Origin of the sequence: Acinetobacter sp. YH12120, assembly GCF_013418795.1 — a bacterium.
GTDB lineage: Bacteria > Pseudomonadota > Gammaproteobacteria > Pseudomonadales > Moraxellaceae > Acinetobacter > Acinetobacter towneri.
In genome coordinates, this window is record NZ_VPBI01000003.1 from 1 (window position 1) to 57,671 (window position 57,671).

At 42.4% G+C, this 57,671-nt stretch carries 50 protein-coding genes, 7 tRNA genes and 1 pseudogene (1 of these 58 running past the window's edge); 19 read left to right on the plus strand and 39 right to left on the minus strand.

Going from position 1 to position 57,671, the window contains the following annotated elements; genetic code table 11:
* Positions 1-31: 31 nt before the first annotated feature.
* The 4 genes from FTU58_RS02960 to tpiA all read right to left on the minus strand — a co-directional run bounded on the left by FTU58_RS02960 (position 32) and on the right by tpiA (position 1,430).
* Positions 32-108: transfer RNA gene (locus FTU58_RS02960), tRNA-Met, on the minus strand.
* Between the two features lie 49 nt (positions 109-157).
* Positions 158-242, minus strand: a tRNA-Leu gene (locus tag FTU58_RS02965).
* Positions 243-295: 53 nt separating this feature from the next.
* Positions 296-625 (minus strand): preprotein translocase subunit SecG, encoded by a 330-nt coding sequence (secG, locus tag FTU58_RS02970; protein WP_004975868.1) that lies wholly within the window; start codon positions 623-625, stop codon positions 296-298.
* 13 nt (positions 626-638) lie between these two features.
* A complete protein-coding gene (gene tpiA, locus FTU58_RS02975) occupies positions 639-1,430 on the minus strand; it encodes a triose-phosphate isomerase (RefSeq protein ID WP_180062023.1) in 792 nt (263 codons plus the stop codon).
* Between the two features lie 277 nt (positions 1,431-1,707).
* On the opposite strand from tpiA, the gene pilB reads away from it, so the two are divergent.
* The 4 genes from pilB to coaE are packed head-to-tail and all read left to right on the plus strand — an operon-like array spanning position 1,708 to position 6,155.
* Entirely contained in the window at positions 1,708-3,420 is a 1,713-nt protein-coding gene (pilB, locus tag FTU58_RS02980; RefSeq protein WP_179996326.1) for a type IV-A pilus assembly ATPase PilB, read from the plus strand.
* Positions 3,421-3,450: 30 nt separating this feature from the next.
* Positions 3,451-4,677 carry a type II secretion system F family protein gene (locus FTU58_RS02985; protein ID WP_180062024.1) on the plus strand — a complete coding sequence of 409 codons (1,227 nt, stop codon included), beginning with the start codon at positions 3,451-3,453 and terminating at the stop codon, positions 4,675-4,677.
* Entirely contained in the window at positions 4,677-5,537 is an 861-nt protein-coding gene (locus tag FTU58_RS02990; RefSeq protein ID WP_168541327.1) for an A24 family peptidase, read from the plus strand. The genes FTU58_RS02985 and FTU58_RS02990 overlap by 1 nt, the downstream gene beginning before the upstream one ends.
* 9 nt (positions 5,538-5,546) lie before the next feature.
* Entirely contained in the window at positions 5,547-6,155 is a 609-nt protein-coding gene (gene coaE / locus FTU58_RS02995) for a dephospho-CoA kinase (RefSeq protein WP_180062025.1), read from the plus strand.
* Here coaE and FTU58_RS03000 read toward each other — a convergent pair.
* The 3 genes from FTU58_RS03000 to FTU58_RS03010 form a co-directional block, all read right to left on the minus strand.
* Positions 6,152-7,081, minus strand: coding sequence for a DMT family transporter (locus tag FTU58_RS03000; protein WP_168417587.1), 930 nt, complete (start codon positions 7,079-7,081; stop codon positions 6,152-6,154). The two genes, coaE and FTU58_RS03000, sit on opposite strands and share 4 nt — an antisense overlap.
* Positions 7,082-7,121: 40 nt before the next feature.
* Positions 7,122-7,871 carry a 23S rRNA (guanosine(2251)-2'-O)-methyltransferase RlmB gene (gene rlmB, locus FTU58_RS03005; RefSeq protein ID WP_180062026.1) on the minus strand — a complete coding sequence of 250 codons (750 nt, stop codon included), beginning with the start codon at positions 7,869-7,871 and terminating at the stop codon, positions 7,122-7,124.
* A 178-nt stretch (positions 7,872-8,049) separates the two neighbouring features.
* Positions 8,050-8,373 carry a pyrimidine/purine nucleoside phosphorylase gene (locus FTU58_RS03010; protein ID WP_168417589.1) on the minus strand — a complete coding sequence of 108 codons (324 nt, stop codon included), beginning with the start codon at positions 8,371-8,373 and terminating at the stop codon, positions 8,050-8,052.
* A 477-nt stretch (positions 8,374-8,850) separates the two neighbouring features.
* Between FTU58_RS03010 and recN the strand changes: the two genes are divergently transcribed.
* The 4 genes from recN to FTU58_RS03030 all read left to right on the plus strand — a co-directional run bounded on the left by recN (position 8,851) and on the right by FTU58_RS03030 (position 12,549).
* Positions 8,851-10,512 (plus strand): DNA repair protein RecN, encoded by a 1,662-nt coding sequence (recN, locus tag FTU58_RS03015; protein WP_180062027.1) that lies wholly within the window; start codon positions 8,851-8,853, stop codon positions 10,510-10,512.
* A gap of 111 nt (positions 10,513-10,623) precedes the next feature.
* The gene (locus tag FTU58_RS03020) at positions 10,624-11,178 is read left to right on the plus strand and encodes a YqgE/AlgH family protein (RefSeq protein ID WP_004975844.1); all 555 of its coding nucleotides are present in this window, start codon (positions 10,624-10,626) and stop codon (positions 11,176-11,178) included.
* Positions 11,171-11,614 (plus strand): Holliday junction resolvase RuvX, encoded by a 444-nt coding sequence (gene ruvX / locus FTU58_RS03025; RefSeq protein WP_096901348.1) that lies wholly within the window; start codon positions 11,171-11,173, stop codon positions 11,612-11,614. Before FTU58_RS03020 ends, ruvX begins: the two co-directional genes overlap by 8 nt.
* Before the next feature lie 152 nt (positions 11,615-11,766).
* Complete coding sequence (locus tag FTU58_RS03030; protein WP_004975841.1) at positions 11,767-12,549, plus strand: IclR family transcriptional regulator; 783 nt, start codon at positions 11,767-11,769, stop codon at positions 12,547-12,549.
* 89 nt (positions 12,550-12,638) lie between these two features.
* On the opposite strand, the gene FTU58_RS03035 is transcribed toward FTU58_RS03030, so the two are convergent.
* Positions 12,639-13,256 (minus strand): alpha-ketoglutarate-dependent dioxygenase AlkB, encoded by a 618-nt coding sequence (locus FTU58_RS03035; protein ID WP_096901349.1) that lies wholly within the window; start codon positions 13,254-13,256, stop codon positions 12,639-12,641.
* Positions 13,257-13,398: 142 nt separating this feature from the next.
* Between FTU58_RS03035 and FTU58_RS03040 the strand changes: the two genes are divergently transcribed.
* On the plus strand, positions 13,399-15,201 hold the full coding sequence (locus FTU58_RS03040; RefSeq protein WP_154321120.1) for an ABC transporter ATP-binding protein: 1,803 nt from the start codon (positions 13,399-13,401) through the stop codon (positions 15,199-15,201).
* A 49-nt stretch (positions 15,202-15,250) separates the two neighbouring features.
* Here the strand turns inward: FTU58_RS03040 and pgsA are convergent, their stop codons facing one another.
* From pgsA to uvrC, 3 genes are all read right to left on the minus strand, one after another.
* The gene (gene pgsA, locus FTU58_RS03045; protein ID WP_004975835.1) at positions 15,251-15,838 is read right to left on the minus strand and encodes a CDP-diacylglycerol--glycerol-3-phosphate 3-phosphatidyltransferase; all 588 of its coding nucleotides are present in this window, start codon (positions 15,836-15,838) and stop codon (positions 15,251-15,253) included.
* A gap of 105 nt (positions 15,839-15,943) precedes the next feature.
* The gene (locus FTU58_RS03050; RefSeq protein WP_096901351.1) at positions 15,944-16,738 is read right to left on the minus strand and encodes a thioesterase family protein; all 795 of its coding nucleotides are present in this window, start codon (positions 16,736-16,738) and stop codon (positions 15,944-15,946) included.
* A gap of 224 nt (positions 16,739-16,962) precedes the next feature.
* Positions 16,963-18,762: an excinuclease ABC subunit UvrC gene (uvrC, locus tag FTU58_RS03055; RefSeq protein ID WP_004975832.1), complete on the minus strand. Its 1,800-nt coding sequence runs from the start codon at positions 18,760-18,762 to the stop codon at positions 16,963-16,965.
* 185 nt (positions 18,763-18,947) lie between these two features.
* On the opposite strand from uvrC, the gene FTU58_RS03060 reads away from it, so the two are divergent.
* Positions 18,948-20,012, plus strand: a complete 1,065-nt coding sequence (locus FTU58_RS03060; RefSeq protein WP_180062028.1) for an AAA family ATPase — start codon at positions 18,948-18,950, stop codon at positions 20,010-20,012.
* Between the two features lie 372 nt (positions 20,013-20,384).
* Here the strand turns inward: FTU58_RS03060 and FTU58_RS03065 are convergent, their stop codons facing one another.
* Together FTU58_RS03065 and lpxO are read right to left on the minus strand one after the other, a co-directional pair.
* The gene (locus FTU58_RS03065; RefSeq protein WP_180062029.1) at positions 20,385-20,801 is read right to left on the minus strand and encodes a PH domain-containing protein; all 417 of its coding nucleotides are present in this window, start codon (positions 20,799-20,801) and stop codon (positions 20,385-20,387) included.
* Positions 20,802-20,915: 114 nt separating this feature from the next.
* A complete protein-coding gene (gene lpxO / locus FTU58_RS03070) occupies positions 20,916-21,830 on the minus strand; it encodes a lipid A hydroxylase LpxO (protein ID WP_180062030.1) in 915 nt (304 codons plus the stop codon).
* Positions 21,831-22,315: 485 nt separating this feature from the next.
* Between lpxO and fadB the strand changes: the two genes are divergently transcribed.
* Both fadB and fadA read left to right on the plus strand, forming a co-directional pair.
* Entirely contained in the window at positions 22,316-24,469 is a 2,154-nt protein-coding gene (gene fadB / locus FTU58_RS03075; RefSeq protein ID WP_179993495.1) for a fatty acid oxidation complex subunit alpha FadB, read from the plus strand.
* A gap of 12 nt (positions 24,470-24,481) precedes the next feature.
* Positions 24,482-25,654 (plus strand): acetyl-CoA C-acyltransferase FadA, encoded by a 1,173-nt coding sequence (fadA, locus tag FTU58_RS03080; protein WP_180060570.1) that lies wholly within the window; start codon positions 24,482-24,484, stop codon positions 25,652-25,654.
* A gap of 128 nt (positions 25,655-25,782) precedes the next feature.
* On the opposite strand, the gene FTU58_RS03085 is transcribed toward fadA, so the two are convergent.
* Complete coding sequence (locus tag FTU58_RS03085) at positions 25,783-26,055, minus strand: hypothetical protein (protein ID WP_168417604.1); 273 nt, start codon at positions 26,053-26,055, stop codon at positions 25,783-25,785.
* Between the two features lie 113 nt (positions 26,056-26,168).
* Positions 26,169-26,918 carry a hypothetical protein gene (locus FTU58_RS03090; protein WP_168417605.1) on the minus strand — a complete coding sequence of 250 codons (750 nt, stop codon included), beginning with the start codon at positions 26,916-26,918 and terminating at the stop codon, positions 26,169-26,171.
* Between the two features lie 204 nt (positions 26,919-27,122).
* Between FTU58_RS03090 and FTU58_RS03095 the strand changes: the two genes are divergently transcribed.
* On the plus strand, positions 27,123-27,824 hold the full coding sequence (locus FTU58_RS03095) for a DsbA family oxidoreductase (protein WP_180062031.1): 702 nt from the start codon (positions 27,123-27,125) through the stop codon (positions 27,822-27,824).
* Positions 27,825-27,996: 172 nt separating this feature from the next.
* Here the strand turns inward: FTU58_RS03095 and FTU58_RS03100 are convergent, their stop codons facing one another.
* On the minus strand, positions 27,997-28,197 hold the full coding sequence (locus FTU58_RS03100) for a dodecin family protein (RefSeq protein ID WP_004975809.1): 201 nt from the start codon (positions 28,195-28,197) through the stop codon (positions 27,997-27,999).
* Between the two features lie 374 nt (positions 28,198-28,571).
* Between FTU58_RS03100 and FTU58_RS03105 the strand changes: the two genes are divergently transcribed.
* From FTU58_RS03105 to FTU58_RS03120, 4 genes are all read left to right on the plus strand, one after another.
* The gene (locus FTU58_RS03105; RefSeq protein WP_019836107.1) at positions 28,572-28,736 is read left to right on the plus strand and encodes a hypothetical protein; all 165 of its coding nucleotides are present in this window, start codon (positions 28,572-28,574) and stop codon (positions 28,734-28,736) included.
* A gap of 327 nt (positions 28,737-29,063) precedes the next feature.
* Complete coding sequence (locus FTU58_RS03110; RefSeq protein WP_004975807.1) at positions 29,064-29,243, plus strand: hypothetical protein; 180 nt, start codon at positions 29,064-29,066, stop codon at positions 29,241-29,243.
* A gap of 10 nt (positions 29,244-29,253) precedes the next feature.
* Positions 29,254-30,774: a hypothetical protein gene (locus tag FTU58_RS03115; RefSeq protein WP_180062032.1), complete on the plus strand. Its 1,521-nt coding sequence runs from the start codon at positions 29,254-29,256 to the stop codon at positions 30,772-30,774.
* 94 nt (positions 30,775-30,868) lie between these two features.
* Complete coding sequence (locus tag FTU58_RS03120; RefSeq protein WP_180062033.1) at positions 30,869-32,014, plus strand: hypothetical protein; 1,146 nt, start codon at positions 30,869-30,871, stop codon at positions 32,012-32,014.
* 140 nt (positions 32,015-32,154) lie between these two features.
* Here FTU58_RS03120 and htpG read toward each other — a convergent pair whose 3' ends face one another.
* The 5 genes and pseudogenes from htpG to FTU58_RS03145 all read right to left on the minus strand — a co-directional run bounded on the left by htpG (position 32,155) and on the right by FTU58_RS03145 (position 38,224).
* Positions 32,155-34,071 (minus strand): molecular chaperone HtpG, encoded by a 1,917-nt coding sequence (gene htpG / locus FTU58_RS03125; RefSeq protein WP_179997289.1) that lies wholly within the window; start codon positions 34,069-34,071, stop codon positions 32,155-32,157.
* Between the two features lie 94 nt (positions 34,072-34,165).
* A complete protein-coding gene (locus FTU58_RS03130) occupies positions 34,166-34,510 on the minus strand; it encodes a lysozyme inhibitor LprI family protein (RefSeq protein WP_096902324.1) in 345 nt (114 codons plus the stop codon).
* Positions 34,511-34,682: 172 nt separating this feature from the next.
* Positions 34,683-35,294: an OmpW family protein gene (locus FTU58_RS03135; RefSeq protein WP_180062034.1), complete on the minus strand. Its 612-nt coding sequence runs from the start codon at positions 35,292-35,294 to the stop codon at positions 34,683-34,685.
* A gap of 572 nt (positions 35,295-35,866) precedes the next feature.
* Entirely contained in the window at positions 35,867-37,243 is a 1,377-nt protein-coding gene (locus FTU58_RS03140) for a Na+/H+ antiporter family protein (RefSeq protein WP_180062035.1), read from the minus strand.
* A gap of 91 nt (positions 37,244-37,334) precedes the next feature.
* Positions 37,335-38,224: pseudogene (locus tag FTU58_RS03145) on the minus strand (alpha/beta fold hydrolase).
* Between the two features lie 121 nt (positions 38,225-38,345).
* On the opposite strand from FTU58_RS03145, the gene FTU58_RS03150 reads away from it, so the two are divergent.
* Both FTU58_RS03150 and FTU58_RS03155 read left to right on the plus strand, forming a co-directional pair.
* The gene (locus FTU58_RS03150) at positions 38,346-38,831 is read left to right on the plus strand and encodes a DUF4442 domain-containing protein (protein WP_180062036.1); all 486 of its coding nucleotides are present in this window, start codon (positions 38,346-38,348) and stop codon (positions 38,829-38,831) included.
* Between the two features lie 208 nt (positions 38,832-39,039).
* The gene (locus FTU58_RS03155; protein ID WP_180062037.1) at positions 39,040-39,891 is read left to right on the plus strand and encodes an alpha/beta hydrolase; all 852 of its coding nucleotides are present in this window, start codon (positions 39,040-39,042) and stop codon (positions 39,889-39,891) included.
* A gap of 102 nt (positions 39,892-39,993) precedes the next feature.
* Here the strand turns inward: FTU58_RS03155 and FTU58_RS03160 are convergent, their stop codons facing one another.
* The 18 genes from FTU58_RS03160 to FTU58_RS03245 all read right to left on the minus strand — a co-directional run.
* A complete protein-coding gene (locus FTU58_RS03160; protein WP_004975789.1) occupies positions 39,994-40,350 on the minus strand; it encodes a hypothetical protein in 357 nt (118 codons plus the stop codon).
* 111 nt (positions 40,351-40,461) lie between these two features.
* Complete coding sequence (locus tag FTU58_RS03165) at positions 40,462-41,022, minus strand: hypothetical protein (RefSeq protein ID WP_179989537.1); 561 nt, start codon at positions 41,020-41,022, stop codon at positions 40,462-40,464.
* Positions 41,023-41,173: 151 nt separating this feature from the next.
* Positions 41,174-45,373, minus strand: a complete 4,200-nt coding sequence (rpoC, locus tag FTU58_RS03170; protein WP_096902331.1) for a DNA-directed RNA polymerase subunit beta' — start codon at positions 45,371-45,373, stop codon at positions 41,174-41,176.
* Between the two features lie 157 nt (positions 45,374-45,530).
* A complete protein-coding gene (rpoB, locus tag FTU58_RS03175) occupies positions 45,531-49,619 on the minus strand; it encodes a DNA-directed RNA polymerase subunit beta (protein ID WP_131260966.1) in 4,089 nt (1,362 codons plus the stop codon).
* A 307-nt stretch (positions 49,620-49,926) separates the two neighbouring features.
* The gene (gene rplL, locus FTU58_RS03180) at positions 49,927-50,298 is read right to left on the minus strand and encodes a 50S ribosomal protein L7/L12 (protein WP_004975779.1); all 372 of its coding nucleotides are present in this window, start codon (positions 50,296-50,298) and stop codon (positions 49,927-49,929) included.
* A 48-nt stretch (positions 50,299-50,346) separates the two neighbouring features.
* On the minus strand, positions 50,347-50,853 hold the full coding sequence (gene rplJ, locus FTU58_RS03185; RefSeq protein ID WP_096902333.1) for a 50S ribosomal protein L10: 507 nt from the start codon (positions 50,851-50,853) through the stop codon (positions 50,347-50,349).
* A 321-nt stretch (positions 50,854-51,174) separates the two neighbouring features.
* Positions 51,175-51,870 (minus strand): 50S ribosomal protein L1, encoded by a 696-nt coding sequence (gene rplA, locus FTU58_RS03190; protein WP_004975774.1) that lies wholly within the window; start codon positions 51,868-51,870, stop codon positions 51,175-51,177.
* A 3-nt stretch (positions 51,871-51,873) separates the two neighbouring features.
* Complete coding sequence (gene rplK / locus FTU58_RS03195) at positions 51,874-52,302, minus strand: 50S ribosomal protein L11 (RefSeq protein WP_004975771.1); 429 nt, start codon at positions 52,300-52,302, stop codon at positions 51,874-51,876.
* A 116-nt stretch (positions 52,303-52,418) separates the two neighbouring features.
* Positions 52,419-52,952 (minus strand): transcription termination/antitermination protein NusG, encoded by a 534-nt coding sequence (gene nusG, locus FTU58_RS03200; protein ID WP_004975770.1) that lies wholly within the window; start codon positions 52,950-52,952, stop codon positions 52,419-52,421.
* 7 nt (positions 52,953-52,959) lie between these two features.
* Entirely contained in the window at positions 52,960-53,400 is a 441-nt protein-coding gene (secE, locus tag FTU58_RS03205) for a preprotein translocase subunit SecE (RefSeq protein ID WP_004975769.1), read from the minus strand.
* A gap of 73 nt (positions 53,401-53,473) precedes the next feature.
* Positions 53,474-53,549: transfer RNA gene (locus FTU58_RS03210), tRNA-Trp, on the minus strand.
* Positions 53,550-53,600: 51 nt separating this feature from the next.
* Entirely contained in the window at positions 53,601-54,791 is a 1,191-nt protein-coding gene (tuf, locus tag FTU58_RS03215; RefSeq protein WP_004975768.1) for an elongation factor Tu, read from the minus strand.
* Positions 54,792-54,939: 148 nt separating this feature from the next.
* Positions 54,940-55,014: transfer RNA gene (locus FTU58_RS03220), tRNA-Thr, on the minus strand.
* Positions 55,015-55,028: 14 nt separating this feature from the next.
* Positions 55,029-55,104, minus strand: a tRNA-Gly gene (locus FTU58_RS03225).
* Between the two features lie 36 nt (positions 55,105-55,140).
* Positions 55,141-55,224, minus strand: a tRNA-Tyr gene (locus tag FTU58_RS03230).
* A 55-nt stretch (positions 55,225-55,279) separates the two neighbouring features.
* Positions 55,280-55,355, minus strand: a tRNA-Thr gene (locus FTU58_RS03235).
* A gap of 98 nt (positions 55,356-55,453) precedes the next feature.
* Positions 55,454-56,947 carry an anthranilate synthase component I gene (gene trpE, locus FTU58_RS03240; protein ID WP_167845714.1) on the minus strand — a complete coding sequence of 498 codons (1,494 nt, stop codon included), beginning with the start codon at positions 56,945-56,947 and terminating at the stop codon, positions 55,454-55,456.
* A gap of 152 nt (positions 56,948-57,099) precedes the next feature.
* On the minus strand, positions 57,100-57,671 hold the 3' portion of the coding sequence (locus FTU58_RS03245) for a phosphoglycolate phosphatase (RefSeq protein WP_180062038.1). 100 nt of this gene lie beyond the right edge of the window; 572 of the gene's 672 nt are visible here — the last part of the coding sequence; its start codon lies off the right edge, out of view; it ends in the stop codon at positions 57,100-57,102.

Here is a 57,671-nt window from a genome sequence, read left to right on the forward strand (position 1 = left end):
ACGCTTAATTCACGATAAGCTTAGGATTGATTGGTAGCGGGAGCTGGATTTGAACCAACGACCTTCGGGTTATGAGCCCGACGAGCTACCAGACTGCTCCATCCCGCATCAACAGATTTGCTGCTTAACACCAACTTATGTTTTCTGGATTATAAGTTGGTGCGGAAGGGGGGACTTGAACCCCCACGCCCGAAAGCACTACCACCTCAAGGTAGCGTGTCTACCAATTCCACCACCACCGCAGCTGTGACGCATTCTAGTCGCATCATGCGAAAAAAGAAAGTGCTAAATAAAATTATTCAGCGCTTTTAGGCGCAGTTGGTGAAGTTTCAGGCGATACTGGCTGTGCAGGTGCAGTCGTTTGTACAGTCTGCAAACTATATGCACCTGTGGTTTGTTTCTTGGCAAACACCGCTAAAGTTAAACTGGTTGCAAAAAACAATGCTGTTAAAATTGCCGTTAAACGGGTTAAAAAGTTACCTGAGCCTGACGCACCAAATACGGTTGCCGCACCACCGCCACCAAAAGAAGCACCTGCATCTGCACCTTTACCATGCTGAACCAAAATTAGTCCAATCATTAAAATGGCTAAGATAATATGTACTACCAGCACAAATGTTTGCATGCTGAACTCCTCATTATTGTGTATTTGCAAAGGCTTGCGCAATTTGATGGAACGATGCCGCATTTAAAGATGCACCACCGACCAAAGCACCATTAATGTCTGGGCAGGCTGCTAACTCTACGGCATTTTCTGGTTTTACACTACCACCATATAAAATCGGTAGAGTCACCGCATAAGCGGTGATTTGGCTTAAACCTTCACGGATTTTTGCATGCATGCTTTGCGCATCTTCAGGTGATGCGGTCTTGCCTGTACCAATTGCCCAAATAGGTTCATAGGCAATCACTATCTGTTGCCATTGCTCAGCCTCAACCACGGCAGCAATATCACAAATTTGTTGCAAAACAACTTGCTCTGCCTGACCGCTTTCACGTTGTTGCAGACTTTCACCCACACAATAAATAACTGTCAAACCTGCCTGCAAGGCATTTTTAACTTTTTCATTCAAAATGCTTGGTGTGTCTGCAAAAAGTTCACGACGTTCTGAATGCCCAACCAATACATAATCAATTTGACTGTCTTTTAGCAATTCTGCACTGACTTCGCCTGTATATGCACCCAAACCCGCAATACGGGAAAGGTCTTGTGCAACGGTATAGACAGGACGTACTGCTTCGCTCAATGCAGCTTGAATTTGAGTTAAAGCCAAAGTGACAGGTGCAATCCCCAAATGACACTTTTCAGCCTCTACAGGGCTGTCTTGTAATAATGTTTTAAATTCAGAAATAAGTTGCTGAGCATCGGCATGTATCGGATTCATCTTCCAATTGCCAACCACCCAAGGCTTAATCGTCGTAGCCGACATAGAATAACCTGCAAAAACAATTCATTTAATCGCGCACATTCTACACGCAAATCACATTTCTGCTGAGTTTTTTGTACAAGCTTTGCATCAAACTGCTGCATGAAGTATCTTTTCATGGCAGGACTTACAATTTTTTTAGCAGATTAATGTAACTGGTTCATGCTTTTAGGCGATACTTAGGTGGTGACAGCACTTTCAGATATGGTATTTTTGTGCAACAAAAGTATAATTTTAAGATACCAATTATAAACAATCTTGATTTTGAGGACGTTGGGGAATGTCAGTACAACAAGCTACACCTAGATTTACAGGTTTTATTCGACGTTTGGTCGAAGATGGGCTCGTTTCTGCTGAAAATATGCAAACTGCCATTAAAGCCGCACAAAAAGATAATGTTGATATTGTTCCCTATCTCATTCAAAACCTAAATATCGCGCCTTTAATCATTGCTGAAAAAATTTCTAATGAGTTTGGCGAACCTATTTTTGATTTAAGCGTGTATGACTCTGCGCTCATCGTGCGTGAAGGCATTGATGAAAAGCTTTTCAGCAAATATAACCTTTTACCTATTTTTAAGCGCAATCACCTGCTTTACGTTGCGACCAGTAACCCGACCAATATCGAAGCAATGGATGCCATTCGTTTCAACAGTAAAATGAATATTGAAGCCATTGTGGTCGAACACGATAAATTGGTAAAACTGATTGAACAAAACTTTGCGAGTGAGTCTGCTTTTGAATTTGAAGATGATGACTTCGATCTCAACTTTGAAGATGGTAACAGCGAACCAGAACAAGCTGCAGAAGATGAACCGCAGGGTGATGAATCCCCAATTGTTAAATACATCAACAAATTACTGATTGATGCAATTCGCATGGGTGCTTCGGACTTACACTTTGAACCGTATGAAAAAACCTATCGAGTGCGTTACCGTGTCGATGGTGTATTACGTCAAATTGCCACCCCACCCTTACAGTTAGCTAACCGCTTGGCATCACGTTTAAAAGTGATGTCCCAAATGGACATTTCTGAAAAACGTGTGCCGCAAGATGGTCGTATTAAATTAAAACTATCTAAAAACAAGTCCATCGACTTCCGTGTGAACTCGTTGCCAACCTTGTTCGGTGAAAAAATTGTACTGCGTATTCTTGACCCATCTAGCGCGATGCTAGGAATTGACGCTTTGGGCTATGAACCAGAACAAAAAGAATTGTTCATGGAAGCCTTAGAAAAACCGCAAGGCATGTTACTGATTACAGGTCCAACGGGTTCGGGTAAAACGGTATCGCTATATACAGGCTTAAATATCTTAAACAGAGAAGATACCAACATTTCCACCGCCGAAGACCCTGTGGAAATTAACTTAGAAGGCATCAATCAGGTTAACGTCAACAATAAAGTAGGCTTAACCTTCGCTGCCGCCCTGAAATCTTTCTTACGTCAAGACCCTGATATTGTCATGGTGGGTGAGATTCGTGATCTTGAAACTGCAGAAATTGCAATTAAAGCTGCCCAAACAGGTCACATGGTTTTATCTACCCTACACACCAACAGTGCGCCAGAAACTTTAACGCGTTTACGCAACATGGGCGTTCCTTCCTTTAACATCGCAACTTCGGTAAACCTCGTCATTGCACAGCGTTTGGCACGACGCCTATGCCCGCATTGCAAAGCTCCTTCCGATATTCCAAAACAAAGCTTATTGGAAATGGGCTTTACTGAAGCCGATTTGAGCAATCCAGAATTTCAGGTCTATCAACCTGTAGGCTGTTCTGAATGCCGTGAAGGTTATAAAGGACGTGTTGGTGTTTATGAAGTGATGAAAGTCACACCAGAAATTTCTAGAATTATTATGGAGGATGGTAATGCCATCCAAATTGCTGATGCGTCAGCAAAATCGGGGTTTAACAATCTGCGTCGTTCGGGGTTACTTAAGGTCATGCAGGGGGTGACTTCATTGCAAGAAGTCAATCGTGTGACCAGTGAATAGTTGTAAAATTTAAAATAAGGATAAATACGCATGGCTGTCAAAAAAGCACAGATGATGCCCACCTTCGTTTATGAAGGGATTGACCGCAAAGGGGCTAAGTTAAAAGGGGAAATTCCAGCGCGTAATATGGCCTTGGCAAAGGTCACATTGCGTAAACAAGGGATTACCATCAAGACGATTCGCCAAAAGAAAAAGAATATTCTTGAAGGCTTAATGAAAAAACGGGTGTCGACCTTAGACATCACTATTTTCACGCGTCAGCTTGCCACTATGATGAAAGCAGGTGTGCCTTTGGTACAAAGCTTTGAGATTGTTGCCGAAGGTCTTGAAAACCCCGCCATGCGTGAAGTGGTTTTAGGCATTAAAGGTGAAGTGGAAGGCGGGAATACCTTTGCTGGCGCATTGCGTAAATATCCTCAATATTTTGACAACCTATTTTGTTCTTTGGTCGAATCTGGTGAACAATCGGGTGCCCTAGAAACCATGCTAGATCGTGTCGCGATCTATAAAGAAAAGAGTGAGTTACTCAAACAAAAAATTAAAAAAGCCATGAAATACCCTGCAACGGTCATTGTGGTGGCCGTGATTGTGACCATTATTTTGATGGTGAAAGTCGTACCTGTGTTTGAAGAGTTGTTTAGCTCTTTTGGTGCGGACTTGCCTGCCTTCACTAAAATGGTGGTGAACATGTCACAATGGATGCAGAAATACTGGTTTATTCTGATTATTGTGATTGGGGTCATCATTGCAGGTTTCTTGGAAACTAAAAAACGCAGTAAAAAATTCCGTGACTTCTTAGACAAAGCGGCACTGAAAGCGCCTATTTTTGGTGACTTGGTCTATAAAGCGATTATTGCACGTTATAGCCGTACTTTAGCCACTACTTTTGCTGCGGGTGTACCATTAATTGATGCTTTGGAATCAACTGCTGGAGCAACCAATAACGTGGTCTATGAAGAAGCGGTCATGAAAATTCGTGAAGATGTCGCTACAGGTCAGCAACTACAATTCGCCATGCGTGTTACCAACAAATTCCCAGCTATGGCCGTGCAAATGGTAGCGATTGGTGAAGAGTCTGGTGCACTCGATGCCATGTTAGATAAAGTTGCAACCCACTATGAAAACGAAGTAGATAATGCAGTAGATGGTTTAACCTCGATGATGGAACCTCTGATTATGTCTGTGTTAGGTATTTTAGTCGGTGGTTTGGTTGTGGCCATGTACCTTCCAATCTTCCAAATGGGTTCTGTGGTTTAATGCAAGAATTAATCGCGTATTTTATTCAAAATCCAACTGCGTTGTACATCGCAGTTGGACTTTTTAGTTTATGTATTGGCAGTTTTTTGAATGTGGTCATATACCGCACACCAAAAATGATGGAGCAGGAATGGCGTACAGACTGCCAAATGCTGTTACATCCAGAACAAGCTATTATTGATGAAAGTAAAATCACACTGAGCAAACCCGCCTCGACTTGCCCTAAATGTCATACACCTATTCGTTGGTATCAGAATATTCCTGTACTGAGCTGGTTAGTTTTACGTGGAAAATGCGGGCACTGTCAAAACCCTATCAGTATGCGCTATCCACTGATTGAAGTTTTAAGCGCAGTTTGTGCGCTGATTGTGGTTGCCGTATTTGGCCCAACTGTACAAATGCTGTTCGGTTTGATACTGACCTATATCTTAATTGCCCTCACCTTTATTGATTTCGACACTCAACTCTTGCCCGATCGCTATACCCTACCTTTGGCTGCATTGGGCTTAGCAATCAACAGTTATGCCATCTACACCTCACCTACCTCTGCTATTTGGGGTTATGTCATTGGCTTCTTATGCTTATGGGTAGTGTATTACCTGTTTAAAATTATTACAGGCAAAGAAGGCATGGGCTATGGCGACTTTAAACTCCTTGCAGCCTTAGGCGCTTGGATGGGTCCAATGATGTTGCCGCTGATTGTGCTTTTATCTTCTTTGGTTGGCGCTATTATTGGCATTATTCTGCTAAAAATCCGTAAAGAGAACCAACCTTTTGCATTTGGCCCTTATATTGCAATTGCAGGCTGGATTGCCTTTTTATGGGGCGAGCAAATCATGAAAGTTTATTTAGGACAATAAGGACAGCACATGCGTTTTGTTTTGGGTCTAACGGGAGGAATTGGCAGCGGCAAATCTGCAGCCAGTGCATGGTTCGAGACCCAAGGCATTCACGTGGTCGATGCTGATGTTGTTGCACGAGAAGTAGTACAAAAAGGACAACCCGCGCTGACCCAAATTCAACAACAATTTGGCGACTGGGTTTTACTTGAAAGCGGTGAACTTGACCGCCGTGCCTTACGTGAACATATTTTCAAAGAACCGAGCGCCCGCCAAGCCTTGGAAAAAATTACTCACCCTGCAATTCGTGAGTCAATTATTCAGCAGTTACAGCAGGCCAACAGCCCCTATGTGATTTTAGTTTCACCGTTGCTCTTTGAAACCAATCAACATCAACTGACGCAACACACTTTACTCATTGATGCGACCGAAGCATTACAAATTCATCGAGCATCTCAACGAGATGGTCAAACAGTTGAACAAATTCATAAAATTATTCGGGCACAAATGCCACGTGCTGAAAAACAGCGCTTGGCCAATGATATTGTACTGAATGATGGGCATTTAGACCATTTGTATAGCAAACTAGAGGTATTGCACCAACAGTATTTAGCACGAGCCAATCAATCCTCACACTAATCGGTGTGTGTTTTTTGCTGCTCTAGTTGTGCTTTTAAGCTATCAGGTCTAGCCCACCAGCGCCAAGGTTGCAACGCGCCAATCCCCATCCCCAATAAACCACACAAAATTGCCAAACTCAAAGGCTCACCCAACAATGGCACTGCAAGAATGGCAGCAATAAATGGCGCCAAAGTCACGACACTACCCGCTTTAAATGCACCTAAACGCTTAATTGCTTCAACATACGTTAAGGTGGCAATAATCACGACGAATACACCATGAAAAATGGTTTGTAGCAATAAATGCATGGGTTCGGGTGCGCCAAGTTGTTTTGGGAAAAACAGTAGGTAGATTGGCACATAGACGATTGCCGACCAGATTGCTACACCTGCCATGGCGTGCCATGCTGAGAGCTTCCATTGTCTAAGTAAAACAGTAAAGATGCCCCACCAGATAGCACTGATGAAAAACAAGCCATCCCCCAAACCAAAGGCGACACCTGTTTCTTGATACATCAACACACTCATACTAGCAATTGCGGTAAGCATAATCGCAATGCTGATCCAAGTATGTCGATCAAATGGAATGCGAAACAATACCCAGGCTGCAATGGCCGTACACACAGGAATACAACCATTCAAAAAAATAGCAGCGTGTGCGGCAGGGACATAATGAAATGCACTATAGGCGGTAAGACAATAACCCACCCCGCCAATCATTGCCAAAATAAACGGCTGTTTTTTCCATAAAAATGCCGTATCTTTTTTCCAGATTAAGATCGGCATTAAAATACAAAAAGCCAAGGCAAAACGTAAGGCAGTAATATCCCAAGCACTGATCTGCCATTGTGCATTGAGCCGTGCGGTTAAGGTAAAACCACCCCAAATACACATGGTGACCAATACCAAGGCATAGCCCTGCTTTTGGGGAGATAAATGAATCACAGTGTTAAGACATAAATCCAATAAAACTCAGTATCTGTACTTAAGCTTGGCGCTGGCGACAGGCTTCATAAAGTGCCATCCCCGTTGCAACACTGACATTTAAACTTTGCAAATTGCCTGCCATAGGAATAAATACGGTTTGATCGCATTGTGACTGAGTAATTGGACGTAAGCCCGTATCTTCTGCTCCCATCACCACACATACCGCAGTACCAGTAAAATCGAACTGCTGAATTGGCAAGGCTTTTTCATCCAACATGGTGCCCACTACGCGCACATTAAACTCTTGTTTCAAATGAGCCAAAGTACGGGCCAAATTGGTGACTTGAATAAATTTGACTTTTTCTGCACCACCCGCAGCCACTTTGCGTGCAGTTGGGGTCAAACTTGCAGAACGATCGCGTGGCACAATCACTGCAGCAACGCCCATTGCGGCAGCCGTACGAATACAGGCGCCTAAATTATGTGGATCAGTCACTTGATCGAGTGCTAAAAGTAATGGCTGAGCATCCGCTTGCAGCAAACTATCTAAGTCTTTTTCATTCAAGCTTGGATGTGGGCGTACTGCCGCCACCACCCCTTGGTGAAAAGGTAGACCTGCTAATTTTTCTAAACTGTCACGACTGGCTTTTTGCACACTAATGCCAAATGGCTCTGCCAGTTCCAGAATTTTTCGCAAACGCTGATCATCACGCCCTTTTAAGGTAAATAGAGTTAAAACACGCTCTGGCTCAAGCTCCAATAATGACTCCACCGAGTGAACGCCATAATAATATTCAGGTTTTGCCATGAACGACCTCTAAATTAATGCACCAATAAAACAGCGAAAACGAAAAATCCTGCAAAGCTGACTTTACAGGATTTCAATAGAGCTAGTTTAACCGATTCAGGGGAAAATTTCTTAACTCAATTTCTCTGATTATTTGACAGGCAAACTGTGTTGAGAATGTAAAATACCCTACTCTTGATTAACCTTCGAAATGACACACGTAATCTAAAACATCGTCAGTTTCGATGGTAAAGCGGCTGCTACCTTGCACATAGAATGACTGACCTGCACGGAACAATTCACTTTCTTCGCTGTCTGCAATTTTCACACGACATTCACCAGAAATAATTTCCATGCGTTCAGGCACATGCGTTTCAAAAGTTAAGGCTTGTTCGGTCGGTAAAATCACCCCTAATGTTTTTTTGGTGCCGTCTTCAAACTGCACAGTATGACTGATGCATAGCCCACCAAAATAGACATTCGATTTTTTTACAACTGATACATGATCAAACTGAGCTGACATGCGTAATCTCCAGGTAACGCGTTTTTATATTTTGACTGATGTAGTTTAATTCTGTCCTCAGAACTAATCAATCTGTGTTTACAAAGGGGCTAGCGTAAAGTTGACCATCCCCCAGACAATGCAGAGCACGCTATACATGCTGTCTAAGGTCTTGCCGCTCCTATCCACAAATATGCACCAAGCTCCCGCGACTAAAGTGCTAAAGCTGAATGTGAAATAGTTCACCCATTCTGCCTAGACAGGCACATCTTCCCCACCCAAACTGCACTTAAAACTCCCCAAGTAAAGCATGCCCTGATTCAATGACCATAAGATGAAATGATCTGGACTTTGCTGCATTTTTTGTTGTTTGCGCTGTAATTTAAGCTAGAATTAAATAGACTCGAAGATGCTTTGATTGAAAATAACAGCCGCAATGTGGCATATCAAAAAACTTGACTCTTTTTAACTGCCACTTTTCGCAGCTTGGATGCGTTTATGCTGACTCACTTAACACTGATTAACTTTGCCCTTGCCGATCACCTAGCCTTGGATATTGAAACTGGGTTTAACGTCCTGACTGGGGAAACTGGTGCAGGTAAATCCTTACTTTTAGATGCGCTTTCTGCCTGTTTAGGTGAACGTACCGATACCAATTATGTACGTTTTGGTGCAGATAAGGCCGATGTAACTGCCAGCTTTAGCTATCAGGAACACAGTCCTGAGGCGCTATGGCTCAAAGAACATGAGTTAGCAGATGAGTCCGGAGAAATCCATTTACGACGTGTGATTTTTGCCACAGGACGCAGTAAGGCTTGGATTAATGGTCGTCCAAGCAGTTTGGCAGAGCTGAAAGAAATTGGGCGCTTGCTGGTACAATTGTATAGTCAACACAGTCAACAACAATTGCTTGAGCCGCCTTATCCAAAGCATTGGCTCGATCGTTATTATAATTTTTACGCACCCGCCCAAGCGGTACGTGATGCCTATAGCACTTGGCAAAAAAATATTCGTCAGCATCAAGCCGCACTGGATGCGCAAGCCACCCGTAAACAACGCATGGAAACGCTAAATTTACAGTTGGAAGAACTCGAAGACTTGGTGCAATTAGATTACAAAGAGATTGAGCAAGAATTTGATCGTCTAAGCCACCATGAACATATCATGCAAGATTGTAGTTACAGTCTAAATGCACTAGATGAAGCTGAACCGAATATCACCCAAGAAATTGCATCTATTATTCGACGTTTGGAATCACATGCGGGGCGAAGTGAGCAACTGTCCGAAATTTATAATTCGCTGCTCAATGCGCAAAGTGAATTGGATGATGCGACAGCCAATTTACGTCAGTTTATTGATCGTCAAAGCTTTGACCCTGAACGCATGGAAGAACTGAATCAAAAATTAGAAGTCTTTCATCGTTTAGCGCGTAAATACCGCACACAACCTGAATTATTAAAACAAGAATTTGATACTTGGCAAACTGAGCTCACTGCTTTACATGAACTTGAAGACCCTGAAACTTTGGCAGAACAAGTCGAAGTGGCTCATCAGGACTTTTTAGCCAAAGCACAACATTTAGATGACATCCGTCGTGAAGCAGCCGCACCACTTGCCAAACAACTGACCGAGCAAGTCAAACAGTTGGCACTGCCTGAGGCACATTTTGAATTTAAGTTTGAACCTTTAGAGCAGGTTTCTGCGGAGGGATTAAGTTTTATTCAATTACTGTTTACTGCCAACAAAGGTATTCCTGCTCAGCCATTAGCACGTGTGGCTTCTGGTGGCGAATTATCGCGGATTGCCTTGGTCATGCAAGTCATGAATGCCGAAAAAACCGAAGCTGAAGTTTTGGTTTTTGATGAAATTGATGTCGGGATTAGTGGTGGTACTGCTGAAATTGTGGGGCGTTTGCTCGCAGGTTTGGCACAACACGTTCAAATTTTATGTATTACCCACCAAGCACAAGTAGCAGCACAGTCTGATCAGCACCTTTTGGTGAAAAAGCGTCAGACCGACCCTGCCAGCAGTACCATTGTTGAATTAGAAGAAGATGCGCGTATTTTAGAATTAGCACGCATGACAGGCGGTGTTGAAATTAATGACACTACCTTGCAACACGCCAAACAATTACGCCAATTGAAGTTTCAACAGGGTTAAAAACCAACGCTGTCACAAAAAGAGCTTGGTGAAATCACAAAGCTCAAGTAACGTGTATCCTAAAGGAATAGGTTTTTCTAGAAGCAACTGTTTTTAAGGAGAATTGCTTAGGTGACTAAACAATATCTGACGCATCGCTGTCTCATAGCCCCGCCCGATATGAATGATGAGTTTTTTGCAAACACCGTCATCTATTTGGCACGTCATGATGAAGACGGTGCGCAAGGCATTATTATCAACCGTCCATCGGGTATCCAAATCAAAGAATTACTCAATGATTTAGATATAGACGCAGATAATGTGCATCCTCACGAAGTTCTACAAGGTGGTCCATTACGACCTGAGGCAGGTTTTGTTTTACACACAGGGCAGCCAACTTGGCATTCATCTATCGCTGTTGGTGAAAATGTCTGTATCACCACCTCTAAAGATATTTTAGATGCAATTGCCCACAATGAAGGCGTTGGACGCTACCAAATTGCCTTAGGCTATGCCAGCTGGGGCAAACAACAACTCGAACAGGAAATTGCTCGGGGCGATTGGCTGATTTGCGAATCCGACATGGACTTAATTTTTAATTTACCTTATGACGATCGTTGGGATGCCGCTTATCGTAAAATGGGCGTAGATCCAACATGGTTATCTTCCGAGATTGGTCATGCCTGAAACAACACAAGCCCAAACCATTATGGCATTTGACTTCGGTACGCAAAAAATGGGCATGGCTGTGGGGCAGGCACTGATTGAAAGTGCGACCCCTCTCGCCCTCTTTCCCATGAAAGATGGCATTCCGCAATGGGAAAACTTGCTAAAAATTATCAAGCAACATCAGCCACAATTATTTCTAGTGGGCTTACCTTTAAATATGGATGATAGCGAGTCAGAACTGTCTACCCGTGCGCGTAAGTTTGCTAGACGCTTACGCCATCAAAGCAATATCAACACCCTAATGGTCGATGAACGCCTAACCACACGTGAAGCACGTGATGAGCTTGATCATTATCAAGCCCAAGGGCGTGGTAAAAAACTCGCTGCCGATAGTCTTGCCGCAGCACTATTGATTGAAAGCTGGTATCGTGACCCTCACGGCGTTCAGCCTTAAATCCTATTTCTGAATAGATAACATCGACAAATGCAAAAGAATTGGGACATTGATCGTTAGAATGCCTAAGACCATCTGTAAAAAGTCTATTGGTCTGGCGATTTTTTGATATAAAGTGACACCATCCTTTTGGTGTGAATGGGTAAATCCGCATGGCACTGTCTAGCTTTGGCAAGATTCTCACAGTCTTAGACTTATTTTCAACCGCACGTCCTGTCATTAATGTAGATACCATTAGTGAGGAACTCGGTTTATCTAAGCCCACCAGTTACCGCTATTTAAAAGAGTTGGTTTCGGCAGAGTTGTTGCAGCGCATGAGTGGCACATCGGGAGATTACACCCTAGGGCCAAAAATTGCGGTATTGGATTTTATCTCTCGCACGACCGATCCATTGGTCACCATCAGTATTCCGTTTATGAAAAAAATTGCGGAACGTACTGAATTTTGCTGTTTGCTGACCCAACTCAATCAAGATTCCTGCATTGATGTGCATCACGAAATCTTTAAAGATACGCCTTTGCTGTCTTATGGTCGCGGCTGCCCACGTCCTGTTTATGTCGGCTCATCGCCAAAAATTATTATGGCACATCTGCCTAAAGCTAAAATTTTAGACTATTACCAACGTTTTTCTAACGAATTGGCACAAGTCAATTTTGCACAAGATGAAGATGACTTTTTGCAGCAAATGCGCAAAATCAAAAAACAGGGCTATTATTTTTCTAACGGCGAACTCGATGCAGAAATTGCAGGCTTATCTGTACCGATTCGTTTTTCATCTAAAGATGCACCTTATGCATTGACGCTGCTGGCATCTAAAAACCGTTTTGAATTTGTCAATTTGCAAAAACTGATTGAAATTTTGCAGGATAATGCAGAACAAATTGAAAAACAGGTGGAAGTACTGAATACCAGTTTTAGTATAGAACTCACTTAAAGATTTAGGTTATTGATACCTTAAAGCACTGAATTTAAATACAATTAAAATTTATTCCTGAATAAGGATTTAGAGTGCTAAATCAAGTTTTATTCAATAGCCGTGTGAAAATAGCGAAAGGTCAGATTAATTCTGGGTTGTATAATTCTATTGGACTTCATTAAGGCATGTTTCCAATAGTGTTGTGTCGTGCCACGCATGACCAACAACTGACCGCTGTGCAACAGTAGCTCAACCTTGTTGGCGCGGTGTTTATGCTGAAAACAAAATTTACGGGTTGCCCCCAAACTCAAAGATGCAATGACAGCGTGTCTGCCTAAATTCGGCTCATCATCACTGTGCCAACCCAAGCCCTGCGTACCATCTTGATATAAATTGGCCAAACATGAATTAAAGGGATGCCCGACCCATTGTTCAATTTGCTGTTTCAATCGCCACAAAGCAGGCTGCCATAGCAGTGCCTGCTTAACTGCTCCCGAATAACGATATTGATACTGCTCATCGCCATACCATGCCACTTGGCGCTGTGTCCGATAATACTGACCAAAGAGCAGACCTTCATCAGGCTGCCATGCCAAATGTTGCAGAAAATACTGCAAATAACGCTCACTATGCTCCGCACTCAGCACCAAACCATAGTCCTGCACAATGCCGTCATAAGGCAGTACGTTGTCACAACGCTCAGGTGCAAACAATTCTAGATTCATGGTCATTCCTATGCTGAATAGCTTATTGTTTAATCTAAAACAAGGATCAGGACTGCTCACAAAATGACACAGCTTTTTGGCTTGTGAGTCGTGAAGTTCATCCTTAGACTTAAAATCATCGTTCTTATAACAATAATAGCTTATGAATTTATGGCATTTATTTCAAAAATTGCGTCCCTTCGTTCGACCTTATCAGCTCTTGGTGATTGCTACCTTAGTTTTAACGCTCATCGGCTCATTAACAGCTCAAGTCAATGCACTAACTTTACAATACGCTGTTGACCGTATTAACGCCTTAATTGAGGCAGGACAAGGTCTGTCTGCAGGCTGGCACATTTTAATCACCATTTCAGCCATTTTGCTGGGTAAAGAAATCATCAATGCCTTTGTGCAGTTTGGACAGAAGTTTTATGGTGAAAAACTACGCATTTTTGTGTCACAAGATTTGGCACAGGGCATTATTGAGAAATTTTTGCGTTATCGACTGGCCTTTTTTAATCAGGACAACAACCAAGCAGGTAAATTACAAACACGTATAGATCGTGGCATTGGTTCGCTCACCCGCTTAGTGCAAATTTTCTTTATTGATATTTTGCCACTCTTTACCAGTGCAATTGTGGCTTTGGGCTTAATGTATTATGCCAATTTTTATGTGGGCTTGGTCGCGACACTCATTGTGCCTATTTATTTTTGGCTGACCTATCAGCAGGCACAAAAACTAGGAAGCTGGCGACGTAATTTACGTGATGGACGTGAGAAAAAAAGCCAAGGGATTCTCAGCATCATCAACTCAATTACCGTGATTAAATCATTTAACAGAGAAAGCATCGAAGCAGAAAAACAACTCACCCTGCAGAAAAAACTGACCCACAATCAAATGCAGACCCGCCAAACCAGTTTTTTATTTGATGGTTTAAAAAGCTTTATTGAACAAATTGGCGTGGTGCTGATTATTATTTTAACTGCTTATTTTGTGTTAGATAGACAAATGAGCATCGGCATGATCATGTATCACGTGTTGCTGTTTGGCAATGTTTCTGCCCCAATTCGCTCATTGCATCGTATTTATGATGAAGTCAATGATGCAATGATCTATTCAGAAAGCTTCTTTCAAATTTTGGAAGCCGAGCATGAAATTGAGCCAAGTGGTACGCTTAAACCAGTTATTCGAGGGCAGTTTGATCTGCAACAGGTAAACTTTTTTTATCCGAATGGACATCATGCACTCAAAGACATTCAAATGCAGATTCAGCCCAATAAAATTACCGCATTGGTGGGATTGTCGGGAGCAGGAAAATCTACCCTGATCAGTTTATTAGATAAATTCTATGAACCACAACAGGGAACAATTCAGCTCGATGGGATTGATATTAACCACATCGACACTCAATATTTGCGTGACCATATCGGCTTGGTTTTGCAAAAAAATCATATTTTCCAAGGCTCTATTTTTGAAAATATTCGTTATGGCAAAACTGATGCAAGCTTGGAAGATGTGATTCTGGCAGCCCAAAAAGCCTCTATTCACGAACAAATTTTGCAATTGCCTCAGGCTTATGACGCAGATGCCCTCATGCTTTCAGGCGGTCAACAACAACGGATTGCCCTTGCACGTATGTTCCTGAAAAATCCACCTATTATTTTTTTAGATGAACCGACTGCTAGTCTGGATGCCATTGCAACCGAACAAATCAAACAAAGCCTCGATGAAATTAAACAAGGGCGTACGGTCATCATCATTTCACATAGCTTATCGCAAATTATTGATGCCGATTACACCTATGTCATGAAAGATGGCAGGATTGCGGAACATGGCGAACATGATGCGCTTTATCATCAAAATGGGGTTTATAAAGAAATTTTTGATGCGATGGCAAAAAGTTTAAATATTGAAAAAATTGCCAAAACTTATGAGGATGATGCCGAGGAAGAAACCCATAGTTAATCAAAAAGTGCTTCAATCAGAAGCACTTTTTAATGAAGAATCACGATATTTAAGGTTGTTTCAAATATGGCCATGCCGCTTTTAAATAAATAAACATCGACCAAAGCGTTAGAATTACAGCAGTATAGAGCAACAAATAAGCCACCATTTCCAATGGTTGCCAGTTCAATAAGAACACTGAAATCGCAATCATTTGGAATGCTGTTTTATATTTCCCCACTGTAGACACCGCCACACTGGTACGTGCGCCGAGTTCAGCCATCCACTCTCGTAAGGCAGATACGGTAATTTCACGGGAAATAATTACAATCGCGGCAAAAGCCATAGAAATAGTCGGTTGCCATTGCACTAAAACAATCAATGCCGCAGCGACCATAAGTTTATCGGCCACAGGGTCTAAAAAGCGCCCAAATGCAGAGGTCTGATTCAAAGTACGTGCCAAATAGCCATCAAACCAGTCGGTCACAGCAGCAATCACAAAAATAGACGTCAAAATAATATGACGCGTCATGCCACCATCATAACCATTTACGCCCATTGCAGGCGGCCAATACGCCACCAACAAAAAAACAGGAATCAAGGCGATTCGAGCCAAAGTTAATATATTTGGAATGTTCAGGATACGACCTGTTGTCATAGACACCGCCAATGTTTCCCCTCTTTACGCTGCATATTCACAAGTTTTTTGAGGATTTGTCATCGTGAATAGGCTTCACTTTATACGAAATGCTAGTAGGTGTCACTAGGCAAACACGGTGATGGTCTGTCGGGCAATCGCTATTAGCCGATCCTGATCATCCCATAAGTGCGCATATTCTGTGGCATAACCACCGCTAGCATGATCGGTAAAAACTTTATATTTCATCCAATCTTGCAGCTGATTTTGCAAAGGATTGACATAGGTCACATGCCAAGTCAGTGAACTGGCAGGAGCGAGCTGCTCAAACATCGGCAGTACTCCAGGCGGCCACATATCAAAAGCCACCATCAAATCGGCAATGGTCATGGCACGATTCGTATGCTGTTTTGGGTTAAAACGCATCCAGCCTGCAAAATCAGGTTTATGACTAGCAGTAAACGGATATTGTCCTTCAGACCAAACCAAATCCATCTGCTGAAAACATTCAGGTGCTAAAGGATGATGCTGTGTAACAGGCAATTCCGTTGCAGGTGGAAAATTGGGCGCAGTACGTTCTTGTTGCACCACAATGCTGGATTCACGTGCCGCACCAAAACTGGCAATTAAAATGCTTTGTACTGCATCATCCTGCCATAAACGAACTTCGACACTGGTCACAGATTTGCCTTCACGCAGAATTTCCGCCGTGAGCCGTGCCCGACCTTGTTGCACAGGTCCGACAAACGTGACACTGCTGCTTAGCAAGCGCTTTTTCGGATCGGCAATACAAAGCTGGGCTTTTTGCATCATCAAACCTGCCACCAATCCACCATAAATAGTGCGCCCCTGTAACCACCCAAGCGGGATGTCTATCCATTCTTGCTCGGCAATGGCTTGATAGGTCTGTAGCAACGACATGGTTTTTCCTTAAGCGATGATGTTGTCGATATTACAGCGTTTCGATTGGATGTGAATGTTCAATGACGACAGAGTCAATGCACTTTTTTGCTATTTACCTTTGTAGAAAATACTGCTTTTTATGCAGTAAATAGGGTCTGTTGACAATTCGTCTATGTTTGCGACGTGAGAGATATATCTCGCAAGATTTTTAGCTAATATAAGGCATGAGGCAGGAAATTTAGTCATTCATGCAGCACTTTATAAATCGTACGCGCCATTACTTCACCCAGTCCGGGTACTAAAGTCAACTCTTTTTCAGAAGCTTTCAGGACACCTTGTATGCCACCAAAATGGGTGAGTAAATCACGACGACGTTTTGGCCCTAAGCCCGGAATCACTTCAAGTATTGATGAGCCACGTTTTTTATCGCGCTTGGCACGGTGCTTGGTAATTGCAAATCGGTGTGCTTCATCACGTACCTGCTGAATCAAATGCAGCGCCTTATGATCTTCAGGCAGCTGAATTTTGCTGCCATCGGTAAAATGTAGCGTTTCTAGACCAGGTTTGCGTCCTTCGCCTTTGGACACCCCAATCATAAAGGCATCCAATCCTAACTCCTGCATGACCTCCATCGCCATATTCAACTGCCCTTTACCGCCATCAATCAGCAATAAATCGGGCAGCATGGCTTTTTTATAACGGCGCGTTAAAGCTTGGCGCATGGCAGCATAGTCATCTCCAGCCTGAATATCCTGAATTGAAAATTGTCGATAATCACGTTTGCGAATACCACCACTGTCAAATACCACGCAAGATGCCACAGTGTCTTCGCCCATAGTGTGCGAAATATCAAAACATTCAATCCGATCAATCGGGCGTCCAACCACTTGCTCTAACTGATGAAAACGCTCATTTAATTCAAAGTGATTGGCGAGTTTACCTTTAATGGCATGCTGCACATTCATTTGTGCCAATTCTTGCCACTCGGCACGGGTTTCACGCACTTTATGTTTAATTTGAATTTTTTTATCGAAGTGTTGCTGTAAGGCTTGTTCCAACTCTTTGCAATCTGCCACTTCCACATTAACAATCAATTCCGCTGGAATTTCATCGGCCACCTGAAAGTAAAAGTTGGCAATAAAATCGGCCAACATTTGCCCCAAATCATCGCCCAACATATCAGGAAAATAGCTTTTACCGCCCAGCATTTTGCCATTGCGCACATGCATAATTTGCACACAGGTCACACCTGCCTGATAAGCAATTGCGATAATATCGGCTTCGCCTTTGAGTTTATAAATGGCTTGCTGTGCCTGCACATCACGCAACAAAGCCATACGGTCACGGTAAAAGACTGCTTTTTCAAATTCCAACGCTTCGGCTGCAGCTTCCATTTTGGCAATCAATTGCTGATTCAGTTCTTTACTATCGCCCTGTAAAAATCGAATCGAATTATTAACATCTTCTTTATATTCTTCGGGCGAAATCAATCCTACACACGGTGCCGAACAGCGTTTGATCTGATATTGCAAACACGGACGCTGCCGTTGAGCAAAATAACTGTTTTCACACTGCCGCACATTAAACAGTTTTTGTAACACCACCAAAGTATCGCGGGCATTGTACGCACTCGGATAAGGCCCAAAAAACTTGCCTATCTGATGCTTGCCTTTGCCGCGTCCACTGGCAATACGCGGATAAGGCTGATCTGCCGACACAAAAATATAAACATAGGACTTATCATCGCGCAGCATAATATTGTACGGTGGACGATGCAGCTTAATCAGATTTTGTTCAAGCAATAACGCTTCAGTTTCGGAACGCACCACCAAAGTTTCAATATCATAAATACGCGCCACTAAAGCCTGCGTTTTAGGATGCTCGATGGTTTTGACAAAATAACTCGACACTCGGTTTTTTAAATTTTTGGCTTTGCCGACATATAACAACTCCCCGTCTTTACCCAACATACGGTAAACCCCTGGCAATTGGGTCATATTTGCCAAAATTTTCTCGATATGCTCACCTGCGTTTGGGTTCACGAGTCATCCTATTCTTGCTACATTCTTTACATGATGTGCTGCTTTATCTGATTTTTTCAAGCTTTATCCTGTGGCATAGCGCATGATCTATCCACTAAAACGATCAGCTCAGTGCTAAAAACGATCAGTCGGCAACACAAGATTTGCTATGCTCAGGCATCTTGTCAGCAGAAGGAAAGTGCAGGATGACGACCGCACCACACGGCATACCGACCATTCAATCCGCAACGTCCCAGCCGATCAGTACACATCAGTATGTATCCGCCAAAGACCGTTTGATTGGCAAGCCGCGCTTTCATTTTGAACCTACACAAGTCATGCAATTGTTACGTCAACGGATTATTGGACAAGATGCAGCGCTGAATGAAATCGAAAAAATGCTGTATGTGGTCAAGGCCGATTTCTCCAGCACAGAGCGACCACTTTCAGTGACTTTAATGCTTGGCCCGACAGGTGTTGGCAAGACCGAAACGGTGCGCCTGATTGCCGAAGCCATTTATGGTCGCCCCGATGCCTTCTGCCGCATTGATATGAATACCTTGGCGCAGGAACACTATGCGGCTGCACTCACAGGCGCGCCTCCTGGCTATGTCGGCTCTAAAGAAGGCCATAGTTTATTTGATGAAACTGCGATTGCAGGTTCGCACACCCGCCCAGGCATTATGCTGTTTGATGAACTGGAAAAAGCCTCAAGCGAAGTGATACGTGGCTTAATGAATGTGCTAGATACAGGCAAACTGACCCTGACTGCAGGCACCAAAACCATCGACTTTCGCAATTGCATGATTTTTATGACCAGCAATGTGGGTGCTCAAGCCGCACAACAATACTTAGATAAATTGAATCTGTTACCGCAAAAAGTACAACAACTGTGCTTAAAACGCATGCCCACACAACGGATCATTGAAAAAGTCATGCAGCGTAAATTTGACCCTGAATTTTTAAATCGGATTGACCGTAGTTTGCATTATCAAGCGGTATCTGCTGATGCCCTGCCGCAATTGGTTGAAATTGAATTGGAAAAGTTAAACCATCGCCTGCAGCATCAACAGCGCCAAGTCGAACTCACTGCAGCAGCTAAAGCCTATTTTTATCAGGGGCATGATATTCGTTACGGCGCGCGGCATTTGGGGCGTAAAATTCGTACTGAACTTGAACCCATTTCAGCTTTATATTTTTTAAAGTATCCTGAAAAATCGGAAATATGTGTAGATTGCAGTGCAAATCAATTGCACCTCAAAATAGAATAAGCCCGCGACTTATGCTGCGTGAATCTTGAGAATGCCGCTCTGCTCATCCTCAAAGTTTTGATGCTTATTTTTGCTTAAAAAGCCTAGGGTCTGTTGACAATTCGTCTATGTTTGCGACGTGAGAGATATATCTCGCAAGGTTTTTTAGCTGATATAAGGCATGAGGCAGGAAATTTAGTCATTCTAAATGACTGACTCATAACGCAATAGCAGCAAAAAATATGCTCGTCCTGAAAGGCTGTGGCTAAAACTTTCTCAGATTGCGTTATGAAACTTGGCAATAGTCTCGCTATTCCCTGCGTTTCATGCCTGATCTGCTCAGTTTTAGCCTACAGCGCAAGCCATTTATGAAATGTCAACAGACCCTAGGGATTAGTCGGTAATTTCCATTCCCAAGGCTTGACTAAATTTGGTCTGATCTTTAGGTGAAACCAATACAAATTTTGGCTGCCCCGCTAGAAGATAATCAATTTTTAAACGCTTCAGCGACAAAGCAGGTGACGCTACCGAATTATTGGTTTTAGATATTTTTTGAATACTGTCGCGCGGAATATCCCATTTTAAAAACATGCAACGGATCTGCAAGCGTTCTGCATCAACCTGATAACGCGTATTGAACACAGGCCACCACAACACAAAAATGGTAATGAAATACACCCCAGTGTGCACAGGAAATGCTAACATCGTGCCTTTGGCGTACATGGTCAGCAATAACTGAATCAATAGACCAGACATACAAATTACAAAAGCCAAAACCCACCAATCTTTTTTAGAACGAAACGTTTGCATAAAAATTCCCCTATTTACTTCATTCTATACATAAAAGTAGGTCTGGATTAAAGCTCGTTGCTGAAATTGCTCAAAAATGTCATAAAAAAACGCCCCGAAAGGCGTTGTGATACTCTAAAACACATAAGGGCGAATAAAAATTAAGAAGAAAATCCCGAGCATTAAAAACCATTTTAAGAAATAGTACACACGACTATTTTTAGCTTTTAAAGCCTTGGCTTTTAAACGCACTTGATAGACATAGCCAAAGACTTTATTTAAGCCACCCGTCTGATCGCCTGCTTCATTCGGAGAGCTTGCTGCAGTCATCACATTCTTGCCAAACCAGTGATTAAATTTTTGCATCCAGCGAGATTTTAACGGACGCTCGACATCGGCAAAGAAAATAATACGGTTTTGAGAAGTGCCATTTTCAGCATAGTGAATATAGGTTTCATCAAACACCACACTTTCACCATCACGCCATGAATACCGTTCACTATCGACATCAATAAAACAACGGTCATCATTTGGTGTCATCAATCCCAAGTGGTAACGCAATGAACCTGCATACGGGTCGCGATGACGTACTAAACGACTGTCGGGCGCTAGTTCAGTAAACATCGCCGCCTTAATGCTAGGCAAAGTTTTTAATAATGCTGTGGTTTTTGGACATAATTCTGCTGCTGATGGATGCGCGGAGTCATACCATTTTAAGTAAAAACGCTTCCAGCCTGTTTTAAAGAATGAGTTAAAACCCAAATCATCGTAAGTACTTGAAGCTTTAATACCGCCCTGTTCATATAAAGCTTTGGCTTCATCACGAATCATTTCCCAATTGTCATCCAAAACCTTTAAATCTTGAAAGTGCTGGGTGTCGATATACGGTTGATTTGGTACTTTAGAGAACAAATACATCAAATAGTTGATCGGTGCGAGGATGGTAGAATGGTCAAAAAACTGACGATAAAAACTATGACGCACCTTGCCGCGCTGTTGAATATACAGCGCTGAAGCGATAAAAATCGCCAGAATAATCCACTTCAACATAGAACAACCCAAATTGCTGAAAACAGCTAAAATTCAAAATGTCGCATATTCTACTCAATTTCAGCGCATGAGGTCATAGCAGAAAATAGAACACAGCATTGCAAATCGCTATCCCCCCTATCCAGCTTCACGCTTTAAAACATCACCATCCAAACGATGGATTGACTTTTCTGTCCCAAACAACCCACTGATAACATCTATTTATCAAGCTTTTCTAAATCGAAAATGCAATACAACCTGATTAAAAATAAAAGAGAAAACAATCACTTTCATCTTTCTTTAAACATAGGATTTTAAAATCGGGTCAAAAAGCAATTCCGCGCTATGAGAAAAATCATGACCCTTGCGTCACGGCTTGATACAACTTGCTATATTTTTTTTCGATATAGTTATCGTAAGATTAGCGAGGCATATATGTGTGCAGGACTATCGCACACGCTTCATAACATCAACTTAGAAGTCCTCCAAAATAAAGGAGATCAGGCATGATCCACGCTGGCAATGCCATTACCGTCCAAATGCTTTCGGACGGAATTGCAGAATTCCGCTTTGACTTACAAGGTGAGTCGGTCAACAAATTTAACCGTGCAACGATTGAAGACTTTAAAGCTGCGATTGAGGCTGTTAAAGCAAACAATGAAGTGAAAGGTTTAATCGTCACTTCTGCGAAATCAACCTTTATCGTGGGTGCAGACATCACCGAATTTGGCGCAAACTTCGCTCAAGGCGAACAAGCCATTGTGGATTGGGCATTGCCTGTTCACGACATTTTCAATGCTTTTGAAGATTTAGAGATTCCTAAAGTTGCTGCAATCAATGGTATGGCATTGGGCGGTGGCTTTGAAATGTGTTTGGTATGTGACTACCGTGTCATGTCAGACCAAGCACAAGTGGGCTTACCAGAAATCAAACTCGGTATTTTCCCGGGCTTTGGTGGTACGGTTCGTTTAAGCCGCGTTATTGGTATCGACAATGCGGTTGAATGGATGGCAATGGCCAACCCTAAACGTCCTGATGCTGCACTTAAAGACGGTGCTGTAGATGCTGTAGTTGCTGCAGATCAATTACAAGCGGCTGCGCTTGATTTGGTTAAACAAGCCATTGCAGGTCGTTTGGACTGGAAAGCAAAACGCCAAGAAAAATTAGACCCAGTGAAATTGAACCCACTTGAACAAATGATGGCGTTCAACACTGCAAAAGGTGCGGTATTAGCCAAAGCGAATCCTGCACAATACCCTGCACCAAAACTCATGCTTGATTCTTTACAAGCAGGTGCAAGCTTGCCACGTAATGACGCACTCAAAGCGGAAGCGGAAGGCTTTGCTAAAGCTGCGGTAACGCCACAAGCAGGTGCATTGATTGGTTTGTTCATCAACGACCAAGTGGTGAAGAAGACCTCGAAAAAATATGAAAAAGGTGCGCATCCTGTTAACCAAGCGGCTGTACTCGGCGCGGGTATCATGGGTGGCGGTATTGCTTACCAAGCGGCAAGCAAAGGCACACCAATTATCATGAAAGACATTGGCAATCCACAATTGGCATTGGGGATGTCTGAAGCAAACAAATTGCTGACCAAACAAGTTGAACGTAAAAAAATGACACCTGCCAAAATGGGTGAAACTTTGGCACGTATCCGCCCAACTTTAAGCTATGACGAGTTTAAAGAAGTAGATATCGTGATTGAAGCCGTGACTGAGAATCCGAAAGTCAAAGGCATTGTGTTGGCTGAAACTGAAAAATCAGTACGTGAAAACACCATTATCGCGTCAAACACATCAACCATTTCGATTACACGTTTGGCAGAAAACCTACAACGTCCAGAAAACTTTGTCGGCATGCACTTCTTTAACCCAGTGCACATGATGCCATTGGTAGAAGTGATTCGTGGTGAAAAAACTTCACCTGAAGCGATTGCGACTACTGTGGTGCTTGCTCAGAAAATGGGTAAAACACCAATCGTAGTGAATGACTGCCCAGGCTTCTTGGTGAACCGCGTATTGTTCCCTTACTTTGGTGCATTCGACTTGTTACTTAAAGATGGCGCAGACTTCCAGCAAGTTGACAAAGTCATGGAAAAATTCGGCTGGCCAATGGGCCCTGCTTACCTGATGGACGTTGTTGGTATCGACACGGGCGTTCACGGTGCAGAAGTCATGGCAGAAGGTTTCCCAGACCGCATGAAGCCAGACTATAAAGGCTCAATCCAAGTCATGTACGAAAACAAACGTCTTGGTCAAAAGAATGACGTAGGTTTCTACAAATATGAATTGGATCGTAAAGGCAAGAAAGCCAAAGTGGTCGACCCAACTGCGTATGAGCTTGTAGCATCTGTCGCAACATCTGAAAAACGCGAATTTGATGCACAAGAAATCATTGACCGTATGATGCTTGCGTTCTGTAACGAAACTGTACGTTGCTTAGAAGACAACATCGTGGCGACACCATCTGAAGCAGATATGGCGATGATTATGGGCGTAGGTTTCCCTCCATTCCGTGGTGGTCCATGCCGTTACATCGACCAAACAGGTGTTGCTGAATATGTTGCGCTTTGCGACAAGTATGCACACTTAGGAAAAGCTTATGAAGCGCCACAAATGTTGCGTGACATGGCTGCTAACAACAAAAAATTCTACGGTTAAGGAGCAACGTGAATGGCTACTTTAAATCCACGTGACGTTGTCATCGTTGATGGCGTACGTTCTGCAATGGGTAAAACCAAAAACGGTATGTTCCGCAATGTACGTGCTGACAGTCTATCGGCTGAATTGGTTCGTGCTTTAGTTGCTCGTAACCAGTTTGATGTCAACGAAGTTGAAGATGTGATCTGGGGCTGTGTTAACCAAACCCTAGAACAAGGTATGAACATTGGTCGTAATATTGCTTTATTGGCTGATCTTCCAAAAACAGTTGCAGGTCAAACTGTAAACCGTCTGTGTGGTTCTTCAATGCAAGCTATCCACACGGCTGCGGCACAAATTGCAACCAATCAGGGTGATATTTTCATCATTGGTGGTGTAGAGCACATGGGCCATGTGGGCATGATGCACGGCATCGACATCAACCCTGCTGCATCTAAGCACTATGCCAAAGCATCAAACATGATGGGCTTAACTGCTGAAATGTTGGGTCGCATGAACGGTATTTCTCGTGAAGAGCAAGATGCTTTTGGTGTGGAATCACACCGTCGTGCATGGGCTGCAACGCAAGAAGGTCGTTTTAAGAACGAAATCATTGGCATTGAAGGTCATGATGCAAATGGCTTTAAACAGCTGTGCGACATCGACGAAGTGATTCGTCCAGATGCTAATCTTGAATCGTTCCAAGCTTTACGTCCTGTATTTGACCCGAAAGGCGGTACAGTCACTGCGGCAACATCTTCAGCATTGTCTGATGGTGCATCTGCAATGCTGCTCATGTCTGCTGAACGTGCACAAGCATTGGGTTTGAAACCACGTGCGGTGATTCGCTCTATGGCAGTTGCAGGCTGTGATGCAGCAATCATGGGTTATGGTCCAGTACCTGCAACACAAAAAGCGCTTAAACGCGCTGGCTTGTCAATTGCAGACATTCAAACTTTTGAATTAAACGAAGCATTTGCTGCACAAGGTTTGTCTGTACTGAAAGGCTTAGGCATTTATGACAAGCAAGACCTTGTGAACTTGAACGGTGGTGCAATTGCACTCGGTCACCCATTGGGTTGTTCAGGTGCACGTATTACCACTACGCTGTTAAACGTGATGGAACAACAAGATACGCAAATTGGTCTTGCGACTATGTGTATCGGTCTTGGTCAAGGTATCGCGACCATTATTGAACGTGTGTAATTTGTTCTAAGCAATAAAAAATCCTCGCAATATGCGGGGATTTTTATTTTATTGTTTTCAGAATTTATAATTTTAAGATTTTATTCTCTTGCATAGTTATATTTGAATATAAATGCTTGATCACTCAATCAGATCAGCAACTCCCCCATCAACCAAGTCATATAACGGTCTTTATCCATAAAGTCTGGCGCACTGCCTGTATCTAGACAGTAATATTGCTGATTAAATTCAATCACGATTTGTTCAGTTTGATGCCAGTCTTCAATCAAATGAAAGTGCTGATTGAAAAAGAAACGGTTTTTTCCCCAATTATTTAAGTTTTCGAGTTTAGGGTAGTTTCTATTTTCTAGAAATTGTAAATACAGTTGTTGAATGTCATCAAAAACTTGAATGTTGTTCATCTCGAACCTGCCTATACCAAGCTGTTAAATCAACAGGCTCAGTCTAGGCAAGACAGTTGAACAGCAGATGACATTCTTTTGACAATTTGATGTAAGTGTTTAAAGCAACTGCACTATAACTTGGCTTTCAAAGCACGTTGATGATGCTGACTGATTTGCTGCATTTGGTGATTTAACTGCACAATTTCTTGATAAACCGTATTAAATTCTTTTAATGGTGCATCTTCATAAAACATGAAAGTCTTATTTTTCAGCTCCCATTTATTATTTTTTAAAATGGAAAATAACACATAAGCTTTGCCCAAGTTCTGTTTTTCCAACTCATACAAAGCATGCCCCTGATCATTATGGCGGCTTTCAATTAAGGATTCTGCCAAATGACGGCGTAAACTGTTTTCAATGGGCAAGGCTTCAATTTGCTCCAATGCCATTGCTTCATGTTGTTCTAAATGCTCCTGATACAACTCCACCATAGCACGTACTTGTGCCAGCATGGCTTCGGTGTCGGCATAGTCCTGTTTTTTATCTTCAGCCAAACGCTGTGGATCTAAAAACTGATCCCAATTTAAAGCTTTGAGTTCACGCAAATAGCTATTTCTGGCTTCAGCACTTTGTACCATGTGGCTCAGCACAAAATTGGCCATGACCTGATAATCCCCCTCTAAGCGTGAGTCTTGCACATTAATCTGAATCGGTTTAGACCAATCCTGTGCCTGTACAAAAATCTGTTCAGCTTTTTCATAAATCACGTTTTGATAGGCGTGTAATTGCGTCACTTGTTTTTGCTGACTGCTGTATTGATAAAACATCCACCCAAAAATAATAACCGTTACACATCCAATGATTAGCACTATCCGTCGCATGAGTGCCCTCTTATTTTTAATATTTGCTTTATCTTACCGTGAAGCCCATCACATTTGTATAGATTTCATACTTATTTTACTAAGCTATTGGAATATACCAATTTCTATTTGACCAGACACTCAAAAACAAGTTTCCTTGAACTTACTGCTTTAAATTTTGTACGGCATCCCCATCTTAGTAAAAAATAGAATTTGAGATTTTTCATGCGCGTTGATATTTGGTCAGATATTGTTTGCCCTTTTTGCTACATCGGGAAAAAACGTTTAGAAACTGCAGCTCAAGAAGCAGGTGTGGAATTAGAAGTGCACTGGCACAGTTTTGAACTTGACCCAGATGCCCCGCCACGTCAGGAAGTTTCCAATTCTGAACGCTTGGCACAAAAATATGGCCGTACTGTAGCCGAAGTTGAAGACATGCAACGCAATATTGCAGAAATGGCAAAAGCTGAAGGCATTGACTTTCAATGGGAAAATGCCAATTCAGGCAATACCTTTAATGCCCATCGTTTGGTGCATTTGGCGCAAAGTAAAGGCTTGGGCAGCGAAGCCAAAGAAGCTTTTTTCTATAGCTATATGACTCAAGGTTTGGCAATTGGCGAGCGTGAAACACTAGAAGATGTTGCATCACGTATTGGGCTGAACCCTGTAGAAGTGGATGATGTTTTGGATTCTGACGAATATGCCGACTTTGTAAAATTTGACCAAGAAGTTGCACGTGAACAATTAAACGTCACTGGCGTACCGTTCTTCGTATTTGATCAGCGTATTGCTTTAGCAGGTGCGCAGCCACGCGAAGTTTTTGTGCAAGTTCTGCAAAAAGCCCTTGAAACAGCAAGCGAGCTAGAGCTTGAAGATGCAGCAAGCTGCGATGCAGAACAATGCGATGTATCTGAACCTAAAGCTTAAGATTGAAATACAGACAAGGCTGAATAGTGTTCTTCCGGCTGATTAGACGCACAAAAAAATCCCATTACGGGATTTTTTTGTGCTTTTAAAATGGGTCAAAGTTCCAGCTTTGCCCCGCAACCATGCTTCGGTTAGTTGTCATCTTACTATGCTTCGTTAATGAAGCGAGGTGTTATTCAACCAAGAAGCTGATTTTTAAATTGACCCGATACTCCGTGATTTGATTGTCTTTAACCACCACTTTTTGTTCGTTAATCCACGCCCCTTGGACATTTTTAATTGTTTCTGTCACTTTAGCGATTCCAGTCTGAATCGCGTCTTCAAAACTTTTTGTACTGCTTGAATTAACTTCAACTACTTTTGCAATTGCCATGATTTTCTCACTGTCCTTTATCGTTATTGGAATTCCATCATAGATTAAAAAAACCGCATTTTTAGACTGTTTAACCAATCACAGCCAAAACATTACATGATTTCACACTGTCAAAAACTGTCACCATTCACCCGCATTTCAGACTTATCTAAATACAAATTTTGCAGACATCTCAACCATTTAAGCCTACACAAAAAACTAGAGCTAAAACTCTAATATATTGTTTTATATTGCTATTTTTAAAATAATTGCCGAAATGATCATTTTGTAAATTTTAAACTTTGTTATGATTCATGTGAATTTTTTATTTCGTTTGATCTCCCTACGATGTCTATTCTTCTGCCTAGACATTAACACTTTGGATGGATATTCCCATGAATATGTTTAAATCTGTTTTGATGGTTTCACTTTTAGCAATTGCTGCAAATGTATCTGCTCAAATTGTGCATGTACCTGATTTTCCAACTCAAAAAGTGAATACAGAATCGGCTGCATCTGAAGCTGTTGTAAATGAACCAACTTCGCAAAAGGCAGCTTAAGTTACGCGTTTTATCCACTAATTTTAGCTGTATTAATCTCTCCCATTTCTCTCCCCAAACAGCAGTCTAAAGCAGGCTGCTGTTTGTTTTTCTAATGCTAAATTTGCTTTAAATCGTCCATGCGACATCTAAAAACTGTGTTCTACCCAATTGCTAATACTTTTTTGGCACTGCGATTTAAATTTTTTTGATTATTTTTCATATAAAAAGCGCATTTTTTGTCAATAATGTCTAAAAAAGCACAAAAGCTGACAATTTTTAGCATGTATTTTTTAATTAAATCCATATAATTAAAGTGATTTTTTTTCATTGCTATAGCAGATGCCTATGCAACAACTTCAAGCACTTATACAAAGAAAAATTCCACCTCAAGCGATTGAGGTCAGCCATTTAATCGAATTAGCCAAACGCTATCCTCAACCACAATCGGCAGAATATAAATTGATTGAATTGGCTCTGAATATTGTCTTGGCAGATTATTTGGAAAAAGCACAACAACATATTTAAGTATGCATCAATGAATACACTAGAAAAATCACTGTTGATTAAAGAATTACACGACTTGATTGATGCTTTAACGCATAAAAGACTCAGTCTGTATGAAACAGCCAAAGCCAAAGCACGCATTAAAGAAATTTTTATGCTGTGCGATAAACCGATTTTTCAAAAACAGTTGCTCACATTTAAAGCCTCACAAAATCCAATTCAAACTGCGGTAACTTTTGCAGAACAAAGTTTATATGCACAATCTTTTCGTGGCGTATTTACACAACTTGAAGCACTTGAAACAGTACTTTATCAACAGCCTGAAGCAGGTTGGGCGATTTTGTATCAACCGAGAGCAGGTTGGCAAATTTGGTTAATTCCTGCTGCTGACCGCACTGCTTTACTAAGTGAGTTTCAAGATTTAGAGCAGGTCTATCGCTGGATGTTGGAACAGCAGCAACAATATCACTGCCTTCAAACCGATGCAGAACTCAAGCAAGCTGCTGTGCTAGAAGCTGCTCAAACTGTAACGATAGAAGCAGCACAAACTCAACCAATTTTTGCCACTGTAGACCCAGAAGAAAATAAAGCTGCAGATCCGCCAATTCAATTTGACTTTATTAGAGACCACATCGCTACAGAAGAAGTTGCCTCGTCTGATACTCAAGTTTTGGACGTGGCTAAAGATGAACTTACAATTGAACCGACAGCAGACCAAACGATCATTTCCAATGCAACATTGGATATAACTCAGCCTGATGCAACGACAATAGATACTGCCCAGATGACGGCTGGCACGCAAAAACCAAGCGTCAACCCAGCTTATAATCTATTGTTAAGCCAATATAGTTGCCCCATTTCTGCGCTCAATCTTAGCCAAAATGAGTCAGCACAGTTGTATCGGGTCTTTTTGCCTGAAGCGCCAGAAGTCACGCAATATGCCGATGTATTGGTGCATTTGTCTGATCCCGAAGAAGATCAGCAACAAGTGTTGGCGCGTGCGGTATATTTGGCAGAACAAACCAATACGCAAGGACGCTTTATTAAATATGTGGTACTGCTTGGCGCATTAGATCAAATGCAAGCGATTCGTTTGACTCAAAACTTTTGCCAACAGTTTGAACATGAAATTGCAGCAATACGTGAAATTTCTTGGGAAAAATTACAAGAACATTTATTTGATTTCGATCAGCTTTTTCAATGCTATAGTCATGATGCTCAAATCGTGTGGCAGCAAGAGCATTATTTTCCTTTCATTCCGATACAGCACATTCAAACTACTAAGTTTATTCAGTTTGAAGAAAGTGAAGCACAGAGTCATACCCCTTTGATTTTACTGAAAGAACGACAAAAAATTCGTGTGATTCATGGTCAAAAGCGCTTACAACTGTCCCGTACTGAACAAGCTGTACCGCATATTTTATTAGATCGACAACAAGGTATTAGTTGGCAAATGATTCAAAAAGTCATCTCCCAATTACAGCAACCGATTGATGCTTTGCAGTTGTGCCAAGCGCTTCAAATGCATCAAGAAAAAGAGGTTTCTGCCTAAAAACTGCCGTTTATATTATGATTTTGTAGCCAAGTCTTGCTTTTATCTCATAGATTTTCAACACTAACAAAAATGGCTTAAAGATCAGTAAATAATGTCAAGAATAAAGCACACATCGCCTTTTATATTAAGCTGTCTCTTAAGTGGGGTCGCAGGCATCACTTTTGCACAAGAATCAACTCAAGCAGTGGATCAAGCCCATACGTCACTGCCACCTTATGAATTGCCTGTCGCTCCGCCAAGTGCAGTAGATAAAAGCAGTTTTTATTACACGATTCCACGTTGGATTGATGCTACACCGACGGTGTTACCCGAACAATCCAATGAATCCATTGTACCTGCCACCGCAGAAACGGAACATTTAACTTGGTTCGATCAACGTCAAAAAAATATTCGCAACTGGGCAGATAAAACAGCACATAAACTGGATAACTGGTTTGGTGAACCAAGTCCTGAACAGCCTGCCTCAGCCACTTTGCGGGTTTTGGTCGATAGCAGTTGGGATAAGCATAATGAATATGAAGTCAAACCTCGTATTCGCGGGAAAATCAAACTGCCTACGCTTGAAAATAAACTCAGTGTGGTCTTTGGTGATGACTCGCTCGATAACGAATTGCAAAATAACGTCGCCATTACCAACGAAAACCCAGCGCATGATGCAGACAAAACTGTAGACAGCAAACGTAGCCGTGAAGACAACAGTTCTCTGGCATTACGTTGGTCGAACTTTGCCGAGCGTCTACCTTTTGAAACAGATGTCGATTTAGGGGTACGTTCTGGCGATGATATTTATCTGCGTTTAAAAGCCTCTAAAGACTGGACTTTGGAAAATGATTTCTCTTTTCATGCCGAACAAATTTATCGTTATGGCATCGACAGTGAAAATTATCTCAGAACCAACTTGGAGCTCACGCACGCACGCCCCAATCAGGCTTTCTTGTCCAATCAATTTAGCCTGACCTATGCCGATGAACAAGATGATGATTTGGTTTGGGACAACTACACCTTTAGACAACATCAATTCTTTGCAGGCAACCGCTTTAACTATGGCATTTATACAGGCGGTTATTATCACGATGATGACTTACGTTTAAATCGTTGGGGGCCATTTGTCTCCTGGCGTCAACCATTTTTACGTGAATGGTTCTTTATTCAGGGCGATGTCAATTATTTAAATGATGATCGTGCAGATCGTAATCATTATCTCGGTGCTTTAGTGCGTTTAGAAGCCATTTTCTAAACAGGTAACATCTACAATCAAGCCAAATTAAAAAACCAAGTCTTGCGAACAGGACTTGGTTTTTTTGCAAGATGATCTTGCAAGATGACGATGCATTATTTGTACAACGCATCATCGATCATGTTCATGCGAAAGCAGACTTACTTTAACAGTAAGCTATTAATACGTTTCACATATTCCGCTGGGTCTTCAGGCAAGCCACCTTCAGCAATCACAGCTTGATCAAAAATCACATGCGCCAAATCATCAAATTGATTGGAGTCCTGTAATTTTTTCACCAAAGGATGCTCTGGGTTGATTTCCAAAATTGGCTTCATATCAGGTACAGCTTGCCCTGCATCCTTCAACATACGAATCAATTGTGGTGACAGTTCACCTTCACCTGTTACCAAACAAGCAGGGGAATCAACCAAACGTGTAGTCACACGCACTTCTTTGGTTTTACCGCTTAAAGATGCAGACAATTGCTCAACCACAGGTTTAAATTGTTCTGCAGCCGCGTCTAAAGCTTTCTTCTCTTCAGCATCTTGTAGATCGCCTAAATCAACCGCACCTTTAGATACGTTTTGCATTGGCGTGCCATCAAACTCCTGCACAAAGTTCATCGCCCACTCGTCTACGCGTTCTGCCATCAACAACACTTCAATGCCTTTTTTCTTAAACAACTCCAACTGTGGAGAATGCTTTGCTGCGTTCAAGTTGTCTGCCGTAACGTAGTAAATGGCTTTCTGACCTTCTTTCATTCGCGCTTTATAGTCCGCCAATGAGGTACTGATGTCATCATTACTTGAAGTAGCGTAGCGTAATAATTTCAGGATACGTTCACGGTTGCCAAAGTCTTCGCCTAAGCCTTCTTTTAAAACTGAACCAAATTCTTGATAGAATTGCTTAAATTTTTCTTGGTCTTTTTCATCTTCAGACTTGGCTAAATTGTCCAACATGGTCAACACACGACGGGTATTGCCTTCGCGGATGGTTTTCACATCACGGCTTTCTTGCAATAACTCACGGCTCACGTTCAATGGCAAATCGGCGCTGTCCACCACACCTTGTACAAAACGTAGATAGTTCGGGATCAGGTTGTCTGCCTCATCCATAATAAATACGCGCTTCACATACAATTTAATCCCCGCTTTGGCTTCACGAGTAAAAATGTTGTGCGGTGCTTTACTTGGCACATACAACAACTGGGTGTATTCAGTACTGCCTTCAACGCGGTTATGCGCCCATGCCAATGGTGCGTCAAAATCATGACTGAGGTTTTTATAAAATTCGATATACTGTTCTTCACTAATTTCGTTTTTATTGCGCGTCCACAACGCACTGGCCGAGTTAATTGCTTCCCACTCATCAGTTTTCACATACTGACCTGCTTTCGGTGTTTCACCTTCAGCTGCTTCTTCTTGCTGCCATACTTCTTTCTGCATTTGAATTGGCAAACTGATGTGATCAGAGTATTTATTGATGATCTGCTTAACTTTGTAGCTTTCTAAATAATCCAGCGCATCTTCACGCAAGTGCAGAATAATATCGGTACCCCGTTCTGCTTTGTGAATTTGCTCAACATCAAACTCGCCAGTACCCGCACTGCTCCAACGCACGGCTTCATCTGCAGCCAATCCTGCACGGCGTGATTCCACAGTAATTTTATCTGCCACGATAAAACCTGAATAGAAACCCACACCAAATTGACCAATCAATTGCGCATCGGCTTTTTGATCGCCCGTCAATTTTGACATAAAGTCTTTGGTGCCCGATTTGGCAATGGTACCCAAATGCTCAATCGCATCCTGCTGACTTAAACCAATGCCATTGTCTGAAATGGTCAGGGTTTTCTTGTCTTGATCTAAGCGGATACGCACACGTAAATCAGGATCATTTTCATAATATTCAGGATGGTTGATGCCTTCAAAACGTAATTTGTCGCAGGCATCCGATGCGTTAGAAATCAGTTCACGCAAGAAAATTTCAGGGTTGGAATAAAGAGAATGGGTCACCAAATGTAATAACTGCGCCACTTCGGCTTGGAAACTGTGTTTTTGGCTGTGCTCGCTCATTCATCACTCCTTAAATTCATAAACATGGTTATTGTTGGATGTGTTAATGAATTGGAGTGATTGCCTGATTTTTCAAGCCTAAACCTAGAAAAATTTAAAAAGGTGCACGTTGATAAACCTGATTTAAATGATCCTCCAATTTCTGCTGACGCAAATTATACACTTGGGTTAAACAATCGACTGAAGTACCACAACGATCACGCAATTCTAACCAACGAAATTGTTCATCACGAATTTGTGAACGCGTCCCCATAGCGACCAAACGGCTAACAATACGATAGGTGGTTGCCATTTTCACATCGGCATCATTGACCGCACGATGTTCACAAATGGCATGTTCTGTTGGTGTTCTGGCTTTCTCACAAGAAAAACTCGCCGCATGCCCCGCGACACTCAGCATTAAACCAACACATATAGGCCAACCGTATTTTATCAACATGAATTAATTCCTTCTTTATCGTTCTTTACTTTATCTTTCAGACTGTAAATGAACATGGCACATGCACTCAATTTTTTCATTCGATACATTTGTTATTTTTTGCGATAAAAAACCCCATCATAAAGATGGGGTTGCGCTGATTTTTATTATTATAAAGAGCTACTTTTTATAATTAAAATTTGTAGCTATAACCGATGGTGTACACCATTGGGTCGATGTCTAAATCGAATTTTTTAACTGTAGTGCCACCCGCTTTAACAGTCACTTCAGGACTCAATTGTGCATAACGAGCATCAAAGAATACGCCCCAGTTTTTAGCATCGGCAGGTTGGAAGTTAAAACCGATTTGACCTGCAAAACCAAAATCTTCTTTAACTTTTACTTTCAAGGCAGCTAAATCACCTGATGTTTTTTCATCCCATGCTACAAATGCAGTACCACCGACACCAATGTATGGCGTGAAACGGGTTGAATTTTTAAAGTGATATTTAGCCGTTAACGTTGGCGGTAAATGCTTAATTTTAACAGCATTCTCGCCCTCGTAAGCTACATCATGGCTGATTGGTGTCGCCAACAATAATTCTGCAGAGATATTGTCATTAAAGAAATATTCTACAGATGGTGTAAATGCATATTCATGGTCAGCTTCAAAATGGCCAACGTTTGGTACTGTAGTATCTTGAGTTGGAGAAATTACAGAACCACCAACTTTAACTTGCCATTGACCTGCCATAGCAGAAGCAGACATTCCCATTAATGCAATTAGAGCAACATGCTTTAACATTTCAAAACCACCTTTAGAATAAAAATCTTAACGCTTAATTAATATTAAACACGACCACTATTAATATGCAACACATATTAAACATAATATTTTAATTATTTTATAAACTATTCATTATTATATAAATTTATTTTAAATAGACCAAATTACTTGGTTTTAAAACCCGAGTTAATTAATAAAGTTTATATTATTATTTCCCGACTATATTACTCAATTTTACTTAAAAAATATATTAAAAGGTTTATTTGAAATACATCTTATATTTATTTAAAAATTAAAACAAATTTATTTTAAATTGATTAATTCACTCAGGTTTTATATTTTTAAATCACAGGAAATTAATAAAAATTATTAAAATTAAATAAAGAGAATTAAAATCACCTTCATTCTAATATACGAAGCTGAAAACAATGAAAACAGACTATTTTGTTTAGAGATTTAAAATCGTGTATTGAGATGCAATCGGCAGATGTGAGGATGAAATTGAAGTATATTTTTTTGTTGTTTTAACACTGTGCTGCAACGTGCCCAGCCTATTCTGAACACGTGCGCTTACGCATTTTGGTGATGATTTACAGCACCATCGCTGCAATCCAACCAAAAATGATCAATGGGATATTAAAGTGAATAAAAGTCGGTACCACACTGTCCTTCATGTGGTCGTGTTGCCCATCCATATTTAAGCCGGAAGTTGGCCCTAATGTTGAATCCGATGCTGGAGAACCCGCATCTCCTAAGGCTGCTGCTGTACCAATAATTGCAATGGTCGCGGCAGGACTAAAACCGAACTGCAGACATAAAGGCACATAAATAATTGCTAAAATAGGTACGGTAGAGAAAGACGAGCCAATCCCCAAGGTGATTAACAAACCAATCAGCAACATTAAAAATGCTGCTAAGCCTTTGCTGTCACCGATCCACTGTACCGAAGCTTCCACCAATGCAGGTACTTGATTGGTGGCTTCAATCACTGCTGCGAAACCTTGTGCAGCAATCATAATAAAGCCGATGAGTGCCATCATCCGCATACCGGTAATAATCACATCATCCGCTTCTTTCCATTTGAAAATTCCTGCACAGCTTAAAATGGCAACACCCACCAAACCTGCCAGAATCATCGAATCTGAATACAATTGCACTGCTAAGGTTGCAATAATCGCAAACACTGCCATCCACAGCGTAAATTTAGCAATTTGTGGTGCTTGTAAGCTTGACCCTGTTGTGTCTGCATTGAGTTCACTCGAAATGCTTTGAGTACGTTCTAGCTGCACATCTAGATAGTGTCGTGGGTTGCGATAACTTACAAATAACGCAATCAATAGCCCAATAAACATCCCAAACACAGGAATAAACATGGCAGCAGGAATATCTTCATTTTGAATGGCAAAACCATACGGAGCACCAAAGGTGTTGATATTGTGCGCCAAAATATCATTCAGAAAGATTGCACCGAAACCCACAGGAACAAACATATAGGTGGCAACCAAACCAAAAGTCAGCAAACAAACCACTGCACGACGGTCTAGGTTTAAATGATTGAAAACACTTAATAAAGGTGGAATCAATACAGGAATAAATGCAATATGTACAGGGATTAAGTTTTGTGAAAATACCGCTGCCAAAGCCACAGTAAAATAAATCAGATATTTAACGCGGTTCTGTACCTTAGTATTACTGCCACCTGTTAAAGTGCGAATCAGCTTATACGCCAATAAGTCTGGCAAACCTGAACGTGCCAAAGCCAAAGCAAATGCACCTAAAATACCGTAAGCAAGAGCAATTTTAGCGCCACCACCTAAACCATTATTAAACGCATCTAAAGTGCCTTGTAAGCCTAAACCAGCCAGTAAACCACCTGAGACTGCACCAATAACCAAGGCAAAAACCACAGGCACACGAGCCAACGACAATCCGAACATGATTGCAATGGCAGCAAGAATTGCGAACATAAGAGATGAAAATTCAAAAAAGAAGCTATTTTATCAGAGATTATGCAGATTGGAGTTGACCAAACATTCAACTCCGACAAGCGTTTCTGATTTAAATTGCTGCAGCATGTGAATTTGCATGACCTAAAGCAAAATCACGGATGGCAGTAGCAACTGCTTGCGGCTGACTAAGAATCGCCCAGTGATTAGCTGCCAATTCCACACGTTGAAAATCATCTACCCAAAGCGACATTTCATCAATCAATTCAGCACCCACAAATTGATCATATTTCAAGACAATAGCTTGCACAGGACAAATTGCGTAACGCTGCCGCGGCTTTAATAAACGTGGGATAAAATTGGCACGATATAAATTGACGCCATAGCGCCCATCTTTGCGGATATTAGGATTGATCGCAATATCTTGATCACGTTCTAAACGTATCACCACCTGACGCCATTGTTCAGGTTGAAAAAACTGCCAAACTGTAGGTGCAAGTGCAGGAAGTTGAAAGGCGGCAATATACCAAGATTTACGCATTTGTTTGAAAAATTTAATTTTATTTTCAGAAAACTGCTTACGCATCCAGAACGCTGCATGATCCAAACATGGGCCTGAAATACTGCTGTACGATAAAATTCGTCCCTTTAATTCTGGATCCGTCACTGCTTCCCAAGACTGAATTGAACCCCAGTCATGAGCTGCCAAGTGAAATGCACGCTGCCCCAAAACGGCATTAGCAACAGCCATTAAATCTGCAGCCAATTGAGCCAAGCTATAGACACGAATGGATTTAGGAATGGAGGATTGTCCCGCACCGCGCACATCATAACTCACCACATAAAAATCTTGTACCAACACGGCAATCACGCGTTTCCAGACTTCTTGGTTATCTGGATAGCCATGCACCAAAATCAGTGCAGGTGCTTTTTTTCGCCCCAAGTTTTGACATAGAGCTGTTGTCGATCAGAGGTTTCAATCCATTGCGTTTGCGCTTGCATATACATCTTTTTTATTTTTATTCACCTTTGTTGCACTCAGCATAACAAAACATGCCATATTGATGCCTAAATTTTAGACTAATATAAGGCATCCAGACTTGAAAGATATAGTTAAAATCATATGAATCTGCTTAAAAAACTACAAAGTATTCCACTTATTTCTAAATATTTTTTAAATCGGTACCCACCCTATCGGGGTGCAGGTATTGAAATTGATCAAATCGATTTAGCCAACCACCATGTCCGTGTCAAAATGCCACTCACTCGCAAAAATCAAAATATTGTCGGCGTACATTTTGGCGGCAGCCTCTATTCCATGGTAGATCCATTTTATATGTTAATTCTGATGCATCACTTGGGTTCAACATATATTGTTTGGGATAAAGCGGCAACGATTCATTTCCTCGCCCCAGGACGCAGTACGGTGTATGCCGATATTCGCCTGAGTGCCGCTGAAGTTGAGGAAATCAAACAGATCGCAGAAGACTATGCTCCTCTGACACGTCAATATACGCTCAATATTATCGATGAATCAGGTGTACGAATTGCAGAAGTGCATAAAACGTTATATATCCGACGTAAAAAGCCCAAAGCCGTAGCAACGTAATTTTTAGCTCACATAAAAACGCAGAATCTAATGATTCTGCGTTGTTGGTAATATTATTTTAATCAAAAGACAAAAAGATCAATGTCACCGACAAACTTCTCTACTCTTTTTGAGCAGGTATGAATTAATTAACGTATTACTGTTGATACATCAGTGGATCATAAAAATTATAAACATTGATAGTATTTAAAATTAAAGGATCATTAAAATGAAAAAAAATCTTGTGCCAATCTTTTCCCTACTTTGTTTCTATTCATCGACATCCCTCCATGCTTTGGTGCCGAATACATTTACCAAAGTCCAGACTTTGAAAAATGTGGCTTATGGATCTCATCCTCAACAAGTGATGGATGTCTATTTCCCTGCCAAAGTACTCACAGATCAAACACCAGCCCCGCTCATGATGATGGTCCATGGCGGTGCTTGGAAAATGGGTGATAAAAATCATGCTGCTGTGGTCAAAAATAAGCTGAGTTACTGGACCAAGCAAAACTGGATTTTTGTGTCTATCAACTATAGATTAGTTCCAGATGTGACCGTACAGCAGCAAACTCAGGATATCGCCCAAGCGCTTATTTATATCCAAAATCAGGCACCGCATTGGCATGCTGACTCAAAACGCTTGGTGCTGATGGGACATTCTGCGGGCGCACACCTGGTCAGTCTATTAACCGTTCGCCCCGATTGGCTGGCACCCCAGCCACAGCCTTGGCGTGCTACAGTTGCTTTAGATAGCGCGGCTTATGATATAGAAAAGATAATGCAAACACGTCATGCACGTTTTTATGATCAAGCCTTTGGTGATCAACCTTCCAACTGGAAAGCCCTTTCTCCGATAGCTCAGCTACATCAAGCTTTACCTGCATTTCTCGCGGTGTGCTCAACCATCCGTGCAGATCAACCCTGTACTCAAGCTCGACAATTTATTCAACAAGCACAGAAATTCGGAACTCAAACCCAGTTATTGCCTGTCCGACTTTCACATGCTGAAATCAACAAGTCATTGGGACAAAATAATGCTTATACTCAAGCAGTCAATCAATTTATCCAAACGCATTAATTTTTCAGCTAGCGCATAAAAAACGCAGAATCATAAGACTCTGCGTTGGATGTACTGAAATATAAATACTTCAGTAGGATGGCATGGCTGTTCGTATTCAGATTAACGCTTTTGCTCGATGGCTGCACCAGCACCACCACCAACAGCACCACCGATTGCAGCGCCTGCATTACCACCTATCACTTCTTTACCTAAAATTGAACCAATCGCACCGCCAATTCCACTATAGGTTGCGTTACGGTTAGAACCATCTTGGGTTTTACTTCCAACTGCTGCACCTGCACCTGCGCCTGCTGCTGCACCAACACTACCACCTACGCTGTTACCCGCTGCTCCACCAACGGCACCGCCTAATGCTGCAGCACCAATACGTTGGTCATTAGAACTCATGCTTTCACAACCCGCCATAAGCATGGTCGATACTGTGGCAATTGCCAATACACTCAATACTTTTTTCATGGTGATCACTCCCCCTCGGTCTATTCGCTCTCAGCTTAGTGCATATTGCGGTAACAACTTTGAAAAAACTGTTACCAAGCACAGCAAGATGAAGGTATTTCTGTAAAAGACTTAAGGCTGAATAGATGATTCAGCAACATCTTCTTCCAAAAGCACGACATCTCTTGTGGTTTGTCCATCTTCAGTAAACACAGCATGAGAAACTGTTTCTTTGCTTTCAGGCGTTTTGACCCGATCCAGTTTTAATGTGCGATGAATTGGCGCCTGCCCCTGCTTATATTCCATGCCTTCTGCATCAATCGTTTTCACTTCAGAAATGACTTTACCATCCTGCTTTAGGGTTTTATTCAACTCAATTTTTGAGGTTGGTACAATCACCCCACCTTTTTGAATCACAGGAATACCCAATTGTTTCTCTGAAAACTGTGCTTGATCATCATCAAAAACAACTTCCTTTGCCACAATATCTTTACCCTGATTGCTCACTTCAAAAATCGTGGCTTCTACATGGCGTATAGGCTTTTCACCTGTCACTGTACGAATCACTTCAGTTTTTAGAATAGGCACAATGGCTTTGTCTTTCACCACAATGCTGTTTGGCATTGGTGCAGCCGAAACAGACACACTCAGTAGCATTGCCGATAAACACAGTGTCAGTCCTCTAAATTGCATAAGCTATCCCCTTAGTTTTCTTGATATTTTTAAATTGTTCTTAATTCACTATATGCAATATTGCGGCTTTATTAAAGCAAAATATGCAACTAAAACGTTGGCAAAAAAAAGACGCCTCGAAAGGCGTCTTTAAATGATGCTTTAAAACGAATTAGAGATCGTTAAATTCATCGCTAAATGCTTGGCTTAATGCTTGATCTACATCAGAGAAATCATTCACTAATGCCAATTCAGCAGCTTCAGCTTCTTGACGACGACGCTCTAAGTGGTAAGCAAGACCCGTACCTGCTGGGATCAAACGCCCCACAACAACGTTCTCTTTCAAGCCACGTAAATCATCTTCTTTACCTGTTACAGCCGCTTCAGTTAACACACGTGTAGTTTCCTGGAACGATGCAGCAGAAATGAACGAGTCTGTTGAAAGCGATGCTTTGGTGATACCCATCAATTGACGTTCAAACTTCGCTGGGAACTTGTTTTGTGCAAGTACAGCTTGGTTTTCTTGTACCACGCGAATGTAATCCACTTGTTCGCCTTTGATGAAGCTCGTATCGCCACCATCGGTGATTTCAACTTTACGCAACATTTGACGCACGATGACTTCAATGTGCTTATCGTTAATTTTTACACCTTGTAAGCGGTAAACGTCTTGAACTTCGTTCACGATGTAGTTGGTTAATGCCACTTCACCTTTCAAGCGTAAGATGTCATGTGGGTTTTGTGGACCATCAGAAATGGTTTCACCACGGTTCACATGCTCACCTTCAAACACGTTGATGTTACGCCATTTTGGAATCAACTCTTCGTAAATCTCAGAGCCATCATCTGGTGTAATCACTAAACGGTTCTTACCTTTGGTTTCTTTACCAAAGCTCACGATACCTGACACTTCTGCAAGAATCGCATGCTCTTTTGGTTTACGTGCTTCAAATAAGTCTGCAACGCGTGGTAAACCACCGGTAATATCACGAGTACGTGAAGATTCTTGTGGTACACGACCAATAACGTCACCCACACCGATATTTTCGCCATCACGGACAGAAAGAATCGTGTTCTGTGGCAAGAAGTAGAACTGTTCGCCACCATCCACAGTGTCTAATACCACAGCAGGACGTAAGTCTTTACCTGACGCAGGACGTGAAGTCACTGGCAAGATTTCAACTGTGGTCATACCTGTTGCATCATCAGTTTTCGAGGTTGCAGTCACGCCATCAGCAATTTGGCTGAAACGGATTTTACCCGCAACTTCGGTCACAAGTGGATGCGTGTGTGGATCCCAAGTCGCCACAATACCGCCAGCTTCTACCGCTTCGCCATCTTTGAGCAAGATTGACGCACCGTATGGCAGTTTATAACGCTCACGCTCACGACCTAACTCATCGGCAATACCAATTTCACCTGAACGTGAAACAGATACCAAGTGACCTTTAGCGTGTTGTACAGTTTTCACGTTATGGAAACGTACTGAACCTTTGTTACGCACTTGTACGCTATTGGCTGCAGAAGTTCGGCTTGCCGCACCACCCACGTGGAATGTACGCATGGTTAACTGTGTACCTGGCTCACCAATCGATTGAGCAGCCATTACACCCACAGATTCACCTGGATTCACCAAGTGACCACGTGCTAGGTCACGACCATAACACTTCGCACATACACCAAAGGTCGATTCACAAGATACCACTGAACGTACTTTTACTTCATCGACACCTTGCTCTTCTAAGAAGTTAGCAAGTTTTTCATCAATGAGTGTGTTACGTGGCAGAATAACTTCGTCTGAACCCGCTTTCTTCACATCTTCTGCAGTTACACGACCTAATACACGCGTACCAAGGTTTTCAATGACATCACCACCTTGAATGAATGGTGTCATCACTAAACCGCCATAAGTACCGCAATCTGGCTCAGTAATTACCAAGTCTTGTGCAACGTCAACCAAACGACGTGTCAAGTAACCTGAGTTCGCTGTTTTCAATGCGGTATCGGCCAAACCTTTACGCGCACCGTGAGTTGAAATGAAGTACTGAAGTACCGTCAAACCTTCACGGAAGTTCGCTTTAATTGGCGTTTCAATGATCGAACCATCTGGTTTCGCCATCAAACCACGCATACCCGCCAACTGACGAATCTGTGCCGCACTACCACGCGCACCTGAATCCGACATCATGTAGATCGAGTTGAATGATTTTTGCTTCTCGTCTTCACCCTGTTTGTTTTTCACAGTTGTGAATGACAAGTTGTCCATCATCGCTTTAGCAACTTGGTCGTTGGTACGTGCCCAAATATCGACCACTTTGTTATAACGCTCACCCGCAGTTACGAAGCCTTGCTCGAACTGTTGTTCAATTTCACGAACTTCAGTTTCTGCTTTTTCAATAATTGCTTGTTTTTGTGGTGGAATAACCATGTCTTCCATACCCACAGAAACACCTGAACGTGTCGCTTGACGGAAGCCCAAGTACATCAATTGGTCTGCAAAAATAACCGTGTCTTTTAGACCTAATTTACGGTAGCAAGAGTTGATTAACTTTGAGATGTTCTTTTTGTTCATCTCTAGGTTAATTTGCTCGAAGCTTAAACCTTCAGGCACAACTTCCCAAAGCAAGCAGCGACCTGGTGTCGTATCTACAACAATAGTTTGTTGCTCACGCTCACCATTTTCATTGATTACGGTTTGGTGTACACGTGCTTTTACGCGAGCGTGTAAGTCAACTTGACCCGTTGCAAGTGCACGGTTTACTTCGTGCGTATCTGCAAACACCATGCCTTCACCTTTGGCATTGATTGCATCACGCGTGATGTAATACAAGCCCAAGACAACGTCCTGAGATGGTACGATGATTGGCTCACCGTTCGCAGGAGACAAGATGTTGTTGGTCGACATCATTAACGCACGCGCTTCTAATTGCGCTTCAAGTGTTAATGGTACGTGTACCGCCATTTGGTCACCGTCGAAGTCAGCGTTGAACGCAGCACAAACGAGTGGGTGTAAACGGATGGCTTTACCTTCAATCAGGATCGGTTCAAATGCTTGAAGACCTAAACGGTGAAGTGTAGGCGCACGGTTCAACATCACTGGGTGTTGACGAATTACAGAGGCAAGTACATCCCAAACTTCTGGAGTTTCGCGCTCAACCATTTTCTTCGCAGCTTTAATGGTGGTTGCTTGACCTGAAGCTTGTAATTTTGCAAAGATGAATGGCTTGAACAGTTCAAGTGCCATTTTCTTCGGAAGACCACACTGGTGTAAACGTAGGTTTGGACCAACGGTAATCACCGAACGACCTGAATAGTCAACACGCTTACCAAGTAAGTTTTGACGGAAACGACCTTGCTTACCTTTGATCATATCTGCCAAAGATTTAAGCGGACGCTTGTTTGAACCTGTGATTGCACGACCACGACGACCGTTATCTAACAAGGCATCAACAGACTCTTGTAACATACGTTTTTCGTTACGTACGATGATGTCTGGCGCTGCAAGGTCAAGAAGACGCTTCAAACGGTTGTTACGGTTAATCACACGACGATAAAGATCGTTCAAGTCAGAAGTCGCAAAACGACCACCTTCAAGTGGAACCAACGGGCGAAGATCTGGTGGAAGTACAGGCAGTACATTCATCACCATCCATTCAGGCTTGTTGTTCGACTCTTTGAACGCTTCCATCAACTTCAAACGCTTAGAGGCTTTTTTCAGCTTAGTTTCTGAAGTTGTTTGTGGAATTTCTTCACGTAAACGAGCAATTTCAGCTTCAAGATCGATGTCTTTTAACAAGTCTTGAACTGCTTCAGCACCCATTTTCGCAGTGAATTCATCACCATGCTCTTCTAGAGCATTGAAGTATTCTTCGTCATTGAGAAGTTGATATTTCTCAAATGGCGTCATACCTGGGTCAGTAACCACATAAGATTCGAAATATAATACGCGCTCGATATCACGTAAAGTCATATCAAGTAATAAACCAATACGGCTTGGTAATGATTTCAAGAACCAAATGTGTGCAACTGGAGAAGCAAGTTCGATGTGACCCATACGCTCACGACGAACTTTTGCAGTCGTTACTTCAACGCCACATTTTTCACAAATGACGCCTTTGTATTTCATACGCTTGTATTTACCACACAAGCATTCGTAATCTTTTACTGGACCAAAAATTTTGGCACAGAATAAACCATCACGTTCAGGCTTAAACGTACGATAGTTAATGGTTTCTGGCTTTTTAACTTCACCGTGAGACCATGACTTAATCATTTCTGGTGACGCAAGACCAATACGGATGCGGTCAAACTCTACTGGAGCATGACCGTCTGAATCCGTCTTTTTGCGCATGATATCGAGCAAGTCTTTCAATTTTTTTCTCCGTGTGCTGGGAGGCTGTTTTCACATCCCAACTGGGTCACAAATATTGTTTTTTAACTGAGTTTTAATCCCCCTTAATCCCCCTTTTTCAAAGGGGGAAAAGTCCCTCTTTTATAAAGAGGGATTTAGGGAGATTTAATGGAGATGCTTAGTCACCATTTTTCAGTTCAATGTTGATACCTAAAGAACGGATCTCTTTGGTCAATACGTTAAACGATTCAGGCATACCTGGGTCCATATAATGGTTACCATCTACAATGTTCTTATAGATACGGGTACGACCTTCAACGTCATCCGACTTCACAGTGAGCATTTCTTGAAGTGTGTATGCAGCACCGTATGCTTCAAGTGCCCAGACTTCCATCTCACCGAAACGCTGACCACCGAATTGTGCCTTACCACCCAACGGCTGTTGCGTTACAAGTGAGTAAGAACCTGTAGAACGCGCGTGCATCTTGTCATCCACCAAGTGGTTGAGTTTGAGCATGTACATATAACCTACAGTCACTGGACGGTCGAATTTCTCGCCTGTACGACCATCGTACAACACGGTTTGACCTGAACGTGGTAATTCAGCCAGTTCAAGTAATTCTTTAATTTGACCTTCTTCTGCACCATCAAATACAGGAGTAGCCAATGGAACACCTGCACGTAAGTTGCCAGCCAATACCAAGATTTCATCATCAGTTAAGCTGTCAAGATCTTCTTGCTCGCCACCGACTTTGTTATAAATCTTGTCTAGGAACTCACGTAGTTCAGCAATTTCGCGTTGTTGTTTGAGCATTTTATCAATTTGCTCACCCAAACCTTTGGCTGCCATACCCAAGTGTGTTTCAAGAATCTGACCCACGTTCATACGCGATGGTACGCCTAGCGGGTTCAATACGATATCTACTGGTACACCGTTAGCATCGTGTGGCATGTCTTCTACAGGCAAGATGTTTGATACAACACCTTTGTTACCGTGACGACCCGCCATCTTGTCACCCGGTTGGATGCGACGTTTAACAGCAAGGTAAACTTTAACAACTTTCAATACGCCCGTAGTGAGTTCATCGCCTGTAGAAAGCTTACGTTTCTTCTCAGCGAATTTCTCATCAATTTCAAAGCTCTTCTCTTTCAAGAAAGTTTGAATTTGAGTTAAACGCTCAGCGATTGCTTCATCACTTGGTTGAATTTCAAGTAGATCAACTAACTCTAAACCAGACAACACATCTTCAGAAAGTTTGTCACCACGTTTAGTTGTACCGCCACCGTTAGATTCTTGACCTTTCAATAAGCGGATAATACGTTCACGCGCTGCTTCTTCAAAGATTTTGTATTCTTCTTTCAAGTCTTTGCGATACGCATCAAGCTGTGCTTTTTCAATCGCTTGCGCACGTTCGTCTTTTTCTAAACCATCACGAGTAAAGACTTGAACGTCAATCACAGTACCTTTAGTACCCGATGGAACGCGCAATGATGAATCTTTCACATCTGCGGCTTTTTCACCGAAGATTGCGCGAAGCAATTTTTCTTCAGGGGTTAACTGAGTTTCACCCTTAGGCGTTACTTTACCAACAAGGATGTCGCCTGCAGTAACTTCAGCACCAATGTAAACGATACCAGACTCGTCTAGTTTAGACAGTGCAGCTTCGCCCACGTTTGGAATATCAGCTGTGATTTCTTCCGCACCCAATTTGGTATCACGTGCAACGCATGACAACTCTTGAATGTGAATCGAAGTTAAGCGATCTTCTTGAAGTACACGCTCAGAAAGCAAGATAGAGTCTTCGTAGTTATAACCATTCCAAGTCATGAACGCGACGCGCATGTTCTGACCGAGTGCAAGCTCACCACCATCTGTAGATGGACCGTCAGCCAATACATCACCACGACCTACCTTATCACCCATCTTCACCAAAACTTTTTGGTTAATACAAGTGTTTTGGTTTGAACGTGTGTATTTGATCAGGTTGTAGATATCTACACCTGCTTCACCCGCGATCATTTCTTCTTCGTTCACACGAATGACTACACGTGAAGCATCGACATATTCAATACGACCACCACGGTTTGCAATTACACACACACCTGAGTCATGTGCTACGTTCGCTTCCATCCCTGTACCCACAAGTGGTTTATCAGCGATAAGCGTCGGAACAGCCTGACGTTGCATGTTCGATCCCATCAAGGCACGGTTGGCGTCATCGTGCTCAAGGAATGGAATCAGTGATGCTGCTACAGATACAACCTGCTGTGCAGAAACGTCCATGTGCGTCACGCGCTCTGGCGGCATACGCACGAAGTCACCTTGGTGACGTACAGATACGAATTCTTCTGTTAAATTGCCATCTTGGTCTACGCTTGAGTCCGCTTGCGCAATGATCGTGCCCACTTCTTCAATTGCAGATAAATACTCAACCTCATCGGTTACACGACCATCAACCACTTTACGGTATGGCGTTTCCAAGAAGCCAAAATTATTACATTTTGCATAAACAGAAAGCGAGTTGATCAAACCAATGTTTGGACCTTCAGGCGTTTCAATTGGACACACACGACCATAGTGAGTTTGGTGTACGTCACGTACCTCAAAGCCTGCACGTTCACGTGTCAAACCACCTGGACCAAGCGCAGATACGCGACGCTTGTGGGTAATTTCAGACAACGGGTTGTTTTGGTCCATGAACTGAGACAATTGGCTTGAACCAAAGAATTCTTTGATTGCAGCAGCCACTGGCTTCGCATTGATTAAATCTTGCGGAGACAGGTTGTCTGTTTCAGCTTGTGACAAACGCTCTTTTACAGCACGCTCAACACGTACCAAACCAACACGGAATTGGTTTTCAGTCATCTCGCCCACTGAACGTACGCGACGGTTACCCAAGTGGTCGATATCGTCGACTTCACCTTTACCGTTACGGATTTCGATCAATGTTTTAAGTACATCGGTAATGTCTTCGTTAGACAAAATACCTTCAACTTCACGTGATTTCTGATCTGTACCCACTTCGTAAGGACGACCCAAACGACGGTTGAACTTCATACGACCTACTGGCGATAAATCATAACGCTCAGAAGAGAAGAACAAGTTATTGAACAGATTTTCAGCGGCTTCTTTCGTCGGTGGCTCACCTGGACGCATCACTTTGTAGATTTCTACCAAAGCATCTTCACGACCAACAGTTGTATCTGCACGTAAGGTGTCCGCAATGAACGAACCACGGTCGATGTCATTGGTGAATAGGATGTTAAATTGTTTAACACCACCTTCTGCAAGTTTCACCATGATTTCATGGCTTAACAAGGTGTTTGCAGCAATCACATCGCCATCTTTTAGCTGGATGTCTTCTGCAGTAATACGTTCGTACAAGTACTCATCAGGAACTGAAAGCTTCTCAAGACCAGCTGCTTCCATTTGACGTACGTGACGCGCATTAATGCGTTTACCTTGCTCAACAATCACTTTGCCGTCAGTATCAGTGATGTCAAATTGTGCCATTTCGCCACGTAAGCGTTCTGGGACAAGGTCAATTTGGTAGCTACCCATGTCTAAATAGACAGGTACTTTCTCAAAGAACAAGTCTAGGATTTGTTCATTGCTATAGCCCAATGCACGCAACACTACAGTCGCAAGCAATTTACGACGACGGTCAATACGCACATAAACGAGGTCTTTGGCATCGAATTCAAAGTCTAACCATGAGCCACGGTAAGGAATAATGCGTGCTGAATACAACACTTTACCGCTCGAGTGGGTCTTACCTTTATCATGGTCAAAGAACACGCCTGGTGAACGGTGTAATTGAGAAACAATTACACGCTCAGTACCGTTAATCACAAAGGTACCGTTATCCGTCATCAATGGCATTTCGCCCATGTAGACTTCTTGCTCACGCACATCTTTGATTGATTTCGTTTCACGATCTTTAATGATCAAACGAATTTTTACGCGCATTGGTGCCGCATAAGTTGAGCCGCGAAGAATACACTCACGTACATCAAACTCAGGCTTACCAAGACTATACTCAACAAATTCTAAAGCAGCATTGCCAGAATAACTTTCTATAGGAAAAACTGAACGAAATGCGGCTTGGAGACCGATATCTTCGCGGCTTTTTGGAGTTTTGCCATCTTGAAGGAAAGTACGGTACGAGTCGACTTGAATCGAAAGCAAGTACGGTGCATCCATTACTTGGGGCAATTTACCAAAATTCTTACGGATCCGTTTCTTTTCGGTATATGAGTATGCCATCTGGAGTCCTCGGAAAGTAAACTAAACCCGCCTGCAGAACGGGTTTAGAAGGAATTACGCAGGCCGATATGGCCACCACTCTTTACAAATGCTGCAATTTTTAGTGGTATTAAAACGCTTAACAATATTTTTAAATGTGGAAAAATATTGGTAAGCGTTTGATTTTATTGGTTTATATTGTTTTCGATGGTTTTCCCATCATTCAAACAAAAATCGAGCCGATAATTGTAACGCAAAAAGGCTGATGACCCAAGAGCCATCAGCCATTTTTTGGAGTCGATTATAAAAAAATCGACTCCCCTTAAGATTACTTAAGTGTAACTGTAGCACCAGCTTCTTCAAGTTTCTTCTTAAGCTCTTCACCTTCTTCTTTAGAAACAGCTTCTTTGATCACTGAAGGAGCGCCTTCAACGATGTCTTTAGCTTCTTTAAGACCAAGGCCAGTAGCTTCACGAACTGCTTTAATTACAGCAACTTTGTTCGCACCGAAAGAAGTCAACTCAACGTTGAATTCAGATTGCTCTTCTGCAGCAGCAGCGCCAGCGCCTGGAGCAGCAGCAACAGCAACAGCAGCAGCTGATACATTGAATTTCTCTTCAAAAGCAGAGATAAGTTCAACAAGTTCAAGAACAGTTTTTTCAGCAACTGCGTTTAAGATTTCTTCGTTAGTTAAAGCCATGAGAATAACTCCAAATGGAAATTGAATGGTGTGGAAATAAATTTAAGCTTATGCAGCTTCTGACTCGTTTTTCTCTTTGAGCGCAGTAATAAGGCGACCCAATTTCGAAATAGGAGCTTGAAGAACGTTTGCAAGCATAGTAAGCGCTTTTTCTTGGTTCGGAAGATTCGCAATTACGCTAACTTCAGCACCTTGATAAAGTTTGCCGTCAAATGCAGCAGCTTTAAGTTCAAATGCTTTATTCGTTTTAGCGAATTCTTCGAACAAGCGTGCAGCTGCACCCATGTCGTCTTCAGAAGTTGAGAAAGCTAAAATTGTTGGGCCAACAAGGTTGTCGTTCAAGATCGTGAATTGCGTATCTTGAAAAGCACGTTTAGCCAAAGTATTACGTACAACACGTGTAGTAACACCTAATTTACGCGCTTCAACACGTAGAGCCGTTAATTGCTCAACGCTCATACCTTGATAGTCAGCAACAACAGCAGAGAACGCTTTAGAAGCAACTTCGTTAACTTCTGCTACGATCTGTTTTTTGTCTTCGATAAGAAGAGCCATTGTAAAACCTCCTAACGGTGATTTATGTGCTTACGTGAAGCACACTCCCAATTCGTAAATTCATTGCTGAACTTACACGCGGAGGAGGAATAAATCACACCACCGCGTCTACCCAGGCTGGAAGATTAAGAAAGCAGCATAAAACTACTCTCGCCTGAGGTCTTTGACGCTGATAAATTCTCATTTACCAATTCAAAGTCCGCCTGAATGTCCCCCTCTCCTGCTAGGAGAGGGTTAGGGAGAGGTTTAACCCTCATCCCGACCTTCTCCCAGAGGGAGAAGGAGACTTTTCAGGACTTTAAAATTCTTTCTAAGTCAGACTTAGTTAGAAACGTTCTGTACATCAATAACAAGACCAGGACCCATAGTAGAGCTCAAAGTGATCTTTTTGATGTATACGCCTTTAGAAGTTGCAGGCTTTAACTTTTTCAAGTCAGCAACTAAGGTTTCAACGTTTGAACGAACTGCTTCAGCAGTAAAGCCAACTTGACCAATCGCAGCGTGGATAATACCCGCTTTGTCTACACGGTAACGCGCTTGACCTGCTTTTGCATTTTTAACTGCAGTCGCAACGTCAGGAGTTACAGTACCCACTTTAGGGTTTGGCATTAAGCCACGTGGACCAAGAATCGTACCCAACTTACCTACTACGCGCATTGCATCCGGAGCTGCAATCACAACGTCAAAGTCAAGGTTACCCGCTTGAATGCTTTCAGCTAAGTCGTCGAAACCAACCACGTCTGCGCCTTCAGCTTTAGCAGCTTCTGCAGCAGCACCTTGAGCGAAAACAGCTACACGTACAGTTTTACCAGTACCTGCAGGAAGTGTAGTCGCACCACGAACAACCTGATCAGATTTACGTGGGTCAACACCTAGGTTTACCGCAACATCCAAAGATTCTTTGAATTTAGCAGCAGGAAGGTTGTTTAGAACTTCAACTGCTTCTTCCAAAGTGTAAACTTTGTTTGCTTCTACAGCAGCAGCAATGGCTTTTTGACGTTTAGTTAACTTTGCCATGTCTTATAGCTCCACATCCAAGCCCATAGAACGTGCAGAACCAGCAATGGTACGCACACGTGCTTCTAAATCAGCACCAGTTAAATCTGGTTCTTTAGTAGTCGCGATTTCTTCTAATTGAGCACGAGTCAACTTACCAACTTTGTTTTTGTTAGGTACAGCTGAACCCTTTTGAATGCCTGCAGCTTTCTTAAGAAGAATTGCAGCAGGAGGAGTTTTCATGATGAATGTGAACGACTTGTCGTTGTACACAGTGATCACTACAGGAATTGGCAAACCTGGTTCAACTTTTTGTGTAGCAGCATTGAATTCTTTACAGAATGCCATGATGTTAACACCACGTTGACCTAATGCAGGACCAATTGGTGGAGATGGATTCGCTTTACCAGCTGGAACTTGCAGCTTGATATAGCCGTCAATCTTCTTAGCCATTTCAAATTACCTCTGGGTACAAACGCCGCTAGGCTCCCCAATATTTTAAGTAACGATACCGTTACAACAACAATGCCCGATTCATCATAAATCGGGCGTTTTCCAACCACTCAAACTTAAACGGATTTTTCGACTTGACGAAATTCCAGCTCAACCTGAGTAGGTCGATTAAATACATTAATTGTCAACGTTAAACGTGACTTCTCGTATTGAACTTCTTCCACCACGCCTTTAAAGTCGGTGAATGGACCATCAATCACAAGTAATTCTTCGCCTGGTTCAAACATCGTCTTCGGACGAGGTGCTTCACCAGTATTGCGTACACGTGCAAGAATCGCGTCAGCTTCTTTTTGCGTAATTGGGGCAGGCTTTTCTGCTGTACCACCAATAAAACCTAAAACTTTTGGACACTCTTTAACAATGTGCCAAGTTTCATCGTTCATTTCCATTTCAACCAATACATAGCCTGGAAAGAACTTACGCTCTGACTTACGTTTCTTACCATCCTTCATTTCTACCACTTCTTCGGTAGGAACAAGGACTTCACCAAAGCTATCGGCAACAGCGCTACGCTGGATTCGATCATTAAGCGAACGCATCACTTGTTTTTCATAACCTGAGTAGGCATGAATAATGTACCAACGTTTCATAGCTCTTTTACCCGATAATTAACTTGATTGCCCAGCCTAACAAATAGTCAAAACACCACAATACAATTGAAGTGACTACAACAACAATCAATACATGCCATGACGTTGTTACAGTTTCCTGTTTAGTAGGCCAAGTGACTCGACGTAACTCAATACGTGAATCTTTAAGCAAACGAACAAAGCCTTTGCCTTGATGGGTGGCGTATAATAAACCTAAAGCCACAACGATACAAGCCAAAATTACCCCAACACGCACCCAAATATCATTGGCTGGTGCCCAATACGCAGGAAGATGCTGATTCACCATCATCGAAGCGATGAATAAAATCAAAGCGATACCCCACAACACGTAGTCTAATGGAGAACTCGATTGAACAACTTCAGCAGAATTATTTCTTTGAGGGATTGGCGCGTCGCTTAATGCGTCACGCGATTTATCATTCGACATTTTTGTACTCGTCGTAGAATTCGCGACTTATTATATGACTAGATTAGCCGACATCAAGCTTTTTTAAAAAAAGTGGCAGGCCAGGAGGGACTCGAACCCCCAACATTCGGTTTTGGAGACCGACGCTCTACCAATTGAACTACTGACCTACAAAACAGAACGAGAGCCAAAGCTCTCGACCTGTTTAACACATTCTATAATTATGCTGTTACTTTAGCAACAACACCCGCACCTACAGTACGACCACCTTCACGGATCGCAAAACGTAGACCTGGGTCCATTGCGATTGGGTGGATTAATTCTACTGACATTTCAACGTTGTCACCTGGCATTACCATTTCAACGCCTTCTTTCAACTGGATTGCACCAGTTACATCAGTTGTACGGAAATAGAATTGTGGACGGTAACCGTTAAGGAATGGAGTGTGACGACCACCCTCTTCTTTAGAAAGTACGTATACTTCCGCATCGAATTTAGTGTGTGGCTTGATTGTACCTGGCTTAGCAAGTACTTGACCACGTTGTACGTCTTCACGCTTAGTACCACGTAAAAGAACACCACAGTTCTCGCCCGCACGACCTTCGTCAAGAAGTTTACGGAACATTTCTACGCCAGTTACAGTTGTTTTAACTGTGTCTTTGATACCAACGATTTCAACTTCTTCGCCTACTTTCACGATACCAGTTTCTACACGGCCAGTTACTACTGTACCACGACCAGAAATAGAGAATACGTCTTCGATTGGCATTAAGAATGCTTGATCGATTGCACGTACTGGCTCTGGGATGTAAGTATCAAGCGCTTCAACAAGAGCAACTACAGCATCTTCGCCATATTGACCTGATTCACCGTTAAGTGCAGCAAGTGCTGAACCACGGATTACTGGAGTGTCGTCGCCTGGGAAGTCGTAAGTAGAAAGAAGTTCACGAACTTCCATTTCAACTAATTCGATTAACTCTTCGTCGTCTACGATATCGCATTTGTTTAAGAATACGATGATGTAAGGTACACCTACCTGACGAGAAAGAAGGATGTGTTCACGAGTTTGTGGCATTGGACCATCAGTCGCTGAACAAACAAGGATCGCACCATCCATCTGAGCAGCACCAGTGATCATGTTTTTAACATAGTCGGCGTGACCTGGGCAGTCTACGTGCGCGTAGTGACGAGTTGGAGAGTCGTATTCTACGTGAGAAGTATTAATTGTAATACCACGTGCTTTTTCTTCTGGTGCAGAGTCGATAGCAGCGTAATCTTTCGCTTCACCACCAAACTTACGTGCACATACTGTAGCAATCGCAGCTGTTAAAGTTGTTTTACCATGGTCAACGTGACCGATTGTGCCCACGTTAACGTGTGGCTTATTACGTTCAAACTTAGCCTTAGCCATGTTCATCTTCCTCGTTTACGTCGAACACAATGCTGAGTAAAACTCTGCCCCGACATATCGCCTAAAAAACTAGACACCTAATACTTGAAAAGCAGACTAATAAGCCTGCTTTTTGAAAATCTTGTGCGAATAATCGCTAAACTGTATCTGGAGCTCTTATCGAGATTTGAACTCGAGACCTCTCCCTTACCAAGGGAGTGCTCTACCACTGAGCTATAAGAGCGACAAATCCTTCGATGGAGCGGGAGACGAGGATCGAACTCGCGACATGCAGCTTGGAAGGCTGCCGCTCTACCAACTGAGCTACTCCCGCATCTATGTTGGTAATTACCACTTCTATCGAAGTTAATGGTGGTGGGAGAAGGATTCGAACCTTCGAAGCTTACGCGGCAGAGTTACAGTCTGCTCCCTTTGACCGCTCGGGAATCCCACCATTTTCACACTTACTCAGTGTTCGTTCTTTACTTAACAACTCAAACTCCCTAAGATGGTGCCGGCACACGGATTCGAACTGTGGACCTACTGATTACAAGTCAGTTGCTCTACCAACTGAGCTATGCCGGCGTTTCTTAGTGTTTCGTACGTTTCGTATCGGAACGGTGTGCAGTTTAGCAAAACTTGAAATCCGTGCAAGTGTTTTTTTCAAAAAAAACGCTAAAAACTCATAAAATCAATCCATTTGATGATAATTCAACCGCTTTGATCACTGCGCGAGCTTTTATTTGGGTTTCATTCCATTCAGATTCAGGATTTGAGTCCGCAACTAGACCTGCGCCTGCCTGCACATAGACCTTATTTTGACGAATAACACAGGTACGAATCGCAATCGACATGTCCATTTCGCCATGCCAGCCTAAATAACCAACAGCACCACCAAAAACACCACGTTTTACAGGCTCAACTTCATCAATAATTTCCATGGCACGAATTTTTGGTGCACCCGAAAGTGTCCCTGCAGGGAAAGTTGCCTGAAAAACATCCAAAGCATCGACATCGTCACGCACTTCACCTTGCACATTGGACACAATATGCATGACATGCGAATAACGCTCGATCACCATTTGATCAGTCACTTGTACTTTACCAATTTTGGCGATACGCCCGACATCATTACGCCCCAAGTCAATCAGCATTAAGTGTTCGGCAATTTCTTTTTCATCCGACAACAAATCTTGCTCAAGTGCCAAATCTTCTTCTTTGGTTTTACCGCGCGGGCGTGTACCTGCTAAAGGACGCACAGTGGCAATACCATTTTCCAAACGCGATAAAATTTCAGGTGATGAGCCGACAATATGAAACGGCTGATCATCGCCCAAAGTTTTGCCTTGTACCAAGAATAAGTACGGCGATGGGTTGAGATGGCGCAAAGCACGATAAACCTGTAACGGCTCACCATCAAAATCTGACACCATGCGATGTCCAGGCACCACTTGCATAACATCGCCTGCACGAATGTATTCTTTGACGGTATCAATGGTCGCCAAGAATTTTTCTTTGCCTGTAAGCGATTCAAAATGTGGTGGCGTATGTTTTTCTGCTTTTAGACTAATCGGGGTTGCTAAAATTTCTTCTAGTGCATCGAGTTGTTGCTGCGCCTGAGTATAAGCATCTGCCTGCGCTGCATCGGCATGCACAATTAAGAACAAGGTATCTTTTAAGTTATCAAATACGATGACTGTTTTAGACAACATCATCCAAATATCAGGTAAACCGACTGGATCTTCTGCAGGCACATTCTTTAAACGAGGTTCGATATAACGCACTGCATCGTAACCAAAATAACCCACCAAACCACCTGTAAAGCTTGGCAATTCAGGCAAGTCGGCTTGTGTAGGTACTTTAAATTGCGCCTGAAAATCGCGGATATACTGAAACGGCTGCGCACAAGTTTGTTTTTCGATTGAACCATCGGCGTGTTGGATGGTGAGTTCACCCGCATTGCAGGAGAAAACTGTAGATTCACCCAAACCAATAATTGAATAACGCGCCCAGTTTTCACCGCCTTCTACAGACTCAAACAAATAAGCTTGTTGATGCTGCTTCAAACGCGCAAATACCGACAATGGAGTTTCGGTATCAGCCAAACGCTGGCGATATACAGGAATGAGGTTGTAGCCTGCTGCTTTAAGTTGTTCAAATTGAGTCTGAGTGGTCATGTGGAGCTCTCTATATTTCGATGTAGCAATGTTTTCGATAAGACGAAGTGAAGGACGGTTGTAGATTGACTAGCGTCGCCATCGAAATATGGGCATTACAGCCTGACTCATATTGATATCCTTTATAGCAATTAGCGCGAAGTTTTAAGCACTTAAATATTTAACAATTCAGTTAAATTATCCACAATTTGTTGTGGCTGACAATTGGCAATCGGCTCACCATGATTATAGCCGTAGCTGACTACAATACAATCAATCCCCGCTCGACGCGCGGCTTCAACATCATTAGAAGAATCACCAATCATCAAGACTTGAGACTTCTCCACCTGATAATGCTCAACACAATGCAGCAATTGACGCGGGTGTGGTTTACGCTCCTCAAAGCGATCTCCACCAATCACATCATCAAAATAGTGTTGCATCTCTAATGCTTCAACAATGGCACGAGCTGGCTGCTCAGGTTTATTAGTCACACAAACTAAGGTTTTTTGTTGTGCTTTTGCCCAGTCCAAAAATTCAATAATGCCCGGGAATGGTTGTGTGTCGATACACGGATCGGCATTATAAATTTCTAAGAAGGTGTTCAGTAGCTGTTGTTGCTGTTCAGGGTGAACTTCGCCCATTAAGTGCGATAAGACACTATTGCAAAATACCGCAGTTCCCTTCCCCACCCAAGTTCGCACTTGCTCCAATGTTACCAAAGGCAGTTGCAGCGCATTTAAAC

Coding starts and splice junctions, on each gene's coding strand:
- secG (WP_004975868.1), bottom strand. CDS start 625: ATGCAAACATTTGTGCTGGTAGTACATATTATCTTAGCCATTTTAATG.
- tpiA (WP_180062023.1), bottom strand. CDS start 1,430: ATGTCGGCTACGACGATTAAGCCTTGGGTGGTTGGCAATTGGAAGATG.
- pilB (WP_179996326.1), top strand. CDS start 1,708: ATGTCAGTACAACAAGCTACACCTAGATTTACAGGTTTTATTCGACGT.
- FTU58_RS02985 (WP_180062024.1), top strand. CDS start 3,451: ATGGCTGTCAAAAAAGCACAGATGATGCCCACCTTCGTTTATGAAGGG.
- FTU58_RS02990 (WP_168541327.1), top strand. CDS start 4,677: ATGCAAGAATTAATCGCGTATTTTATTCAAAATCCAACTGCGTTGTAC.
- coaE (WP_180062025.1), top strand. CDS start 5,547: ATGCGTTTTGTTTTGGGTCTAACGGGAGGAATTGGCAGCGGCAAATCT.
- rlmB (WP_180062026.1), bottom strand. CDS start 7,871: ATGGCAAAACCTGAATATTATTATGGCGTTCACTCGGTGGAGTCATTA.
- FTU58_RS03010 (WP_168417589.1), bottom strand. CDS start 8,373: ATGTCAGCTCAGTTTGATCATGTATCAGTTGTAAAAAAATCGAATGTC.
- recN (WP_180062027.1), top strand. CDS start 8,851: ATGCTGACTCACTTAACACTGATTAACTTTGCCCTTGCCGATCACCTA.
- ruvX (WP_096901348.1), top strand. CDS start 11,171: ATGCCTGAAACAACACAAGCCCAAACCATTATGGCATTTGACTTCGGT.
- FTU58_RS03030 (WP_004975841.1), top strand. CDS start 11,767: ATGGCACTGTCTAGCTTTGGCAAGATTCTCACAGTCTTAGACTTATTT.
- FTU58_RS03035 (WP_096901349.1), bottom strand. CDS start 13,256: ATGAATCTAGAATTGTTTGCACCTGAGCGTTGTGACAACGTACTGCCT.
- FTU58_RS03040 (WP_154321120.1), top strand. CDS start 13,399: ATGAATTTATGGCATTTATTTCAAAAATTGCGTCCCTTCGTTCGACCT.
- pgsA (WP_004975835.1), bottom strand. CDS start 15,838: ATGACAACAGGTCGTATCCTGAACATTCCAAATATATTAACTTTGGCT.
- FTU58_RS03050 (WP_096901351.1), bottom strand. CDS start 16,738: ATGTCGTTGCTACAGACCTATCAAGCCATTGCCGAGCAAGAATGGATA.
- FTU58_RS03060 (WP_180062028.1), top strand. CDS start 18,948: ATGACGACCGCACCACACGGCATACCGACCATTCAATCCGCAACGTCC.
- FTU58_RS03065 (WP_180062029.1), bottom strand. CDS start 20,801: ATGCAAACGTTTCGTTCTAAAAAAGATTGGTGGGTTTTGGCTTTTGTA.
- lpxO (WP_180062030.1), bottom strand. CDS start 21,830: ATGTTGAAGTGGATTATTCTGGCGATTTTTATCGCTTCAGCGCTGTAT.
- fadB (WP_179993495.1), top strand. CDS start 22,316: ATGATCCACGCTGGCAATGCCATTACCGTCCAAATGCTTTCGGACGGA.
- fadA (WP_180060570.1), top strand. CDS start 24,482: ATGGCTACTTTAAATCCACGTGACGTTGTCATCGTTGATGGCGTACGT.
- FTU58_RS03085 (WP_168417604.1), bottom strand. CDS start 26,055: ATGAACAACATTCAAGTTTTTGATGACATTCAACAACTGTATTTACAA.
- FTU58_RS03090 (WP_168417605.1), bottom strand. CDS start 26,918: ATGCGACGGATAGTGCTAATCATTGGATGTGTAACGGTTATTATTTTT.
- FTU58_RS03095 (WP_180062031.1), top strand. CDS start 27,123: ATGCGCGTTGATATTTGGTCAGATATTGTTTGCCCTTTTTGCTACATC.
- FTU58_RS03100 (WP_004975809.1), bottom strand. CDS start 28,197: ATGGCAATTGCAAAAGTAGTTGAAGTTAATTCAAGCAGTACAAAAAGT.
- FTU58_RS03105 (WP_019836107.1), top strand. CDS start 28,572: ATGAATATGTTTAAATCTGTTTTGATGGTTTCACTTTTAGCAATTGCT.
- FTU58_RS03110 (WP_004975807.1), top strand. CDS start 29,064: ATGCAACAACTTCAAGCACTTATACAAAGAAAAATTCCACCTCAAGCG.
- FTU58_RS03115 (WP_180062032.1), top strand. CDS start 29,254: ATGAATACACTAGAAAAATCACTGTTGATTAAAGAATTACACGACTTG.
- FTU58_RS03120 (WP_180062033.1), top strand. CDS start 30,869: ATGTCAAGAATAAAGCACACATCGCCTTTTATATTAAGCTGTCTCTTA.
- htpG (WP_179997289.1), bottom strand. CDS start 34,071: ATGAGCGAGCACAGCCAAAAACACAGTTTCCAAGCCGAAGTGGCGCAG.
- FTU58_RS03130 (WP_096902324.1), bottom strand. CDS start 34,510: ATGTTGATAAAATACGGTTGGCCTATATGTGTTGGTTTAATGCTGAGT.
- FTU58_RS03135 (WP_180062034.1), bottom strand. CDS start 35,294: ATGTTAAAGCATGTTGCTCTAATTGCATTAATGGGAATGTCTGCTTCT.
- FTU58_RS03140 (WP_180062035.1), bottom strand. CDS start 37,243: ATGTTCGCAATTCTTGCTGCCATTGCAATCATGTTCGGATTGTCGTTG.
- FTU58_RS03150 (WP_180062036.1), top strand. CDS start 38,346: ATGAATCTGCTTAAAAAACTACAAAGTATTCCACTTATTTCTAAATAT.
- FTU58_RS03155 (WP_180062037.1), top strand. CDS start 39,040: ATGAAAAAAAATCTTGTGCCAATCTTTTCCCTACTTTGTTTCTATTCA.
- FTU58_RS03160 (WP_004975789.1), bottom strand. CDS start 40,350: ATGAAAAAAGTATTGAGTGTATTGGCAATTGCCACAGTATCGACCATG.
- FTU58_RS03165 (WP_179989537.1), bottom strand. CDS start 41,022: ATGCAATTTAGAGGACTGACACTGTGTTTATCGGCAATGCTACTGAGT.
- rpoB (WP_131260966.1), bottom strand. CDS start 49,619: ATGGCATACTCATATACCGAAAAGAAACGGATCCGTAAGAATTTTGGT.
- rplL (WP_004975779.1), bottom strand. CDS start 50,298: ATGGCTTTAACTAACGAAGAAATCTTAAACGCAGTTGCTGAAAAAACT.
- rplJ (WP_096902333.1), bottom strand. CDS start 50,853: ATGGCTCTTCTTATCGAAGACAAAAAACAGATCGTAGCAGAAGTTAAC.
- rplA (WP_004975774.1), bottom strand. CDS start 51,870: ATGGCAAAGTTAACTAAACGTCAAAAAGCCATTGCTGCTGCTGTAGAA.
- rplK (WP_004975771.1), bottom strand. CDS start 52,302: ATGGCTAAGAAGATTGACGGCTATATCAAGCTGCAAGTTCCAGCTGGT.
- nusG (WP_004975770.1), bottom strand. CDS start 52,952: ATGAAACGTTGGTACATTATTCATGCCTACTCAGGTTATGAAAAACAA.
- secE (WP_004975769.1), bottom strand. CDS start 53,400: ATGTCGAATGATAAATCGCGTGACGCATTAAGCGACGCGCCAATCCCT.
- tuf (WP_004975768.1), bottom strand. CDS start 54,791: ATGGCTAAGGCTAAGTTTGAACGTAATAAGCCACACGTTAACGTGGGC.
- trpE (WP_167845714.1), bottom strand. CDS start 56,947: ATGACCACTCAGACTCAATTTGAACAACTTAAAGCAGCAGGCTACAAC.